The sequence below is a fragment of the Variovorax durovernensis genome, assembly GCF_977011995.1.
Genome location: NZ_CDRNCW010000001.1, coordinates 4,857,942 through 4,911,822, shown reverse-complemented (window position 1 = coordinate 4,911,822; position 53,881 = coordinate 4,857,942). Strand labels below are relative to the sequence as shown.

At 66.1% G+C, this 53,881-nt stretch carries 59 protein-coding genes and 1 other RNA gene (2 of these 60 only partly in view); 32 read left to right on the top strand and 28 right to left on the bottom strand.

Annotation, left to right across the window (positions count from 1 at the left end; all coding sequences use genetic code 11):
* The 4 genes in view from phnY to ACWV14_RS23325 are tightly spaced (at most 18 nt apart) and all read left to right on the top strand, a layout consistent with a single transcriptional unit that may run on beyond the window.
* Positions 1 to 49, top strand: the end of a protein-coding gene (gene phnY / locus ACWV14_RS23340) for a phosphonoacetaldehyde dehydrogenase (RefSeq protein WP_454903926.1). Its footprint begins 1,400 nt before the window's first position; the window shows 49 of its 1,449 coding nt (coding positions 1,401–1,449); the start codon falls outside the window, past its left edge; it ends in the stop codon at positions 47 to 49.
* 6 nt (positions 50 to 55) lie between these two features.
* Complete coding sequence (locus ACWV14_RS23335; protein WP_454903925.1) at positions 56 to 622, top strand: phosphonate degradation HD-domain oxygenase; 567 nt, start codon at positions 56 to 58, stop codon at positions 620 to 622.
* Positions 619 to 1,068: an N-acetyltransferase family protein gene (locus ACWV14_RS23330; RefSeq protein WP_454903923.1), complete on the top strand. Its 450-nt coding sequence runs from the start codon at positions 619 to 621 to the stop codon at positions 1,066 to 1,068. The genes ACWV14_RS23335 and ACWV14_RS23330 overlap by 4 nt, the downstream gene beginning before the upstream one ends.
* Positions 1,069 to 1,086: 18 nt before the next feature.
* Positions 1,087 to 2,475: an FAD-dependent oxidoreductase gene (locus ACWV14_RS23325; protein ID WP_454903922.1), complete on the top strand. Its 1,389-nt coding sequence runs from the start codon at positions 1,087 to 1,089 to the stop codon at positions 2,473 to 2,475.
* Between the two features lie 24 nt (positions 2,476 to 2,499).
* Here the strand turns inward: ACWV14_RS23325 and ACWV14_RS23320 are convergent, their stop codons facing one another.
* Positions 2,500 to 3,855: an aminotransferase class III-fold pyridoxal phosphate-dependent enzyme gene (locus ACWV14_RS23320; protein WP_454903921.1), complete on the bottom strand. Its 1,356-nt coding sequence runs from the start codon at positions 3,853 to 3,855 to the stop codon at positions 2,500 to 2,502.
* A 105-nt stretch (positions 3,856 to 3,960) separates the two neighbouring features.
* Here ACWV14_RS23320 and ACWV14_RS23315 point away from each other — a divergent pair, with 105 nt between their 5' ends.
* Positions 3,961 to 4,908: a LysR family transcriptional regulator gene (locus ACWV14_RS23315; RefSeq protein WP_454903920.1), complete on the top strand. Its 948-nt coding sequence runs from the start codon at positions 3,961 to 3,963 to the stop codon at positions 4,906 to 4,908.
* Between the two features lie 33 nt (positions 4,909 to 4,941).
* On the opposite strand, the gene ACWV14_RS23310 is transcribed toward ACWV14_RS23315, so the two are convergent.
* On the bottom strand, positions 4,942 to 5,706 hold the full coding sequence (locus ACWV14_RS23310) for a FadR/GntR family transcriptional regulator (RefSeq protein ID WP_454903919.1): 765 nt from the start codon (positions 5,704 to 5,706) through the stop codon (positions 4,942 to 4,944).
* A 206-nt stretch (positions 5,707 to 5,912) separates the two neighbouring features.
* Here ACWV14_RS23310 and ACWV14_RS23305 point away from each other — a divergent pair, with 206 nt between their 5' ends.
* From ACWV14_RS23305 to ACWV14_RS23265, 9 genes are all read left to right on the top strand, one after another.
* A complete protein-coding gene (locus tag ACWV14_RS23305; protein WP_454903917.1) occupies positions 5,913 to 7,118 on the top strand; it encodes an ABC transporter substrate-binding protein in 1,206 nt (401 codons plus the stop codon).
* Between the two features lie 22 nt (positions 7,119 to 7,140).
* Entirely contained in the window at positions 7,141 to 8,001 is an 861-nt protein-coding gene (locus ACWV14_RS23300; protein WP_422087644.1) for a branched-chain amino acid ABC transporter permease, read from the top strand.
* Between the two features lie 11 nt (positions 8,002 to 8,012).
* Complete coding sequence (locus ACWV14_RS23295) at positions 8,013 to 8,975, top strand: branched-chain amino acid ABC transporter permease (RefSeq protein ID WP_454903915.1); 963 nt, start codon at positions 8,013 to 8,015, stop codon at positions 8,973 to 8,975.
* Positions 8,972 to 9,739: an ABC transporter ATP-binding protein gene (locus ACWV14_RS23290; protein WP_093050013.1), complete on the top strand. Its 768-nt coding sequence runs from the start codon at positions 8,972 to 8,974 to the stop codon at positions 9,737 to 9,739. Before ACWV14_RS23295 ends, ACWV14_RS23290 begins: the two co-directional genes overlap by 4 nt.
* Positions 9,736 to 10,452, top strand: coding sequence for an ABC transporter ATP-binding protein (locus tag ACWV14_RS23285; protein WP_106935190.1), 717 nt, complete (start codon positions 9,736 to 9,738; stop codon positions 10,450 to 10,452). The genes ACWV14_RS23290 and ACWV14_RS23285 overlap by 4 nt, the downstream gene beginning before the upstream one ends.
* A gap of 34 nt (positions 10,453 to 10,486) precedes the next feature.
* Positions 10,487 to 11,740 (top strand): Zn-dependent hydrolase, encoded by a 1,254-nt coding sequence (locus tag ACWV14_RS23280; protein WP_454903913.1) that lies wholly within the window; start codon positions 10,487 to 10,489, stop codon positions 11,738 to 11,740.
* Entirely contained in the window at positions 11,737 to 12,855 is a 1,119-nt protein-coding gene (locus tag ACWV14_RS23275; protein ID WP_454903911.1) for an ABC transporter substrate-binding protein, read from the top strand. The genes ACWV14_RS23280 and ACWV14_RS23275 overlap by 4 nt, the downstream gene beginning before the upstream one ends.
* Complete coding sequence (locus ACWV14_RS23270; RefSeq protein ID WP_454903909.1) at positions 12,852 to 14,345, top strand: M81 family metallopeptidase; 1,494 nt, start codon at positions 12,852 to 12,854, stop codon at positions 14,343 to 14,345. Before ACWV14_RS23275 ends, ACWV14_RS23270 begins: the two co-directional genes overlap by 4 nt.
* 92 nt (positions 14,346 to 14,437) lie before the next feature.
* Positions 14,438 to 14,815, top strand: a complete 378-nt coding sequence (locus ACWV14_RS23265) for a nuclear transport factor 2 family protein (protein WP_454903908.1) — start codon at positions 14,438 to 14,440, stop codon at positions 14,813 to 14,815.
* Between the two features lie 40 nt (positions 14,816 to 14,855).
* On the opposite strand, the gene ACWV14_RS23260 is transcribed toward ACWV14_RS23265, so the two are convergent.
* Entirely contained in the window at positions 14,856 to 16,001 is a 1,146-nt protein-coding gene (locus ACWV14_RS23260) for a helix-turn-helix domain-containing protein (protein WP_454903907.1), read from the bottom strand.
* 178 nt (positions 16,002 to 16,179) lie between these two features.
* Here ACWV14_RS23260 and ACWV14_RS23255 point away from each other — a divergent pair, with 178 nt between their 5' ends.
* The 7 genes from ACWV14_RS23255 to ACWV14_RS23225 all read left to right on the top strand — a co-directional run bounded on the left by ACWV14_RS23255 (position 16,180) and on the right by ACWV14_RS23225 (position 23,967).
* The gene (locus tag ACWV14_RS23255; RefSeq protein WP_422087638.1) at positions 16,180 to 16,677 is read left to right on the top strand and encodes a (2Fe-2S)-binding protein; all 498 of its coding nucleotides are present in this window, start codon (positions 16,180 to 16,182) and stop codon (positions 16,675 to 16,677) included.
* Between the two features lie 10 nt (positions 16,678 to 16,687).
* Entirely contained in the window at positions 16,688 to 19,072 is a 2,385-nt protein-coding gene (locus ACWV14_RS23250) for a xanthine dehydrogenase family protein molybdopterin-binding subunit (protein ID WP_454903905.1), read from the top strand.
* 40 nt (positions 19,073 to 19,112) lie between these two features.
* Positions 19,113 to 19,907 (top strand): FAD binding domain-containing protein, encoded by a 795-nt coding sequence (locus ACWV14_RS23245; protein ID WP_422087636.1) that lies wholly within the window; start codon positions 19,113 to 19,115, stop codon positions 19,905 to 19,907.
* Positions 19,908 to 20,058: 151 nt separating this feature from the next.
* Positions 20,059 to 21,045, top strand: coding sequence for an AAA family ATPase (locus ACWV14_RS23240; protein WP_422087635.1), 987 nt, complete (start codon positions 20,059 to 20,061; stop codon positions 21,043 to 21,045).
* A gap of 15 nt (positions 21,046 to 21,060) precedes the next feature.
* On the top strand, positions 21,061 to 22,275 hold the full coding sequence (locus ACWV14_RS23235; protein WP_454903902.1) for a vWA domain-containing protein: 1,215 nt from the start codon (positions 21,061 to 21,063) through the stop codon (positions 22,273 to 22,275).
* A 35-nt stretch (positions 22,276 to 22,310) separates the two neighbouring features.
* The gene (locus ACWV14_RS23230) at positions 22,311 to 22,925 is read left to right on the top strand and encodes a CoxG family protein (RefSeq protein ID WP_454903900.1); all 615 of its coding nucleotides are present in this window, start codon (positions 22,311 to 22,313) and stop codon (positions 22,923 to 22,925) included.
* A gap of 19 nt (positions 22,926 to 22,944) precedes the next feature.
* On the top strand, positions 22,945 to 23,967 hold the full coding sequence (locus ACWV14_RS23225; RefSeq protein WP_081266823.1) for an XdhC family protein: 1,023 nt from the start codon (positions 22,945 to 22,947) through the stop codon (positions 23,965 to 23,967).
* A gap of 19 nt (positions 23,968 to 23,986) precedes the next feature.
* Here the strand turns inward: ACWV14_RS23225 and mnhG are convergent, their stop codons facing one another.
* The 18 genes from mnhG to gyrA form a co-directional block, all read right to left on the bottom strand.
* Positions 23,987 to 24,343, bottom strand: coding sequence for a monovalent cation/H(+) antiporter subunit G (mnhG, locus tag ACWV14_RS23220; protein ID WP_081266822.1), 357 nt, complete (start codon positions 24,341 to 24,343; stop codon positions 23,987 to 23,989).
* Entirely contained in the window at positions 24,340 to 24,618 is a 279-nt protein-coding gene (locus ACWV14_RS23215) for a K+/H+ antiporter subunit F (protein ID WP_081266821.1), read from the bottom strand. Before ACWV14_RS23215 ends, mnhG begins: the two co-directional genes overlap by 4 nt.
* The gene (locus ACWV14_RS23210) at positions 24,615 to 25,106 is read right to left on the bottom strand and encodes a Na+/H+ antiporter subunit E (protein WP_454903899.1); all 492 of its coding nucleotides are present in this window, start codon (positions 25,104 to 25,106) and stop codon (positions 24,615 to 24,617) included. The genes ACWV14_RS23215 and ACWV14_RS23210 overlap by 4 nt, the downstream gene beginning before the upstream one ends.
* The gene (locus ACWV14_RS23205) at positions 25,103 to 26,773 is read right to left on the bottom strand and encodes a monovalent cation/H+ antiporter subunit D (RefSeq protein ID WP_454906056.1); all 1,671 of its coding nucleotides are present in this window, start codon (positions 26,771 to 26,773) and stop codon (positions 25,103 to 25,105) included. Before ACWV14_RS23205 ends, ACWV14_RS23210 begins: the two co-directional genes overlap by 4 nt.
* 41 nt (positions 26,774 to 26,814) lie before the next feature.
* Entirely contained in the window at positions 26,815 to 27,165 is a 351-nt protein-coding gene (locus ACWV14_RS23200; protein ID WP_422087628.1) for a Na+/H+ antiporter subunit C, read from the bottom strand.
* The gene (locus ACWV14_RS23195; protein ID WP_454903898.1) at positions 27,165 to 30,113 is read right to left on the bottom strand and encodes a monovalent cation/H+ antiporter subunit A; all 2,949 of its coding nucleotides are present in this window, start codon (positions 30,111 to 30,113) and stop codon (positions 27,165 to 27,167) included. Before ACWV14_RS23195 ends, ACWV14_RS23200 begins: the two co-directional genes overlap by 1 nt.
* Before the next feature lie 76 nt (positions 30,114 to 30,189).
* Positions 30,190 to 30,567, bottom strand: a complete 378-nt coding sequence (crcB, locus tag ACWV14_RS23190; protein WP_454903897.1) for a fluoride efflux transporter CrcB — start codon at positions 30,565 to 30,567, stop codon at positions 30,190 to 30,192.
* Positions 30,568 to 30,641: 74 nt separating this feature from the next.
* Positions 30,642 to 30,959, bottom strand: coding sequence for a ComEA family DNA-binding protein (locus ACWV14_RS23185; protein WP_454903895.1), 318 nt, complete (start codon positions 30,957 to 30,959; stop codon positions 30,642 to 30,644).
* Between the two features lie 137 nt (positions 30,960 to 31,096).
* Entirely contained in the window at positions 31,097 to 32,266 is a 1,170-nt protein-coding gene (lapB, locus tag ACWV14_RS23180) for a lipopolysaccharide assembly protein LapB (protein WP_422087621.1), read from the bottom strand.
* Positions 32,256 to 32,594 (bottom strand): LapA family protein, encoded by a 339-nt coding sequence (locus ACWV14_RS23175; RefSeq protein WP_454903894.1) that lies wholly within the window; start codon positions 32,592 to 32,594, stop codon positions 32,256 to 32,258. The genes lapB and ACWV14_RS23175 overlap by 11 nt, the downstream gene beginning before the upstream one ends.
* 57 nt (positions 32,595 to 32,651) lie before the next feature.
* Complete coding sequence (locus ACWV14_RS23170; protein WP_093236803.1) at positions 32,652 to 32,978, bottom strand: integration host factor subunit beta; 327 nt, start codon at positions 32,976 to 32,978, stop codon at positions 32,652 to 32,654.
* A 71-nt stretch (positions 32,979 to 33,049) separates the two neighbouring features.
* Positions 33,050 to 34,738, bottom strand: a complete 1,689-nt coding sequence (gene rpsA, locus ACWV14_RS23165; RefSeq protein ID WP_422087619.1) for a 30S ribosomal protein S1 — start codon at positions 34,736 to 34,738, stop codon at positions 33,050 to 33,052.
* A gap of 204 nt (positions 34,739 to 34,942) precedes the next feature.
* Positions 34,943 to 36,955, bottom strand: coding sequence for a bifunctional 3-phosphoshikimate 1-carboxyvinyltransferase/cytidylate kinase (locus ACWV14_RS23160; RefSeq protein ID WP_454903891.1), 2,013 nt, complete (start codon positions 36,953 to 36,955; stop codon positions 34,943 to 34,945).
* A gap of 1 nt (position 36,956) precedes the next feature.
* The gene (locus ACWV14_RS23155; protein WP_454903890.1) at positions 36,957 to 37,847 is read right to left on the bottom strand and encodes a prephenate dehydrogenase; all 891 of its coding nucleotides are present in this window, start codon (positions 37,845 to 37,847) and stop codon (positions 36,957 to 36,959) included.
* Between the two features lie 20 nt (positions 37,848 to 37,867).
* On the bottom strand, positions 37,868 to 38,992 hold the full coding sequence (gene pheA, locus ACWV14_RS23150; RefSeq protein ID WP_422087616.1) for a prephenate dehydratase: 1,125 nt from the start codon (positions 38,990 to 38,992) through the stop codon (positions 37,868 to 37,870).
* Between the two features lie 29 nt (positions 38,993 to 39,021).
* Positions 39,022 to 40,089 carry a 3-phosphoserine/phosphohydroxythreonine transaminase gene (serC, locus tag ACWV14_RS23145; protein WP_454906055.1) on the bottom strand — a complete coding sequence of 356 codons (1,068 nt, stop codon included), beginning with the start codon at positions 40,087 to 40,089 and terminating at the stop codon, positions 39,022 to 39,024.
* 69 nt (positions 40,090 to 40,158) lie between these two features.
* Complete coding sequence (locus tag ACWV14_RS23140) at positions 40,159 to 40,734, bottom strand: DUF2059 domain-containing protein (protein WP_454903889.1); 576 nt, start codon at positions 40,732 to 40,734, stop codon at positions 40,159 to 40,161.
* Positions 40,731 to 43,376: a DNA gyrase subunit A gene (gyrA, locus tag ACWV14_RS23135; protein WP_454903888.1), complete on the bottom strand. Its 2,646-nt coding sequence runs from the start codon at positions 43,374 to 43,376 to the stop codon at positions 40,731 to 40,733. The genes ACWV14_RS23140 and gyrA overlap by 4 nt, the downstream gene beginning before the upstream one ends.
* Positions 43,377 to 43,600: 224 nt before the next feature.
* On the opposite strand from gyrA, the gene ompA reads away from it, so the two are divergent.
* From ompA to ssrA, 4 genes are all read left to right on the top strand, one after another.
* Positions 43,601 to 44,251 (top strand): outer membrane protein OmpA, encoded by a 651-nt coding sequence (gene ompA, locus ACWV14_RS23130; protein WP_422087613.1) that lies wholly within the window; start codon positions 43,601 to 43,603, stop codon positions 44,249 to 44,251.
* 128 nt (positions 44,252 to 44,379) lie between these two features.
* Positions 44,380 to 45,099 carry a bifunctional 2-polyprenyl-6-hydroxyphenol methylase/3-demethylubiquinol 3-O-methyltransferase UbiG gene (gene ubiG / locus ACWV14_RS23125; protein WP_454903887.1) on the top strand — a complete coding sequence of 240 codons (720 nt, stop codon included), beginning with the start codon at positions 44,380 to 44,382 and terminating at the stop codon, positions 45,097 to 45,099.
* Entirely contained in the window at positions 45,096 to 45,767 is a 672-nt protein-coding gene (gph, locus tag ACWV14_RS23120) for a phosphoglycolate phosphatase (protein WP_454903885.1), read from the top strand. Before ubiG ends, gph begins: the two co-directional genes overlap by 4 nt.
* Positions 45,768 to 45,779: 12 nt before the next feature.
* Positions 45,780 to 46,164, top strand: a transfer-messenger RNA (tmRNA) gene (ssrA, locus tag ACWV14_RS23115).
* A gap of 268 nt (positions 46,165 to 46,432) precedes the next feature.
* On the opposite strand, the gene ACWV14_RS23110 is transcribed toward ssrA, so the two are convergent.
* On the bottom strand, positions 46,433 to 46,768 hold the full coding sequence (locus ACWV14_RS23110; protein WP_455342716.1) for a YnfA family protein: 336 nt from the start codon (positions 46,766 to 46,768) through the stop codon (positions 46,433 to 46,435).
* A 1-nt stretch (position 46,769) separates the two neighbouring features.
* Positions 46,770 to 47,177 carry an Hg(II)-responsive transcriptional regulator gene (gene merR, locus ACWV14_RS23105; protein WP_295642936.1) on the bottom strand — a complete coding sequence of 136 codons (408 nt, stop codon included), beginning with the start codon at positions 47,175 to 47,177 and terminating at the stop codon, positions 46,770 to 46,772.
* A gap of 42 nt (positions 47,178 to 47,219) precedes the next feature.
* Between merR and merT the strand changes: the two genes are divergently transcribed.
* From merT to ACWV14_RS23090, 3 genes are read left to right on the top strand one after another with little or no spacing between them, the layout of a single operon-like run.
* Positions 47,220 to 47,588, top strand: coding sequence for a mercuric ion transporter MerT (gene merT / locus ACWV14_RS23100; protein ID WP_455342715.1), 369 nt, complete (start codon positions 47,220 to 47,222; stop codon positions 47,586 to 47,588).
* Between the two features lie 12 nt (positions 47,589 to 47,600).
* Positions 47,601 to 47,885, top strand: a complete 285-nt coding sequence (gene merP, locus ACWV14_RS23095; protein ID WP_295642940.1) for a mercury resistance system periplasmic binding protein MerP — start codon at positions 47,601 to 47,603, stop codon at positions 47,883 to 47,885.
* The gene (locus tag ACWV14_RS23090) at positions 47,882 to 48,103 is read left to right on the top strand and encodes a GDCCVxC domain-containing (seleno)protein (RefSeq protein WP_162077709.1); all 222 of its coding nucleotides are present in this window, start codon (positions 47,882 to 47,884) and stop codon (positions 48,101 to 48,103) included. The genes merP and ACWV14_RS23090 overlap by 4 nt, the downstream gene beginning before the upstream one ends.
* Here ACWV14_RS23090 and ACWV14_RS23085 read toward each other — a convergent pair whose 3' ends face one another.
* From ACWV14_RS23085 to ACWV14_RS23065, 5 genes are read right to left on the bottom strand one after another with little or no spacing between them, the layout of a single operon-like run.
* Positions 48,104 to 48,580 carry a LacI family transcriptional regulator gene (locus ACWV14_RS23085; RefSeq protein WP_295642943.1) on the bottom strand — a complete coding sequence of 159 codons (477 nt, stop codon included), beginning with the start codon at positions 48,578 to 48,580 and terminating at the stop codon, positions 48,104 to 48,106.
* Positions 48,577 to 48,948 (bottom strand): site-specific recombinase resolvase, encoded by a 372-nt coding sequence (locus ACWV14_RS23080; protein WP_455342714.1) that lies wholly within the window; start codon positions 48,946 to 48,948, stop codon positions 48,577 to 48,579. The genes ACWV14_RS23085 and ACWV14_RS23080 overlap by 4 nt, the downstream gene beginning before the upstream one ends.
* On the bottom strand, positions 48,948 to 50,336 hold the full coding sequence (locus ACWV14_RS23075; protein ID WP_295642947.1) for a recombinase family protein: 1,389 nt from the start codon (positions 50,334 to 50,336) through the stop codon (positions 48,948 to 48,950). Before ACWV14_RS23075 ends, ACWV14_RS23080 begins: the two co-directional genes overlap by 1 nt.
* Positions 50,333 to 50,785, bottom strand: coding sequence for a DUF2924 domain-containing protein (locus ACWV14_RS23070; RefSeq protein ID WP_013246687.1), 453 nt, complete (start codon positions 50,783 to 50,785; stop codon positions 50,333 to 50,335). Before ACWV14_RS23070 ends, ACWV14_RS23075 begins: the two co-directional genes overlap by 4 nt.
* Entirely contained in the window at positions 50,785 to 50,976 is a 192-nt protein-coding gene (locus ACWV14_RS23065; protein WP_295642956.1) for a hypothetical protein, read from the bottom strand. Before ACWV14_RS23065 ends, ACWV14_RS23070 begins: the two co-directional genes overlap by 1 nt.
* Before the next feature lie 227 nt (positions 50,977 to 51,203).
* On the opposite strand from ACWV14_RS23065, the gene ACWV14_RS23060 reads away from it, so the two are divergent.
* The 4 genes from ACWV14_RS23060 to ACWV14_RS23045 form a co-directional block, all read left to right on the top strand.
* Positions 51,204 to 51,482, top strand: a complete 279-nt coding sequence (locus ACWV14_RS23060) for a helix-turn-helix domain-containing protein (RefSeq protein ID WP_058719261.1) — start codon at positions 51,204 to 51,206, stop codon at positions 51,480 to 51,482.
* Positions 51,483 to 52,334, top strand: coding sequence for a hypothetical protein (locus ACWV14_RS23055; protein WP_295642959.1), 852 nt, complete (start codon positions 51,483 to 51,485; stop codon positions 52,332 to 52,334).
* A 102-nt stretch (positions 52,335 to 52,436) separates the two neighbouring features.
* Positions 52,437 to 53,873 carry a hypothetical protein gene (locus tag ACWV14_RS23050; protein ID WP_295642961.1) on the top strand — a complete coding sequence of 479 codons (1,437 nt, stop codon included), beginning with the start codon at positions 52,437 to 52,439 and terminating at the stop codon, positions 53,871 to 53,873.
* Positions 53,863 to 53,881: the 5' end (the start) of a hypothetical protein gene (locus ACWV14_RS23045; protein ID WP_295642964.1), read on the top strand. It continues 938 nt past the right edge of the window; 19 of the gene's 957 nt are visible here — the first part of the coding sequence; its start codon is at positions 53,863 to 53,865; its stop codon lies beyond the right edge, outside the window. Before ACWV14_RS23050 ends, ACWV14_RS23045 begins: the two co-directional genes overlap by 11 nt.

Genomic DNA, 53,881 nt, shown 5'->3' with positions numbered 1-53,881 from the left:
GGCCATGAAGAGCTTCACCAACTGCAAGACCTATTCGCTGCCCTGGTAGACAACGATGAGCCTGAGCATTCCCGACATCGTCGGCCTGTTCGAAACCAAGGGCGGCGCGCAGTACGACGGCGAGCCGGTCACGCAACTGGAGCATGCGCTGCAGTCGGCGCACCTGGCCGAGCAGGCGGGCGCCGGCAGCGAGCTGATCGCCGCCTCGCTGCTGCATGACCTGGGCCATCTGCTGCACGACTTCGGCGGCACGCCGACGCAGCAGGGCCTGGACGACCTGCACCAGTACCGCTGCCTGCCGTTTCTTCGTGCGCTGTTCGGCCCGGCGACGCTGGAGCCGATCCGCCTGCATGTGGATGCCAAGCGCTTCCTCTGCGCCAGGGAGCCCGGCTATCTCGAAGCGCTCTCGCCCGATTCGAAACGCAGCCTGCAGCTGCAGGGCGGCGTGTTCGACTCCGCGCAGGCCAGCGCTTTCGAGGCCCTGCCGTATGCAATGGATGCGGTCCGCCTTCGGCGATGGGACGACACGGCCAAGTGCGCCGATGTGAAGACGCCAGACCTGGCGTACTACGCGCGTCACCTGGCGATCGCGTCCAAGCCCGTTGCCACGGCACCGGCATGAGCGCCGTGCCATCGGTCGCCCTGGCCAGACGCCAGGCCACCACGCAGGACATTCCCTTTCTGCTCGCGCTGCGGCAGCAGACGATGAACGGCCATGTCATTGCCTCCGGGGGCGAGGTCAGCGACGCGCATCACATGGAGCGGCTGATGTATCGCTTCGAGTGCGCCGAGGTCCTGCTGCACGAGGGGATGCCGGTCGGCCTGCTCAAGGTGTCGCGCGATCCGCATGAATGGGTCGTCATACAGGTCCAGCTGGCGCCCGTCTGCCAGGGTGGCGGCATCGGCACCGGTCTGCTGGCCGAAGTCATCGACCAGGCTGCAAGCGCCGGCGTCGACCTCACGCTCAGCGTGCTGAAGGCGAATCCGGCGAAATCGCTCTATGAGCGCTTCGGGTTCGTCGTCGAGCGCGAGTCCGAGTTTTCCTACGAGATGCGGCGCAAGCCCTGAAAAAACTGCGAGCCCGACATGCGCCCCTTCTGGATCGAACAGGCTCTCTTCAACGAGGGTGAACTCGCGCCCGCGCTGCAAGGCGAGCAGAGTGCCGATGTCTGCATCGTCGGCGGCGGCTTCACCGGTCTCTGGACGGCCATCCAGGCGAAGCTGCAGTCGCCCGCGCTCGATGTCGTCATCCTCGAGAGCGATCTCTGCGGCGCCGGTGCGAGCGGCCGCAACGGCGGCTGCCTGCTCACATGGTCGGCCAAGTTCCTCACGCTGCGCAGGCTGTTCGGCGAGGACGAGGCGGTGCGCCTCGTCAAGGCATCGGAGGCCGCGGTGAAGCACATCGCCGACTTCTGCGCCGCGCACGGCATCGACGCCGAGCTGCGGCAGGACGGCACGCTCTACACCGCCACCTCGCAAGCGCAGATCGGCACGCTCGATCCGATGATGCAGGCGCTGGAGGCGCGCGGCATCCATTCCTATCGCACGCTGCCGCCGGAAGAGGTGGCGCGCCGCTCCGGCTCCGCGCGCAACCTGGCGGGCGTGTATTCGCCGATTGCCGCAACCGTGCATCCCGGCAAGCTGGTGCGCGGTCTGCGGCGCGTGGCACTGGCCATGGGCATCCGCATCCACGAGCGCACGCCGATGCTGGACTTCAGCACCGGCCATCCGGTCGTGGTGCGCACACCCACCGGCAGCGTGCGTGCGAAGAAGCTGGTGCTCGCGATGAACGCATGGATGGCCAGCACCTTCCCGCAGTTCGAGCGGACCATCGCCATCGTGTCGAGCGACATGGTCATCACCGAGCGGTGCCCTGAGCTGCTGCAAAAGATCGGCCTGACCGACGGCGTGTCGGTGCTCGATTCGCGCACCTTCGTCTATTACTACCGCAGCACGGTCGACGGCCGCATCATGCTGGGCAAGGGCGGCAACACCTTCGCCTGGGGCGGCCGCATGGCCAAGGTGTTCGACGAGCGCTCGCCGTACGAAGCCGAGCTGACGCAGGCCCTGCGTTCGTTCTTTCCGGCATTGAGCGACACGCCGATCACGGCCAGCTGGAACGGCCCGTCCGACCGGTCGGTGACGGGCTTTCCGTTCTTCGGCCGTCTCGATGGCGCGCCGCACATCTACTACGGCTTCGGCTACTCGGGCAATGGTGTCGGGCCGACCTACATGGGTGGCCAGATCCTGTCGTCGCTGGTGCTCGACCAGGACAACGCATGGACCCGCAGCCCGATCACCCGGGGGCCGCTGGGGTACTTTCCGCCGGAGCCGGTGCGCTACGTGGGCTCGATCGTGGTGCGCAACGCGATACGCCGCAAGGAGCTGGCCGAGGACGAGAACCGCCAGCCGTGGCTGGTGGACCGCATGCTCAGCAAGCTGGCCAACGCCGCGGGCAAGGCCGACAAGGCCTGATGCCCCGCGCGGGCCTGTTCTGCTTCAGTTGGTTTCTGCGAGGGCGTCGGCCAGCGCGTTGACCATGCGGTCGATCTCGGCCTTCTCGGCGATGAAGGGCGGTGCCAGCTGGATGGTGTCGCCGCCGTAGCGCACGTAGAAGCCCTTCTTCCAGCAGTTCATAGCGATCTCGTACGGACGGCGTGCAGGCTCGCCCGGCACCGCGGCGATGGTCAGGCCGGCGGCCAGGCCGAAGTTGCGGATGTCGGTCACGTGCTTGCTGCCCCTGAGGCTGTGCACCGCGTTCTCGAAGTGCGGCGCCAGCGCCTGCACGCGGCCGATCATGTCTTCCTTCTGCAGCACGTCGAGCGCTGCGATGCCGGCGGCGCAGGCCACCGGGTGCGCGCCATAGGTGTAGCCGTGCGGGAACTCGAGCATGTAGTCGGGGCCGCCAGCTGCCATGAAGGTGTCGTAGATTTCCTTGCTGGCGACCACGGCGCCCAGAGGCTGCGCGCCGTTGGTCACCTGCTTGGCGATGTTCATGATGTCGGGCGTCACGCCGAAGGCTTCCGAGCCCGTGAGCGCGCCGCAGCGGCCGAAACCGGTGATCACTTCATCAAAAATCAGCAGGATGTTGTTGGCCGTGCAGATGTCGCGCAGGCGCTTCAGGTAGCCCTTGGGCGGAATCACAACGCCGGCCGAGCCGGCGAAGGGTTCCACGATGACGGCTGCAATGTTCGATGCGTCGTGCAGGGCGATCAGGTCGAGCAGGCGGTCGGCCAGTTCGGCGCCGTTCTCGGCCATGCCGCGCGTGAAGGCATTGGCGGCGAGCTGCGTGTGCGGCAGGTGGTCGGCTTCGACGCCCTGGCCGAACAGCTTGCGGTTGGCCGCGATGCCGCCGACCGAGATGCCGCCGTAGTTGACGCCGTGGTAGCCCTTCTCGCGGCCGATCAGGCGGGTCTTTTGGCCCAAGCCCTTGGTGCGCCAGTAGGCGCGCGCCATCTTCAGGGACGTGTCGGCGGCTTCGGAGCCCGAGCCGGTGAAGAACACGTAGTCCAGCCCGGCGGGCGTCAGTTCCTTGATCTTGTTGGCCAGCTCGAACGAGAGCGGGTGGCCGAACTGGAAGGCGGGCGAGTAGTCGAGCTTGGCGATCTGGCGGCTCACCGCCTCGGTGATCTCGGGGCGGCCGTGGCCCAGGCCCGAGCACCACAGGCCCGAGAGGCCGTCGAAGATCTTGCGGCCATCGATGTCGGTGAAGTAGGCGCCCTTGGCCTCCACGATGATCCGCGGATCGGCCTTGAAGTTGCGGTTGCCCGTGTAGGGCATCCAGTGCGCGTCGAGCCAGGCGGCGTCGGTGCGCAGTGCGGGCGTGGGTTCGATGGCGGGGGCTGCAAGGGTCATGGCGTTCCGCGCGGGCGGGCTCCGAAGGGGGTTGTGAATGCGCCGATTGTTGGCAGACCCTTCAGTGTGGAGAATGGCGCAATATCAATGTTCACTTGACACTTCATGCAAGTAAAGGCCAAGGCCCAAAACAGTGCCCGCAACCGCGCCGTCCTGGGGCAGCTCAGCGACATGGACCTGCGGCTGCTCAAGGTTTTCAAGAGCGTGGTCGACTGCGGCGGCATGGCGGCCGCCGAGCTGGAGCTGAACATCGGCACCTCCACCGTGAGCCGGCACGTGAAGGACCTGGAAACGCGGCTGGGCCTGGTGTTGTGCCGGCGCGGCCGGGCCGGTTTCGCGCTCACCGCCGAGGGCCAGCGCGTGTACGACGAGACCCTGCGCCTGCTGGCTTCGGTCGACGCCTTTCGCGGCAGCATCGACGACATCCACAACCGCATGGGCGGCCAGCTGGAGGTGGCGCTGTTCGACAAGACCGCGACCAACCCGAAGGCGCGCATCGGCGAGGCCATTGCGCGCTTCACCGAGATCGCGCCGGAAGTGAGCCTGGCGGTGCACGTGGGCTCGATCAACGCTATAGAGCAGGGGGTGCTGGAAGGCAATTTCCAGATCGGCATCATCCCGGCGCACCGCGCCTCGCAGAGCCTGGTGTATGCGGACCTGTTCGACGAAACGATGCTGCTGTACTGCGGCAAGGGCCATCCGCTGTTCGACAGTCCCCATGCGAAGCTCACCTGGGCGAAGCTGGGCGAACATCATTTCGCGGGGCTTGGCTATCACTCGCCCAACATGGAGCTGAGCCACAGGGCGAGGCTGTCGCGCAAGGCGACGGGCTTCGACCAGGAAGCCATTGCCACGCTGATTCTGTCGGGGCGCTTCCTGGGCTTTCTGCCCGACCACTATGCGCAGGTGTTCGAGCAGCGCGGACTGATGAAGGCGGTGCTGCCGGCGCGGTTCAACTACGCGTGCCGCTTTGTCAGCCTGCTGCGGCGTTCGCCGAAGCCGTCACGGGCGGTGCTGGCGTTCCAGGCTTGTCTGGAGCAGGTCCACGCCTGACGGTCGTTGTGCACACCCCCTGAACGGACCGGCCTAACGCTGCCCGCTGGGCAGCAACAGATGCTTGGCCCCGATGTGCGCCTCCATCTCGTGCATGTGAGCCTCGGCATCGACCATGTGCTCGGCCATCAGCCGGCGCACCTCTTCGGCGTCTTCCTTGCGGTAGGCCGCCAGAAGTTGCGTGTGATAGTCGACGTTGGCCTCGCCGAAATGATGATGTTCCAGCGCTTTCTTGTAGACCACCAGGTCACGCAACAGGTCGTTCAGAAAGCGGCACATGAATGAGAGCACCGGATTGGGGCAGCTCTCCGCCAGCATGGTGTGGAAGGCGAGTTCCGCCTCGCGCTGCATGCGCAGTTCGTCCTCGTTGCTCGGCTCGATGGTGCACAGGCGGATGTTTTCCTCAAGCTGCTCGAACTGCTCCGGCGTCAGCTTGCCGACCACGCTCACGGCCAGTTCGGGCTCCAGTGCCTTGCGCAACTGATAGATATGGTGCCCGTCCAGGTGATGGAAATGCAGGAAGTTGCGCAGCGGCTCCGACGCATGGTCGACCGACACCTGCTGCAGGTACGCCCCACCGCCGGGCCCCGTGCGGATAGAGACGAGGCCGCGCACCTCCAGCGCCTTCAGGGCCTCGCGCACCGTGCTCTTCGAATAGCCGAAAAGCTCGATCAGTTCTTTCTCGTTCGGTAGCCGGTCGCCGGGCTGCTTGCGCTCCGCCACGATCCAGCGCTTGACGTCTTCGACGATGACGTCCGAGAGCTTTTGCCGTTTAGGACGGTTCTGCCCCACTCTCATTGAAACGCTCCATGCCCATCGGGAGATGCGCGGGATGCGCAACAGCGGGCGATCTTAAACGGCGTCAAGCGACGGGGCAGTCTGGTATTGGGCACAAGGATTGCTAGCGGGTTTTTACCAGCATATTAATCCTATTTATCCGCTTAAATTCGCCGGCGATCGCAGGCACCACCTTTTCCTTACTTCCCACCACGACCGGAGAACTCATGCAACGCAGACACCTTCTTCAGCTGGCCGCCCTGTCGGCTGCCCCCGCTTCCCTGCTGGCTGGCCGCGCCGCCTTTGCCCAGTCGGCGGAGGCGATCCGCTTCGGCTGCCCGGTCCCGATGTCGGGCGCGTTCGCGGCCAACGGCAAGTACGCCGACCTGGGCATGAAGCTGGCCATCGAGCAGTACGGCAGCGTGCTCAAGCGCCCGCTGGCCTACACGGTGCTCGACACCGAAGGCAAGCCCGCCACCGCCGTGCGCAAGGTGCAGGAGGCCTCGCAGCAGCAGGGCGCGAAGTTCTTCGCGGGCGGCATCCTGTCGTCGGAAGCGCTGGCCATGGGCAAGGAGGCCGAGAAGGCCGGCGGCCTTTTCATCACCACCGCCGGAGCGGACGAGATCACCGGCAAGGACTGCAACCCTGCCACCTTCCGCTGGTCGGTGCCCACTTTCGGTGCCATCGAGCAGACGGTGCGCCCGCTGATCGCCACCATGCCGAAGGCCAAGCGCTGGTACACCATCACGCCGCAGTACGTGTTCGGCGACGGCCTGCTGAGCGCGGCCAAGAACATCTTCCAGGAGAAGGGCATCGAGCATGTGGGCAACAGCTACCACTCGCTCAACGAGAAGGAGTTCAGCGGCTACCTCACCAACGCGATGGCCGCCAAGCCCGACGTGCTGCTGCTGCTGAACTTCGGTGCGCAGTCGTCTGCCGCGCTGCGCCAGGCCATCAGCTTCGGCATGCACAAGAACATGACGATCCTGATGGCCTGGGCTTCGGGCCTGGAACAGTTCGACGAACTGGGCGCCGACCTCTGCGAAGACGTGTACTTCGGCGCGCAGTACTGGCACACGGCCGACACCACCCTCAACAAGGACCTGGTGAAGCGCACCGCCGACAAGCTCAAGATCGTGCCCAACTACAGCCTCGCGGGTTCGTACATCTGCACCAAGATCCTGATCGACGGCATCGTGAAGGCCGGCACGGTCGACCAGAAGGCGGTGATCGCGGCGCTCGAGGGCATGAAGTTCGACGGCCTCACCGGCACCGAGGAAATCCGCAAGGCCGACCACCAGGTCATCAAGGACTACTACCTGCTCAAGGGCAAGGCCAAGTCGAAGATGAAGAACGCCGCCGACTACGTCGACGTGGTGAGTTCCGGCAAGTCCTTCCTGCCGGCAGACAAAACCGGCTGCAAGCTGGCCTGACGCAACGCAAGCCAACGAGCCCATGACCGTCTACCTGCTCCAGACCATCAACGGAATCGGCATCGGCATGCTGTATTTCCTGCTGGCCGTTGGCTTGTCCATCGTGTTCGGCCTGCTGCGTTTCGTGAACTTCGCGCACGGCGCTTTCTATCTGCTGGGCGCCTACCTGTGCTACCAGGCCATGCAGTGGGGCCTGAACTTCTGGGCCGCGCTGGTGCTGGTGCCGCTGGGCGTCGGCGCGCTCGGCTGGCTTGCCGAAAAGCTGCTGCTGCGCCGCGTGTATGCCAAGGCGCACGAGTTCCACATCCTCGTGACGGTGGGCCTCGCGCTCGCGGTGCAGGAGATCGTCATCGTGTTCTGGGGCCCGCTGGGCAACAGCGTGCCCACGCCCGACCTGCTGCAGGGCGTGGTGATGTGGGGCAGCTTCGTCTATCCGAAGTACCGGCTGTTCGTGATCGGCTTCACCGCCGTGCTCGCGGTGCTGCTGTGGTGGGTGCTCGAAGGCACGCGCCTGGGCAGCGCGGTGCGCGCGGGCAGCGAATCGACCGAGATGGTGTCGCTGCTCGGCATCAACGTGTTCCGCGTGTTCAGCCTGGTGTTCGCGCTGGGTGCGGCCACTGCCGCGCTGGCCGGGGTGCTGGCTGCACCCATTCGCGGGGCCGAGCCTTTCATGGGCGTGGAGGCGCTGAGCGTGGCCTTCGTGGTGGTGGTGATCGGCGGGCTCGGCAGCTTCGGCGGCGCGCTCGTGGGCGGGCTGGTGATCGGCATCGTGCAAAGCCTCATGAGCACCATCTGGCCGCCCGGGGCGAGCTTGATGATCTACATCGCGATGGCAGCCGTGCTGCTGCTGCGCCCGCATGGCCTGCTCGGCCGTAAAGCATGAACGGACACGCTATGCCGAGAAAAATCACATTCCTCCTGGCGCTGATCGCCGCGCTGGGCCTGCCGCTGGTGCTGAGCTCTGGCTCGCTCGCGAGCGAGGTACTCATCTACGCGCTGGCAGCACTGGGCTGCAACCTGCTGCTGGGCTACACGGGGCTGCTGTCCTTCGGGCAGGGCATCTTCTTCGGGCTGGGCAGCTACACCATCGCGATCCTGCTCACGCGCCTGCACTTGCCCATGCCGCTTGCATTGCTCGCGGCCATGGCCATGGGCGCGATCGGCGCGGCGGTGGTCGGCTGGGTCGCCATCCGCCAGCGCGGCACTTACTTCGTGATGCTCACGCTGGCCTTCGCGCAGATGTTCTATTTCATCGCCTACACCGCGACCGACCTCACGGGCGGCGACAACGGCCTGCTCGACGTGCCGCGCCCCGGCTTCATGGACACGCCGTGGAAGTACTACGCCTTCGTCGCGGTGGTCTTCCTGATCGCCTTCGGCCTGCTGCTGCGCGTGACCGATTCGATCTTCGGCCGCACGCTGCTCGCCATCCGCGACAACGAAGACCGCGCCGCCGCCGTGGGCTACGACCTCAAGCGCTTCAAGCTGCTGGCCTTCATGATCTCGGGCGCCGTCACCGGCCTGGCGGGCGGGCTGCACGCCATGATGACCGGCATCGCGCCGCTGTCGAACGCCGAGTACCACACGAGCGAAATGATCCTGGTCATCACAGTGATCGGCGGCACCGGCAACCTGTTTGCCTCGGTGCTGGGTTCGGCCTTCTATGTGCTGCTGGCCGACTGGCTCTCCACGCTGTGGCCGCGCTGGCTGCTGCTGCTGGGCCTGCTGCTGATCGGCGTGAGCATCGGCATGCAGCGCGGGCTCTGGGGGCTGGGCGAGGGCATCTGGAAGCGCATCTTCCGGCGCACGCCACAGGCGGCTTCGAACGCACCCGCCGCGCAAGGAGAAAAGGCATGAGCGACGTTCTCATCGAAGCCATCGGCGTCACCAAGCACTATGGCAAGTTCGCCGCGCTCGGCGGGGTCGACCTGAAGATCAGGCGCAACACCGTGCACTCGGTGATCGGCCCCAACGGCGCGGGCAAGACCACGCTGTTCCACATGCTCACCGGCACTGGCACAACCACCGGCGGCCGCATCCTGTTCGACGGCCACGACGTCACGCGCGAGCCCGACCACCGGCGCGTGCAGCGCGGCATGGCGCGTTCGTTCCAGGTCACGGCGCTGTTCCTGAGCCTGTCGGTGCGCGAGAACCTGCGCGTCGCTGCACAGGGCGTTTCGCCGCGCCAGGCCATGAACTGCTGGCGTGCACCGGTCGGCGAACTGGCCTGCACGCAGACGGTGGACGAAGTGCTGCAGCGCGTCGGCCTCGAACGGCTGGCGAACACGCCGGCCAGCGAGCTTTCGCATGGCCAGCAGCGCCGCCTCGAAGTGGGCATGGCGCTGGCCGCCAGGCCGAAGGCCATCTTCCTCGACGAGCCGACTTCGGGCATGGGCATCGACGACCTCGACGACATGAAGCAGCTCATTCGCAGCCTGCGCGACCGGCACACAGTGGTGCTGATCGAGCACAACATGAACATCGTGATGGACATCTCCGACACCGTGACCGTGATGCAGCTGGGCCGCGTGCTCGCCGAGGGGCTGCCAGGCGATATCCGCGCCGATGCGCGGGTGCGCACGGCCTATCTGGGCAACATGATCACCGGAGGCAAGGCATGAGCGGCGGGAAGAACATTCTCGAAGTCGAAGCGCTCCATGCGCACTACGGCAAGAGCCATGTGCTGCAGGGCATCTCCATGCGCGTGGGCGAGGCCGAGCTGGTCACGCTGCTGGGCCGCAACGGCGCGGGCAAGTCGACCACGCTCAAGAGCATTGCCGGTGCGGTCACGCCCACGAGCGGGCGCGTGCGCTTCCAGGGAGCGGACATCGCGGGCATGCCGCCGCATCGCATTGCCACGCGCGGCGTGTGCCTGGTGCCCGAGCACCGCGGCGTCTTCAAGCTGCTGACGGTGGAAGAAAACCTGCTGCTCGGCCTGCGGCGCGAGTCGCCCTGGCAACTGGCCGACATCTACCGAATCTTTCCGCGCCTCAAGGAGCGGCGGCGCAACGGCGGCGGGCAGCTGTCGGGCGGCGAGCAGCAGATGCTGGCCATTGGCCGCGCTCTGATGAATCACCCGCGCCTGCTGATCCTCGACGAGCCGGTCGAAGGCCTGGCGCCGGTGATCGTCGAGGAGATCGTCGCGCAGCTGAAGACCATCAAGGCGGCCGGCGTGGCCATCCTGCTGGTCGAGCAGAACCTCGAAGTCTGCGTGCAGCTGGCCGACCGCCACTACATCGTGGAGCAGGGCGTGATCGTGCACGAGGCCGGCAACGCAGCCTTCATGGCCGACCATGAAGTGAAGGACCGCTATCTGGGCGTGGGCCTTGCTTGAGGCTTCCCGCAACACTTATCCATATCGCAAAGCCATGAACTCACACACTGAACTCCGCATCGACGGCCAGCGGCTCTGGAATTCGCTGATGGAACTGGCGCGGCTCGGCGCCACCGAGAAAGGCGGCGTCTGCCGCATCGCGCTGACCGACCTCGACCGCCAGGGCCGCGACCTGTTCGTGCGCTGGGTGCGCGAGGCAGGCTGCGAGGTCCGCGTGGACGCCATCGGCAACATCTTCGCGCGCCGCGCCGGCCGCAACAACGCGCTGCCGCCGGTCACCACCGGCAGCCACATCGACACGCAGCCCACCGGCGGCAAGTTCGACGGCAACTACGGCGTGCTCGCAGGGCTGGAGGTGATCCGAAGCCTCAACGACGCGAAGATCGAAACAGATGCGCCGCTCGAAGTGGCTGTCTGGACCAACGAAGAGGGCTCGCGCTTCGTGCCCGTGATGATGGGCTCCGGCGTGTTCGCCGGTGCGTTCACGCTCGAACATGCGCTGGCGCAGTGCGACAACGACGGCGTCAGCGTGTCCGACGCGCTCGCTTCCATCGGCTACGCGGGCAGCACGCCCGCATCGGCAACGTCATCGCCGGTGGGCGCGTACTTCGAGGCGCACATCGAGCAGGGCCCGGTGCTCGAAGCCAACGAGCGCGTGATCGGCGTGGTGGAAGGCGCTCTAGGCCAGCGCTGGTACGACGTGGTGGTGCAGGGCATGGAAGCCCATGCCGGCCCCACGCCGATGGAACTGCGCAAGGACGCGCTGCTGGCAGCCTCCGAACTCGTGATCGAGGTCAACCGCATTGCGCTCGCCCACGCGCCTCATGGGCGCGGCACGGTCGGCTGGATCGACAACTATCCCAATTCGCGCAACGTGATCCCGGGGCGCGTGAAGCTCAGTGTCGATCTGCGCGCGGCCGACGACATAGTGCTGTCGGCCATGGACGCCGAACTGAAAGAAGCAGTGCAGCGCATCGCGACGAAGGGCAAGGTCGAGATGTCGGTGGAGCAGGTCGTGTATTTCCAGCCGCAGCCTTTCACGCCGAAGCTGGTGTCCGCCGTGCGCGAAGCCGCGCAGGCGCAGGGCATGACCTGGATGAACGTGATCAGCGGCGCGGGCCACGACGCGGTGTACCTCGCACGCGTGTGCCCCACGGCCATGATCTTCGTGCCTTGCCTGGACGGCATCAGCCACAACGAGATCGAGGACGCGCAGCCCGATCACCTCGAAGCCGGCTGCAATGTGCTGCTGCAGGCCATGCTGCAAAGCGCGGGAGTCGTGTCGTGAAAACCTTGCGCCGCGCCCTGGCGGCGCTGCTCCTCGCGTGGTCCGTGGTGCCGGCAGGGGCTGCCGAACCCATCCTGGTGGGCCAGTCCGCGGTGCTGACCGGCCCGCTGGCGCCCAACAGCCTTGCGTTCATGGAAGGCCAGACGCTGCTGTTCGACCAGCTCAACAAGGCCGGCGGCATCGGCGGGCGGCCGGTCAAGATGATCACCTACGACGACGCCTATGCGGCCGACAAGGCCGCGGCCAACGCCGAGAAGCTGCTCGGCACCGACCGCGTGGTCTGCCTTTTCGGAACCATGGGCACCGGCATTGGCGCCGCCATGGTGCCCGTGGCGGCGAAATACGACAGCTTCATCTTCGGCGGGCTGACCGGCGCCGCGGTGCTGCGCGGGCCGAAGGTGCCGATCTATCACGTGCGCGAGTCGTACGCTGACGAAGTGCGGCGCGTGATGACCCACCTGGCGACGGTGGGCCTGACGCGCATCGCCATCGTCTCCAGCGACGACGCCTACGGCAAGGGCATCGAGAAGGACGCGATAGACGCGCTCCAGAAGAACGGGCTGTCGCAGGTGCTGGCGCTGCGCTTCGATCCGCAGGAAAAGGAACCGACGCGCGCCGCGCAGCAGATCATTGCCAGCGGCGCGCAGGCCGTGTACGTCATTGCGGCGGGCATGCCGGCGATCAACATCATCCGGGCGCTGGTCGCCGCGCCGATTCATCCGCAGATCTACACGAACTCGGTGGCCAGCTCTTTCCTGCTCTACAAGGAGCTCGGCGAGAAGAGCCGCGGCATCGTGCTGTCGCAGGTGATGCCCCCGTACTGGAAGACCCGCTTCCCCATCGTCGACGAGTACCAGCGCGTGCGCAAGAGTGCGGGCAGCGAGGGCGAGGGCTCCTACCTGGGCCTGGAGGGCTACATCACGGCCAAGGCGGTTGCGGAAGCGCTGCAGCGCGTCAAGGGACCGATCACCACCGAATCGCTCAGGCGAACCATAGAGACTTCGCCGCCCATGAGCCTGGGTGGCTACATGCTGACGTTCAAGGCCGACAACCGCAACGGATCGGATTTCGGCGACATCACGATGCTGGCGAGCGGCGGGAAGTTTGCACAATGAAAGTACTGATCGCGCGACTCAACCACGAGACCAACACCTTCTCGCCCGTGCCCACGCCGCTCGCGGCCTTCGGGCCCGACGGGCCGACCTTCGGCGAGCAGGCTTACCGCGACAACAAGGGCATGCGCACCGCGATGTCGGCCTTCATCGACCTGGCCGAGGCGGCCGGTGCCGAACTCGTCACGCCGGTGTCGGCCTCGGCCAACCCGAGCGGGCCGGTCGATGCGCAGGCCTACACGCTGCTGACGCAATGCATCGTCGATGCGGCTGCGGGCTGCGACGCCATCCTGCTCGACCTGCATGGCGCGATGGTCGCGCAGAACAGCGTGGACGGCGAAGGCGACCTGCTCGTGCGGCTGCGCGCGGCGGCGCCGGGCGTGCCCATCGGCGTGGCGCTCGACCTGCATGCCAACGTCACGCCCGAGATGGTTGGGAACGCCGACGTGATCGTCGGCTTCAAGACCTATCCGCACATCGACATGTACGAAACCGGCGAGCACGCCGGCCGGCTGATGTTCGACCTGCTGGCCGGACGCAGCAAGCCGGCGATGCGCTGGAAACAGCTGCCGCTGATGGCGCACACGCTGCGCAGCGCGTCGTTCACCGGTGCGATGCAACGCGCCATCGAGGCGGCGCGCGAGGCGGAGAAATCGGAGTCGCTTGCGGTGTCGATCCTGGCGGGCTTTTCCCTCTCCGACATAGAAGCGCCGTGCATGAGCGTGATCGTGGTCGATGCGCATTCGCCAGAACGCGCGCAGGCCACGGCCGACCGCATCGCCGCGCAGATGTGGAACGAGCGCGAGTCCTTCGTCTACCGCAGTGAGCCGATGGTGGAATCGATTGCGCGTGCGAAGCTGATCGCGGAAGGCGCCACGCGCCCGGTGCTGCTGCTGGACCACGGCGACAACTGCATGTCCGGCGGCAGCTGCGACACCATGGACGTGCTGCAGGAGGCGCTGGCGCAGGGGCTGCACGGCATCGGCGTGGGCCCGCTGTGCGATCCCGAGGCGGTGGCGCAACTCATTGCGGCGGGCGAGGGCGCCGAGGTGACCGTGGCGCTGGGCAACAAGGTCTCGTTCGAAGGCATCGGGCTCTTGAAAACGCCGGTGCGCCTGACGGGCACGGTGCGTGCCGTGAGCGACGGTGAATACACGATCACCGGCCCCACCTACACCGGCCAGCGCAGCAGCATGGGCCGCACGGTGCTGTTCGACATCGGCGCTGCCCGCATCGTGGTGACGGAGCGCACGCAGGAGCCGTGGGACATCGGCGTCTTCGAATGCGCGGGGCTCGATCCGCGCAAGGAGCGCTTCCTGCTGCTCAAGTCGCGCATGTACTGCCGGCCGGTGTTCGAGCCGCTGTCGGCCGCGCTTGTGGAGTGCGACAGCCCCGGTGTGACGAGTTCCGACTACAGCCTGTTTCCGTTCAGCAAGGTGCGCAGGCCGGTGTTTCCGCTCGACGCGGATGCGGAGATGACACGGGCGGCATGACCTCCCAGGTCATCGACGCTGTGCGCGTGCGGCGCGACCATTCATTCACCCCGCGATGTTGCGGGTCGAAACTCCCGAAAGGAATGGTCATCATGAACACTGCCGCACACGACGCCGCCACGATTGCCCAACGCTACATCGCCGTCTGGAACGAGACCGACGCCGCGCGCCGCGCCGCGCTGATCGAAGCCGGCTGGACCGCCGATGCCCGCTACGTCGACCCGATGGCGCAGGCCAGCGGCCGCGAGCAGATCAGCGCGCTGGTCGGCGCGGTGCATCAGCGCTTTCCCGGCTTCCGTTTCAACCTTCTGGGCAAGGCCGACTCTCACGGCGACCATCTGCGCTTTTCCTGGACGCTGGGCCCGAGCGGGGCCGAGGACCTGATCCAGGGCACCGACTTCGCGCAAGTGGAGGCGGGCAAGCTCAGCTCGGTGACCGGCTTCCTCGACAAGGTCCCGGTCGGCGCCTGAACAGGAGCTGAACAGCGAGGCTTTTCAGCCGATAGGTCTGTCAGTCCGGCGCGCCGGCCGGCCGTCCGCGCCACAGCTTGCGGTACACGGTCGCGCGGCTGATGCCCAGCGCCCGCGCGGCCTCCGCCACGTTGCCGCGGGCATCGGCCACCGCCTTGCGGATCAGCGCGGTTTCCACGTCGCGCAGCCGGGGCCGGCTGTCCGCCGCCGGCAGCCCACCCGGAGTGCCGCGGCCGCCGTGCTGGGGCTGCACCTGCACCCGCAGGCCCGACCACAGCGGCACCTCGAGCATGGCCTCGCCGCGCCGGGCTGCGTCGAACATCATGTGCAGGGGCAGGGCGAACAGGTCGTTGAAATGCAGCGCCTGCTGCTCGCGCGCCAGCGGCTGGTGCAGCATCTGACGGGCCACCGCGTTGGCGCCGGTGACGTGGCCTTCGCCATCGATGCACAGCAGCCCCTCGGTGGCTTCGCTGGCGGTGCTGCCGGGCCAGGCCAGGCGCAGCAGCAGCTCGCAGGGCTCGCGCAGCACCAGCATGTTCTCGATGCTGCGCGCGGACAGGGTGGCCAGGTGCCGCAGTTCCGGGCGTTCCACCACTTGCACGCCGGTCAGGTCGAGCATGCCGATGCAGTCGCCCCGGGGGCCGAACAGCGGCGCGCCGGCGCAGCTGTAGACGCTGGTGTCGTCGAAGAAGTGCTCGCCGCGGTGCAGCCACACCGATTCCTGCTCGGCCAGCGCGGTGCCGATGGCGCTGGTGCCGATCGCCCGCTCCGACAGGTCGACGCCGATGCGTCCGATGTCGCGTGCATAGCGGCTGGCGGCATCGGTGCCGTCGGGCAGGTTGCCCACGTCCACCACGATGCCATCGGCGTCGGTCAGGATGGCGAAATAGCGGGTGTCGGCGATGGCGCGCGAGAGCCGCTCTATCACCGGCCGCGCGGCCGCGACCAGCACCCGGTTGCGCTCGGCGGCATCGCGCTCCGCGGACTGGCTCACCGGGTCGAAACTGACGCGCTGCTGAGGGCGGCGGCCGGCCTCGATGCAGCGCTGCCAGGAGCGGCTGATCCAGGAGTCGACGCAGGCCGTTGCGCGCGCCCGGGGGGATTCGCCGTGGATCAGCTCGCGGCGGGCCTGGGCGATGGCCAGCGAACGCTCAGGGGCTGGCGAAACGATTGAAGCAACAGGCATCGTGGGGTGTTCGCGCGGTGTGGGGGCTTTTCCCGGCTCGCAGGATGGCAAGCTGTTTCATTTTGAGAATTTCGCGCCGTCTGTGCAAGTGTCAAGGGTTTTGCCTAGGATAGTGCGGGAGGTCGGCATCCAAGATGCTTTTGCTGAATTAGCCATCACCTTTCACGGAGACAGCCAAATGCAGGTTGCTTTCAAGATCAACGGCCGTCAGGCCACGGTCGACGCTCCTCCCAACACCTTTCTCGTGCATGCCATCCGGGAGCACCTCCATCTCACCGGCACCCACGTCGGCTGCGACACCGCACAGTGCGGCGCCTGCACCGTCCACGTCAATGGCCGTGCCGTCAAGTCCTGCAACATCCTGGTCGCCCAGGCGGCCGGCGCAGACATCACCACCATCGAGGGCATCGCCGATGCCGACGGCGCCATGCACCCCATGCAGGCCGCCTTCAAGGAGTGCCACGGCCTGCAGTGCGGCTTCTGCACCCCGGGCATGGTCATGAGCGCCATCGACCTGTGCACCCACCACCCCAAGTCGAGCGAATCGGAGATCCGAGAGCTGCTCGACGGCAACCTGTGCCGCTGCACGGGCTACCAGAACATCGTGAAGGCCGTGAAGATGGGCGGCGAGGCCATGGCCTCGGGCACGCCCGTCAAGACAACGGCAACGGCCTGAGGAGAGCGACATGGGCGCATCCGACTTCTCCAATCTGCCGCACATCGGCGAGGCGCTGCGGCGCAAGGAAGACTACCGGTTCCTGACCGGCGCGGGCAACTACACCGACGACATCACGCTGGCCAACCAGAGCCACGCCGTTTTCGTGCGCTCGCCGCACGCCCACGCCACCGTCAAGTCGGTCGACATTGCCGAGGCCATGAAGATGCCCGGCGTGATCGGCATCTTCAGCGGCAAGGACATCGAGGGCAAGATGGGCGGGCTGCCCTGCGGCTGGCTCATCAACAACCCCGACGGCACCCCCATGAAGGAGCCGATGCACCCGATCCTGGCGATCAACAAGGTGCGCTACGTGGGCGACCACGTGGCCATGGTGGTGGCCGAGACGGTCGAGCAGGCCAAGAACGCCGCCGAGGCGGTGGTGGTCGACTACGACGTGCTGCCCGCGCTCGTGAGCGTGGCCGACGCGGCCAGGAAGGCCGGCGGCGTCACCCTGCACGACGAGGCGCCCGACAACCAGTGCTACAAGTGGGCGCTGGGCGACAAGGCGGCGGTCGACGCGGCATTCGCGAATGCCGCGCACGTGACCAAGCTCGACCTGGTCAACAACCGGCTCATTCCCAACCCGATCGAGCCGCGCGTGGCCATCGGCAGCTACAGCCGGGGCACCGACGACTACACGCTCTACGTGTCCAACCAGAACCCGCACGTCGAGCGCCTCTTGATGACGGCCTTCGTGCTCGGCCTGCCCGAGCACAAGGTGCGCGTGATCGCGCCCGACGTGGGCGGCGGCTTCGGCTCCAAGATCTTCCTGTATGCGGAAGACGTGTGCCTGACCTGGGCTGCCAAGCAGCTCAACCGCAACATCAAGTGGACCGCCGAGCGCTCCGAGTGCTTCCTGTCGGACGCCCACGGCCGCGACCATGTGAGCCACGCCGAAATGGCGATGGACAGTCAAGGCAAGTTCCTGGCCATGCGCGTGCACACCGACGCCAACCTCGGCGCCTACCTGTCGACCTTCTCCACGGCGGTGCCCACCATCCTCTACGCCACCCTGCTCGCGGGCCAGTACACCACGCCGCAGATCTACGTGGAGGTCGATGCCTGGTTCACCAACACCGCGCCGGTCGATGCCTACCGCGGGGCCGGCCGGCCCGAGGCCACCTACCTGCTGGAGCGGCTGGTGTCGCGCTGCGCCTGGGAAATGAACCTGGGGCAGGACGAGATCCGCAAGCGCAACTTCATCACCACCTTCCCGTACCAGACGCCGGTGGCGCTGCAGTACGACACCGGCGACTTCCATGCATGCATGGACAAGGCCCGGGTGCTGGCCGAGGTCGACGGCTACGCGGCGCGCAAGGCGGCCAGCGAGGCCAGCGGCAAGCTGCGCGGCATCGGCTACTCGAGCTACATCGAGGCCTGCGGCATCGCGCCGTCGAACATTGCCGGCGCGCTCGGTGCGCGGGCCGGCCTGTTCGAGTGCGGCGAGATCCGCGTGCATCCGACCGGCAGCGTGACGGTGTTCACCGGCTCGCACAGCCACGGCCAGGGCCACGAGACCACCTTCGCGCAGGTGGTGGCGGCGCGGCTGGGCATTCCGGTCGACAACGTCGACGTGGTGCACGGCGACACCGGCCGCGTGCCCTTCGGCATGGGCACCTACGGCTCGCGCTCCATCTCGGTGGGCGGCGCGGCCATCATGAAGGCGCTCGACAAGATCGAGACCAAGGCCAAGAAGATCGCCGCGCACCTGATGGAGGCGAGCGATGCCGACATCGAGTTCGCAAACGGCGAGTTCACGGTCAAGGGCACCGACAAGAAGATCCCCTTCGGCCAGGTGGCGCTCACGGCCTACGTGCCGCACAACTACCCGCTCGACAAGCTGGAGCCCGGCCTGAACGAAACCGCCTTCTACGACCCGACCAACTTCACCTTCCCGGGCGGCACCTACATCTGCGAGGTCGAGATCGACAAGCAGACCGCCGAGGTGCGCGTGGACCGCTTCACCGCGGTGGACGACTTCGGCACCATCATCAACCCGATGATCGTCGAGGGCCAGGTGCACGGCGGCCTGGTGCAGGGCATCGGCCAGGCGCTGCTCGAGAACTGCGTGTACGACAAGGAAACCGGCCAGCTGCTCACCGGCAGCTTCATGGACTACGCCATGCCGCGCGCGGCCGAGTTCCCTCAGTTCAAGCTGGACACCGTGTGCACGCCTTGCACGCACAATCCGCTGGGCACCAAGGGCTGCGGCGAAGCGGGCGCCATCGGCTCGCCGCCGGCGGTGATCAACGCCGTGCTCGACGCGCTGGCGCCCCTGGGCGTCAAGGATTTCGACATGCCCGCCTCGTCCAGCCGTGTCTGGGAAGCGATGCAGGCCGCCGCCAACCATTGATCGACAGATCGAACATACAGAACAAAGAAGGAAGCACACCATGTATGCCTTCACACTCGAACGACCGGCCACATTGGCCGACGCGGCCCGGCTCGTTGCAGCAGGCGCCAAGCCGCTGGCGGGCGGCCAGACCCTGCTGGCTTCCATGAAGCTGCGGCTTTCCGCCCCTGAACAGCTGGTGGACCTGAGCGGCATCAAGGAACTCACGGGCATCCGCAAGGACGGCAACACGCTCACCATCGGCGCCATGTCGCGTCACCTCGACGTGGCCAACAACGCCGACGTGAAGGCCGCCTTCCCGGCGCTGGCCGACCTGGCCTCGCGCATCGGCGACCGGCAGGTGCGCGCGATGGGCACCATCGGCGGGTCGGTGGCCAACAACGACCCGGCGGCGTGCTATCCGAGCGCGGTGCTGGGTTCGGGCGCCACCGTCGTCACGTCGAAGCGCGAGATTGCTGCTGACGACTTCTTCCTGGGCCTGTTCACCACCGCGCTGGAAGAAGACGAGCTGATCACCGCGATCCGCTTTCCGATTCCGAAGCGCGCCGTCTACGAGAAGCTGCGCCAGAAGGCTTCGCACTTTCCGCTCGTCGGCATCTTCCTCGCGCAGGCCGACAGCGGCGCGGTGCGCGTGGCCGTCACCGGCGCGGGCAACGGCGTGTTCCGCCATGCCGGGCTGGAAGACGCGCTGAACCAGAACTTCACCGCCGCGGCCGCCTCCGCCGTGAAGATCGACGCGAGCGACCTCAACAGCGACCTCCATGCCTCGGCCGCCTACCGCGCGAACCTGATCAGCGTGCTCACCCAGCGCGCCGTGACCAAGGCACTGGCTTAGGCTTACCCCCAGGCTTCGCGCACTTCATGTCGCTTCGCCAACCCCCTTGCAGGGGGCAGCACCTGCGGCCCGGTAAAGCCGGCTCCGCGGTGTTCGCGAAAAGGCGGCGCGGCGCATGCCGGCTCGCTCCGAGCTTCCGCTAGGCTTCGCCATGATCTTTCCGACCATCGATTCTCTCTCCGACGGTTTGATGCAGGCCGGCTACTTCGCCGACCGGCGCCTGGCGACGGCCGTGTTCCTCGCGCTCAAGCTGCAGCGGCCGCTGCTGGTCGAAGGTGAGCCCGGCGTGGGCAAGACCGAGCTGGCCAAGGCGCTGTCGAAAGCGCTGAACCGCGAGCTGCTGCGCCTGCAGTGCTACGACGGGCTGGAGCAGCGCGAGGCCCTCTACGAATGGAACTACGCGGCGCAGCTGCTGCACATGCGCGCGGCGGAAGCCTCCGGCGCGCTGAGGGCCCCCACGCTCGGCGCTGACGCGTCCTCGCTGCCCCCCGAGGGGGCTCTCGCGCCTTCGGGCGGCCGGGCGGCGCTCGTGCGCGACGTGGAAGCCGAGGTCTACCAGCCGCACTACCTGATCCGCCGCCCGCTGCTGCAGGCGTTGCAGACGCCCGCGCCGGGCGCGGTGCTGCTGATCGACGAAGTCGACCGCGCCGACGAGCCCTTCGAGGCCTTCCTGCTCGAGTACCTGGGCGAGTACCAGGTGAGCATTCCGGAGCTTGGCACGGTGCGCGCCGTGGTGCCGCCCGTGACCATTCTCACGAGCAACCGCACGCGCGAGCTCAACGACGCGGTCAAGCGCCGCTGCCTGTACCACTGGCTCGACTACCCCGAGCGCGAACGCGAGCTGGCCATCGTGCGGGCCCAGGTGCCGCAGGCGAGCGAGAAGCTGTCGGCGCAGGTGTCGGCCTTTGTCGCGCGGCTGCGCGAGGCGCCGTTCGTCAACGCTTTCCAGCGCGCGCCCGGCATTGCCGAGAGCGTGGAGTGGGCGCGCGCGCTGATCGCGCTCGACACGGTCGAGCTCGACCCCGAAGTGGTGGTCGACACCGCCGGCATCCTGTTCAAGCAGCGCGACGACGTGGCCGCGCTCACGCAGGAGCTGGCGTCCGACCTGCTGCGTCCCGAGGAGCCGGCCGCGCGCTGAGCGCGCTGGACACGCATGGCCGGCATCCAGCAACTCGGCGACGCCCGCAGCGGCAAGCTCGCCGGCAACATCACCGCCTTCGGCCGTGCGCTGCGCCGTGCCGGCGTGCGTACCGACGCCGCCCGCATCGCGCTGGCCGCCGAGGCCGCCACGCTGGTTGGCGTTGAAGACAAGCTCGACCTGGGCGCGGCGATGGAAGCCGTGATGGTCAGCCGCGAGCAGGACCGCATGGTGTTCCGCGAGCTGTTCGACGCGTGGTTCCGCGACCCGGAACTGGCCAACAAACTGCTCGCGCAGATGCTGCCCAGCGCCGAAGGCAAGGCAGAGCCGTCGAAGCGCCGCCCGCGCGTGCGAGAGGCGCTCACCGCGCCGCGCAATGCCGCTAGGCCGGCAGAGCTGGCCAAGCCCGACCGCGAGATCGAGTTCGACGCCGCCATGACGTCGAGCGACCGCCAGCGGCTGCAGCACGCCGACTTCAACGCGCTCGGCGCTTCCGAATACCGGCTGGTGGAGCGGCTAGCGCGCGACATCGCGCTGCCGGTTCCGTCGCTGCCGTCGCGCCGCCTGCGCGCTGCGGGCGATGCCGGCCAGCAGCACGCGCGCATGCACTGGCCCGGCGTGTTGCACGAGGCGGCGCGCACCGGCGGCGAGATCCTGCGGCTGCCCCGGCTGGCGCGCCGCGAGCAACCCTTGCCTCTGCTGGTGCTGGTCGACGTCTCGGGCTCGATGGAGCGCTATGCGCGCCTGCTGCTGGCCTTTCTTCATGCAGCAACCCGCCGTGCCGGCCGGCGTGACGTGTTCGCCTTCGGCACCGGCCTGACCGACCTGACGCCCGCCTTCCGGCTGGCCGATACCGACGACATGCTGGTCGCCGCCGGCGTGGCCATCGACGACTTTGCGGGCGGCACGCGGCTCGGCGCTTCGCTGGCCGAGCTGCGCCGCGCCCACGCCCGCCGCCTGACTGGCCGTCGCACGCTGGTGCTGGTGATCAGCGACGGCCTGGACACCGGCGAGCCTGAAGTGCTGGAACAGGAACTGCTCTGGCTCAAGCGCCATTCGCGCCAGCTGCTGTGGCTCAACCCGCTGCTGCGTTTCGACGGCTACGCCCCTCTGGCCCGTGGGGCCGGCGTGCTGCACCGCCATGCGGACGCGATGCTGGCGGTTCACAATCTCAACGCGCTCGAGCAGCTGGCCGCCAGCCTCGCCGCCCTGATGCGAGCCGGGCGTTAAAGCGCCCGGCAGAGCCCAAAAAAAGGAAGCCCACCATGGAAATGCTCGGAAACCGCCACCTCGGCATCACCCAACAACAAGCCTGGGAAGCGCTCAACGACCCCGAGACGCTGAAGAAATGCATTCCCGGCTGCGACAAGTTCGAGCTGACGGGCGACAACACCTACAGCGTCGCGCTCGCGGTGAAGATCGGCCCGGTGTCGGCCAAGTTCAACGGCAAGGTGGTGCTGTCGGACATCGTGGCGCCCAACGGCTACAAGCTGAGCTTCGAGGGGCAGGGCGGCGTGGCGGGGTTCGCCAAGGGCTCTTCCAGCGTCACGCTCAAGCCGGTGGCGGGCGACGCCGCACCGGCTGAAGAGGCCGCAACACCCGCTGCCGGCTGCGAGCTCGACTACACGGTGCAGGCCCAGGTCGGCGGCAAGATCGCCCAGCTCGGCCAGCGGCTGATCGACGGCGCGGCCAAGTCGACCGCAGACGATTTCTTCAAGCGCTTCGAGGCCGAGATGCAGAGCCGCTACGGCCCGCCGCCGACCGCCGTCTCGGAGACCGCCGACGCGCCCGCTGAGAAGACCGGCGTGATGTCCGGCCTCATGAAGAAGATCGGTCTCGGCAAGAAGGACGACCCGGTCCCGCCGGGCGACGCTGCCTGAGGGGCAGGCGGAGCGAGCCATGGAAAACCTCGACGTCATGGTGCTGCGCACGCTGCGCGATTGGCGGCGTGCCGGCAAGCGCGCGTTGCTGACCACCGTGGTGCGTACCTGGGGCTCGTCGCCGCGGCCCGTGGGCTCGATCATGGCCCTGGCCGAAGACGGCGCGGTGGTCGGCTCGGTCTCGGGCGGCTGCATCGAGGACGACCTGATCGCGCGCTACAGCCATGCCCACGGCAAGGGCGAAGACGTACCGCTGGGCGCGCCGCCCGCGCTCGTCAAGTACGGCATCACCGCCGACGAGGCGCACCGCTTCGGCCTGCCCTGCGGCGGCACGCTGGAGCTGCTGCTCGAATACGCGCCCGATGCCGATTCGCTCGACCTGCTGGTGGCGCAGCTAGAGCAGGGCCGACTCATGCGGCGTACCGTCACGCTGGCCACCGGCGCGGTGCGGCTTGCTGAAGCCAAGGCGCCCGACGAACTCACGGTGAACGACACCGAACTGACCAACACCTTCGGCCCCGAATACCGCATGCTGCTGATCGGCGCCGGCCAGCTCGCCGAGTACCTTGCGACCATGGCCAAGTTCAGCGGCTTCGCGGTCACGCTGTGCGACCCGCGCGCCGAATACCGCACCGCCTGGTCGCTGCCCGGCGTGCACATCACCACCGAGATGCCCGACGACGCGGTGCTGGCCTTCAGGCCCGACCGCCGCAGCTGCGTGGTGGCGCTCACGCACGACCCCAAGCTCGACGACCTGGCGTTGCTGGAGGCGCTGCAGAGCGAGGCCTTCTACGTCGGCGCCATCGGCTCGCGGCGCAATGCCGACGCGCGGCGCGATCGCATGATCGAGCACTTCGACCAGACCGACGAATCGCTCGCGCGGCTGCGTGGTCCCATCGGCATCTACATCGGCAGCAAGACGCCGCCGGAGATCGCGGTGAGCGTGATGGCGGAGATTCTTGCGGTGAAGAACGCGGTGACGCTGCCGCGCGAAATGGAGGTCGCGCGGGCCAAGGAGATGCAGCAGCTGCAGCCGAGCTGAGCGCGTCCCGACGGCTGCTTCAGTTCGACTTGGCCTCGGGCGGCACGTCCCCGCCCTTTTGCCGTTCACGGAACAGCGCCGCGCGCATCAGGAAGATGGTGGTGATCGGCGCGGTGAGCGCGATGAACAGCACGATCAGCACCGCATGCAGGAACAGGCTGAAGCCCTGCACCGAGAAGTACACGATGGTGGCGACCGTCATGCACCACACGCCCACCGTCGCGCCCAGCGTGGGCGCATGGATGCGGCGGAAGAAGGTCGGCATCCGCAGCAGGCCGAAGGAGCCGATGGCCGCGAAGGCCGCGCCCAGCACGGCGAACACGGCGGTGATGATCTCGGCCCACAGCGGTAGCGGGCCGATGATGAAATCGTTCATTCGATCACCTCCCCGCGCAGCAGGAACTTGGCCATGGCCGTGGAGCCGACGAAGCCGAACAGCGCGACCAGCATGGCCGCCTCGAAGTAGACGTTGCTCGCGTAGATGATGCCGAGCACCAGCATCATGAGCATGCCGTTGATGTAAAGGCAGTCGAGCGCCATGACGCGGTCTTGCGCGGTGGGGCCGATCAGCAGCCGCGAGAGCGCGCACAGCATGGCCACGGCCAGCAGGAACAGCGCGAACTTCAGGGCCCAGAAGAGGACGGGTGTCATGACTCGAAGATCTCCATCAGGGGGCGTTCGTAGCGCTGCTTGATCATCGCGACGAAGGCGGCCTCGTCGTCGAGGTCGAATACGTGGATCAGCAGCGTGCTGCGGTCGAACGACACTTCGCCCCAGGCGGTGCCGGGCGTGAGGCACATGATCATGGCGAGCACAGCCAGGCCGTTGGGGTCGCGCATGTCGAGCGGAATCTGCACGAACTTGGAGGCAATGCCGCTCGTGCGGCGCGTGAGCAGCAGCCGGGCCACGTCGTACGCCGACTTGAGCATGTCGAAGGTCACCAGGAACGACAGCCGCAGCGCGACCCCGGGCCTGCGCATGCGCACTGCGGCCGGACGCAGGCTCTCGGTCAGCAGCGGCACGGCGATGGCCAGGATCACGGCCGAGACCAGCGTGCTCGCTTCGAGCGACTGGTTGAGCAGCAGCCAGACGACGAAGAGCGCGAACGACAGCGGCGGGGAAGGAAGCAGGCGCTTCATGGGGCCGCGCCTTCCTGTTTCTTGTTAGCCGCGGGCACAGGGTTGGGCACCTGCCTGGCGCTGAACACCGCCTGGCGATAGGCCACCGGGTTTTTCAGGCCCTGCGCAGTGGCCATGGCATGGCGCATCACGGGTTCGGCCCACACGGTAAGCGCCACGCAGGCCGCGAGCAGGCCGGCCACGGGCAGCACCTCGAGCGCGGGCAGCGAGGGCATGGTGGCGTGCGGCTGGGTCCAGAAGTGGCGAATGCCGGTGCGGCTCAGCGCGATGAGCGACAGGAAGCCCGAGACGATCAGCAGCGCAAGGAAGGTCCAGCCGGCGGTGCCGAGCGTCGTGCCCCCGAGCACGCCCGAGAGCATCGCGAACTTGCCGATGAAGCCGGACAGCGGCGGTAGGCCCGCCAGCAGCAGCGTGCAGCCCATGAAGCTCAGGCCCAGGAAGGCCACGCCGGCCGGAATGGCGCGGCCGTAGAGCGCCTGCGCCTCGTCGTCGAGGTTCACGTCGGCGAGCGCGCGCAGGTCTTCGGCAAGAAAGGGCGCATTGCCCGCAGCCTCGTGCGGCGCGACGCTCATGCCGGCGTTGCGCCAGCGCTCGATCATGTCGGTCAGCAGGAAGAAGGCGCTGACCGCGAGCGTGGAGCTCAGCAGGTAGTAGAGCGCGCCGGCCCACACGGCGGGCTGGCCGAGGCCGACCGCCGCGAGCAGGGTGCCGGCGGACACCAGCACGCTGAAGCCCGCAAGGTTGGACAGGCGCTGCGTACCGACGATGCCGATGGCACCCACGAACAGCGTGGCCAGCCCGGCGGCCACCAGCGCGGCCTGGCCGAAGGCGGCGGAGTCGCCGGTGTCGGGCGCGAACAGCGTGGTCCACAGCCGCAGGATCGTGTAGATGCCGAGCTTGGTCAGCAGCGCGAACACCGCACCCACGGGCGAGACAGCCGCGCTGTAGGCCGGCACCAGCCAGAAGTTGAGTGGCCACGCACCGGCCTTGGCGAAGAAGGCGGTCGCCAGGATGGCCGCCGCCGCGTGCACAAGGCCACGGTCGCCTGGCGAGAGTTCGGCGATGCGCATGCCCAGGTCGGCCATGTTCAGCGTGCCGGTCACGCCATAGAGAATGGCCGCGCCGATCAGGAACAGCGAAGACGCCGCGAGGTTGATGGCGATGTAGTGCAGGCCCGCCTGCACCCGCAGCCGGCCGGAACCGTGCAGCAGCAGGCCGTATGACGCGGCCAGCATCACCTCGAAGAAGACGAACAGGTTGAACAGGTCACCGGTGAGGAACGCGCCATTCAGGCCCATGAGCTGCAGCTGCAGCAGCGGATGGAAGTGCACGCCCGCGCGGTCCCAGCGCGAGGTGGAATAGATCGAGGCCGCGAAGGCGATGACCCCGGTGAGCGCGACCATCATGGTCGAGAGCCGGTCGGCCACCAGCACGATGCCGAAGGGTGCGCGCCAGTTGCCCGGCAGGTACACGCCGATGGAGCCGGGGCCGCCGCCGGTTTCGGGCGCGTTCACCCAGCGCAGCAGCGCCAGCGCCGCCAGCAGGCCGATCAAGCCCGAGACCACGCTCAGCGCCGACTTGGCGCGGCGGCGGTTCTCGCCCAGCAGCAGCATGAGCGCGGCCGTGAGCATGGGCACGAGGATCGGCACCGCCACCAGGTGCGGCATGCTGAACTCGAGCAGTTCGTCGAGCAGGTGAAAAACTTCCGTCACTCTGCCTCCTGCCGTTCTTCACCGTCCACGTGGTCGGTGCCGGTGAGGCCGCGCGAGGCGAGCATCACGACGAGGAACAGCGCAGTCATCGCGAAGCCGATCACGATGGCCGTCAGCACCAGCGCCTGCGGCATCGGGTCGGCCGTGTTGGCCAGCGTAGCCTCGAAGCCCTTGATGAGCACCGGCTCGCTGTCGACCTTGAGCCGGCCCATGCTGAAGATGAACAGGTTGACCGCGTAGGAGATCAGCGTCAGGCCCATGATGACCTGGAAGGTGCGCGGGCGCAGCAGCATGTAGACGCCCGAGCCGGTGAGCACGCCGATGGCGAGTGCGAGCACGGCCTCCATCAGCGGGCCCCTCCGGCGGCGAGGGCGGCCGCAGCCGCTTCAGCCTCTTTTTCGGCCTGTTCGTCGGCCCAGCGGTGGCTTCTTATGGACTGGTGGGCCAGCGCGGTCAGGATCAGCATGGTGGCGCCGAGCACCAGCGCGAACACGCCGATGTCGAAGAAGAGGGCGCTGGGCACGTGCACTTCGCCCAGCAGCGGCAGGTGCAGGTGCGCGGTGTGAGTGGTGAGGAAGGGGTAGCCGAACACCACCGCGCCGCTGCCGGTGGTGAGCGCGAACAGCAGGCCGATGGCGATCCAGCGGCGCGGGTAGATGCGCAGGTGCTCTTCCACCCACTCGGTGCCCGACACGATGAACTGCAGCACCAGCGCGACCGACATCACCAGCCCGGCGACGAAGCCGCCGCCCGGCGCGTTGTGGCCGCGCATGAAGAAGTAGACCGACACCAGCACCGCCAGCGGCAGCAGCAGCCGCACCAGCACGGCCGGCACCATCAGGTAGCCGACGGCGGTGTCCTTGGCGCGGCGCGGATTCAGCAGGTCGCTGCTGCCGTCGTCGACCTGCAGGCGCTGCTGGATCGGCAGCGCCATCGATTCGATGGCGGGGCGAAAGCGCCGCAGCAGCGCATACACCGTGAGCGCGACCACGCCCAGCACGGTGATCTCGCCGAAGGTGTCGAAGCCGCGGAAGTCGACCAGCATCACATTGACGACATTGGTGCCGCCGCCTTCGGTGAGCGCGCGTTCGAGGAAGAAGGGGGAAATACTCTGCGGGAAGGTCCGCGTCATCATGGCCCAGGCCAGCGCGGCCATGCCGCCGCCGGCAATGGCGGCCACCAGCAGGTCGCGGCCGCGGCGCCCCCAGGGCCGCAGCCGCGCGCGTGCAGGTTGAATGACGTCCTTGCTGCGCATCGGCAGCCAGCGCAGGCCCAGCAGGATCAGCACCGTGGTCACCGCCTCGACCACCAGTTGGGTCAGTGCGAGGTCGGGTGCGGAGAACCAGATGTAGGTCACGCACGAGACCAGCCCTGCGCCGGAGGCGAGCATCAGCGCCGCGAGCCGGTGGAACTTGGCCTGCCAGGCGGCGGCCACCGCGCAGGTGCCGCCGATGAGCCAGGTCATTGCGAACATCGGCGAGAAGGGCAGCGGCTCGCGCGTGCCGGGCGCCGCGGGCGTGGCCCAGAGCGAGGCCGCGGCGCCCGCAACGGCCACCACCACGAGCAGCAGCAATTGCCACTGCATGCGCTTGGTGCCGAACAGGCGGCGGCTGCGGCGGCCGGCTTCGCTCAGCAGCGCGAGCAGGTGCTCGAAGATGACCTGGCCGTCGAAGCGATGCAGCAGCGGTGTGTTTTCAAGGCCGCCGCCCGCGCGCTGGCGGCGCTGCAGCAGGTACAGCATGGCGCCGCCCAGCAGCGCCACGAAGCTCATCACCAGCGGCAGGTTGAAGCCGTGCCACACGGCCAGGCTGTATTCCGGCAGCGTGCCGCCGACCACGGGCGTGGCCGCGGCAGCGAGCATCGGGCCGACGGACCATGCCGGCGCCACGCCCACCACCAGGCACACCAGCACCAGCAGCTCGACCGGCACGCGCATCCAGTGCGGCGGCTCGTGCGGGTGCTTGGGCACCTCGTCGCCGCAGGGCGGGCCGAAGAACACGTCGAACACGAAGCGCGCCGAATACGCCACGCTGAAGATACCGGCGATGGTGGCGATCACCGGCAGGCTGAAGTCGACCCACGGTGTCGCCTGGATGAACACCGTCTCGGCGAAGAACATTTCCTTCGAGAGAAAACCGTTGAGCAGCGGCACGCCGGCCATCGAGGCGCTGGCGATGATGGCTAGCGTGCCCGTGATGGGCATCAGCCGCATCAGGCCGCTGAGCTTGCGGATGTCGCGCGTGCCGGTCTCATGGTCGATGATGCCGGCCGCCATGAACAGCGACGCCTTGAAGGTCGCGTGGTTCATCACGTGGAAGACGGCGGCCACGGCGGCCAGCGGGCTGTTCAGCCCCAGCAGCAGCGTGATGAGCCCGAGGTGCGAAATGGTCGAGTAGGCCAGCAGCGCCTTCAGGTCGCGCTGGAACATGGCGATGAAGCCGCCCAGCAGCAGCGTGATGGCGCCAGCGCCGCCCACCAGCCAGAACCATTGCTCGGTGCCCGAGAGCACGGGCCACAGCCGCGCCATCAGGAACACGCCCAGCTTCACCATGGTGGCCGAGTGCAGGTAGGCCGACACCGGCGTGGGCGCGGCCATGGCGCGCGGCAGCCAGAAGTGGAACGGGAACTGGGCGCTCTTGGTGAAGGCGCCGAGCAGCACCAGCACCAGCGCGGTCGGGTAGAGCGCATGCGCGCGGATCAGATCGCCCGAGGCCAGCACCACGTCGAGTTCGTAGCTGCCGACGATGCGGCCCAGCACCAGCACGCCGGCCAGCAGGCACAGCCCGCCCGCGCCGGTCACGGTGAGCGCCATGCGCGCGCCGCGCCGCGCGTCGCGGCGGTGGTGCCAGTAGCCGATCAGCAGGAAGGAGAACAGGCTGGTGAGCTCCCAGAACAGCACCATCTGGATGAGGTTGCCCGAGAGCACCACGCCCATCATCGCGCCCATGAACGCGAGGAAGAACGAGAAGAAGCGCGGCACCGGGTCGGAGGCCGACATGTAGTAGCGCGCATAAAGCACCACCAGCGCGCCGATGCCCAGCACCAGCATGCAGAACAGCCATGCGAAGCCGTCCATGCGGAACACGAGGTTCAGGCCGAGGGCCGGGAGCCATTCGATCTCTTGGCGCAGCACATTGCCGTGCGCGATCTGCGGAAAGAACCATGCGGCCTGGATGGCGCAGCCCAGCGCGACGAGCCCCGCGAGCGTCGACTCCCTGTTGCGCGCGTTGGAGGGCATCAACGCGGCCAGCACGCTGGCAATGAATGGGAGTGCGACGAGAAAGACCAGGGGCATTGTGGTTGATTCTATCGGCGGCCCCTATCAAAGGGCTTATCTATAACCGCAAGACATAAGGCAGTTTTCGGGACATTCAGCCCGAGAAAGCCTGCACGGTCCGAAAGCCCAGCCACGTGAGGCACAGCGAGCCGCCCAGATGCAGCATGAGCGTCGCCAGCGCGAGACCAAGCCGGCCGTTCATCAGCATGCCGACGATCTCGGCCGAGAAACTGGAGAAGGTGGTGAGCGTGCCGAGGAAACCGGTGATGACCATCAGGCGCCATGCCGGATCGATGTCCGGCAGGCCGTTGAACACGCCGATGGCGATGCCGATGAGGTAGCCGCCGATCAGGTTGACCGCCAGCGTGCCCCAGGGCAGCAGGCCTCCCGGGTTGAGCCAGATGGCAAAGCCCCAGCGCATGAGGGCGCCGACGCAGGCGGCAAGGCAGATGACAAGGGCGTTCAGCAGCATGCGGCAGATTATCCGCAGCTGTCGCCCAAATAAAAAAGCCGCCCGGAGGCGGCTTCGTGGTGTGCTGGCGAGGCTCAGGACTTGGAGGCCTTGGCTGTCTTGCTCTCCTTGGGCGCGGCGGCCGCGCCGGAGAAGCCCTGGCCGTTGACCGTGAGGCCTTCGGCCGACAGCTTGGCGGCCTTCTTTTCCTTCACGCCCTTCACGCGCTGCATGAAGTCGGGCCAGTCCTTGAATTCTTTTTCCTTGCGCGCGTCGATGATGCGCTTCGACATGGAGGGCCCGACACCCTTGAGGCCATCGAGTTCGGCGACGGTGCCCTTGTTGGCATCGACCGCTGCGAACGAGGTGATGGCGAACAGCATGGCCGTGGTGGCCAACAACTTCTTGAACATTTGAAAACTCCCTGTGATTTGTTGATGTGACAGACAGCCGACAAGCACGTCGGCCCGGGCACAACGGGATCAGGGAGCGGAGCGTTGACGCCCTTGGGCCGCAATGGCCTCAGGGTGACTATTGTTCTGAATTGTGGTCAGAGTTCTTCCACGCGGCGGGGTGGATAGCTGTCCCACGCCTGGCAACCTGGGCAGTGCCAGAAGTACTGGTGCGCCTCGAAGCCGCAGGCCGCACAGCGGTAGCGCATCAGCGGCCGCGTGGCTTGATCGAGCGCACGCTGCACCTGCGGATGGAACTGCTCGTGCTCGAAGCGTTCGCCAGCGAGCCAGCGCGATGCGGCCACCAGCGAAGGCTGCTGCGCGAGGTGGGCGATGTAGCCGTCGCGCGGCGTGGGCTGCGGATCTTCGGCGGTGGCGGAGGGCGTGCCGCCGAGTGCGATCAGTGCCTCGAGCACGTCGATCGACGGCGACTCGACATAGCGCCGCTGCAGCAACGCGAGCGCCTCGCCTTCGCGGTGTGCGCCGACGGCCGCCTGCTGCAGCGTGGCGGCATAGAGCGGCAGCGCGAGCGGCGCGGTTTCGCTGAGCGCCACGAGGGTGTCGAAGGCCGCGGCCGGTTCGCTCTTGCGCAGCTGAAGGTTGGCCGTGTCGATGGCGGGACGCGGTGCCTGCGGCGCCAGCTCGACGGCCTGCGCGAGCAGCTTGGTGGCGCCGGGCAGGTCGCTGGCAGCCACGCGTTCGGTGGCCTGCTCGCACAGGTGGTGCGCGCGGCGCGTGGCGTAGCTCGCCTGATCGGACTCGTCGAGCTTCTGGGCCACGTCGGCGGCTTGCGCCCATTCGCGCGAGCGCTCGTAGATGGCCAGCAGCGACAGCCGGGCCTCGTTCTCGTAGCGCGTGCCTTCGAGCTTCTGCAGCGCAGCCTCGGCGCGGTCGAGCAGGCCGGCGCGCAGGAAGTCCTGCGCCAGGGCGTGCTGCGCCCGTTCGCGGTCGCTGCGGCTGAGGTCGCCGCGGCCCAGCAGGTGCTCATGCACGCGCACGGCGCGCTGGTATTCGCCGCGGCGGCGGAACAGGTTGCCGAGGGCGAAGTGCAGCTCCTGCGTGTCGGGGTCGTTCTGCACGGCCTCGATGAAGGCGTCGATGGCCTGGTCCTGCTGCTCGTTGAGCAGGAAGTTCAGGCCGCGAAAGTAGGCCTTGGGGGCTTGCCTGTTCTCGAGCTTGAGCTGGCGGATGTCGAAGCGCGATGCAAGCCAGCCCAGCACGAAGGCAATGGGCAGGCCGATCAGCAGCCAGCTGGGATCAAAGTCCATGTTGACGTACGGCGGGAAGGTCGGGGGCGGAAGTAGGCTGGGCCGCTGCAGGGGCGGTCACGGCCGCCGATGCCACGGGGGACGGTGTTTCGGAAGGAACGGCAGGCAATTGCGCCGCCGCGGTGCGGTGCTTCCACCAGCCCGGCAGCATGCCGAGCGCGCCCACCACGAGCCCGCCGGCAAAGGCCGCGAGCACGACGAGCACCAGTGGTGCTCGCCAGTAGGTGCCGAAGAAGAAATAGACGGTCGCGTCGTGCTGGTTGTTCAGCGCGAAGGCGAAGAGCGTAAAAAAAATGGCTGCCTTGAGCAGCCACAGGAGGTATTTCATAGCCGTTCCCGTTGCCGGGAGCATTCTACGTTTGCAGGCATTCTCATCGTCTGCGATTCAGGCCTTGCGGGCCTTGGCTTCCTTGCCCGCATCGAGTTCGGCTGTCTTGGCATCCACGGCCTCGCGCAGCGCCTTGCCGGGCTTGAAGTGCGGCACCCGTTTTTCGGGAATCTGCACGCTCTCGCCCGAACGCGGGTTGCGGCCGATGCGCGGCGGACGGCGGTTGACCGAGAAGCTGCCGAAGCCACGGATCTCGATGCGGTGCCCGCGCACCAGTGCGTCGCTCATCGCGTCGAGGATGGTCTTGACGGCGTATTCGGCGTCGCGGTGCGTCAGTTGCGCAAAGCGGGCTGCGAGTTCTTCGACGAGGTCTGAGCGGGTCATAGGCCAAACAAAAACGTGGACGAAAAAAAAGACAGAGCGGCCCCAGGGCCTGCTCTGTCTCCGGACTCAGCTTACTTGTTTTCGCTGTTGTCGAGCTTGGCGCGCAGCAGTGCGCCCAGGCTGGTCGTGCCCGCGTTTTCGCGTGCCGACTGCTGGCTCAGGCTGGCCATGGCGCCTTGTTCGTCGACCATGTCCTTCTGCTTGATCGACAGCTGGATGTTGCGGGTCTTGCGATCCACATTCACGACGATGGCGGTGACTTCGTCGCCTTCCTTCAGCACGTTGCGGGCATCTTCGACGCGATCGCGCGAGATTTCCGAAGCACGCAGGTAGCCGATGATGTCTTCGCCGAGGTCGATTTCAGCGCCGCGGGCGTCAACCGTCTTGACCTTGCCGGTCACGATCTGGCCCTTGTCGTTCACGGTGGTGAACGTGGTGAACGGGTCGCTGTCGAGCTGCTTGATGCCCAGCGAGATGCGCTCGCGGTCGACGTCCACGGCCAGCACGATCGCTTCGACTTCCTGGCCCTTCTTGTAGTTGCGAACGGCGGTTTCGCCGGCTTCGTTCCACGAGAGGTCGGACAGGTGAACCAGGCCGTCGATGCCGGCAGCCAGACCCACGAACACGCCGAAGTCGGTGATCGACTTGATCGGGCCCTTGACGCGGTCGCCACGCTTCGTGTTCTGAGCGAACTCTTGCCACGGGTTGGCCTTGCACTGCTTCATGCCCAGGCTGATGCGGCGCTTGTCTTCGTCGATTTCCAGGACCATGACTTCGACTTCATCGCCCAGGGAGACGATCTTGTTCGGAGCGATGTTCTTGTTGGTCCAGTCCATTTCGGAGACGTGCACCAGGCCTTCGATGCCGGGTTCGAGTTCGACGAACGCGCCGTAGTCGGCAATGTTCGTGACCTTGCCGAACAGGCGGGTCGATTGCGGGTAGCGGCGCGAAACGCCCATCCACGGGTCGTCGCCCATTTGCTTGAGACCCAGCGAGACACGGTTCTTTTCGGTGTCGAACTTGAGGATCTTGGCGGTGATTTCCTGGCCGGCCTGAACGACTTCGCTCGGGTGGCGAACACGGCGCCATGCCATGTCGGTGATGTGCAGCAGGCCGTCGATGCCGCCGAGGTCCACGAACGCACCGTATTCGGTGATGTTCTTGACCACGCCGCGCACGACTGCGCCTTCCTTCAGCGTTTCCATCAGCTTGGCGCGTTCTTCGCCCATGCTGGCTTCGACCACGGCACGGCGCGACAGCACGACGTTGTTGCGCTTGCGGTCGAGCTTGATGACCTTGAATTCGAGGGTCTTGTTCTCGTACGGGGTCAGGTCCTTGATCGGACGCGTGTCGATCAGCGAGCCCGGCAGGAACGCGCGGATGCCGTTGACCAGGACCGTGAGGCCGCCCTTGACCTTGCCGCTGGTGGTGCCGGTGACGAAGTCGCCCGATTCCAGTGCCTTCTCCAGGGCGAGCCACGAAGCCAGACGCTTGGCGGTGTCGCGCGAGAGGATGGTGTCGCCGTAGCCGTTTTCAACGCTGCCGATGGCAACGGAAACGAAATCGCCGGCCTGAACTTCGAGTTCGCCCTTGTCGTTCTTGAACTCTTCGATCGGCACATACGCTTCGGACTTCAGACCGGCGTTGACGACGACGTGGTTGTGTTCGACACGCACGACTTCGGCCGTGATGACCTCGCCGGTGCGCATTTCGGAACGCTTCAGGGACTCTTCGAATAGGTCGGCAAAAGATTCAGACATTTATGGTTCCTTCCGTCAGGCAGGGTTGGCAGGCGCTCATGCGAAATTGCGTGCGGCTGCTGTGGGTCTGTAGACGGCGGTTTTGTGGGCTTTTTGGATATAAACCCGGGTTGGTTGAACAACCAGCAGGCCGGTGCGCTGTCGCGCGAAGAGAGCCTGCTGGAGCGGTATGCGCCTTCAGATATTCCGTCTGGCGCCAGCTTTTCAAGCGGACTTGAAAGGCTGTACTTGCTGCCACCAGTCCAACACCTGATCGATCGATTGCTCGATGGACAGCTGGGAGTTGTCGAGATGGCGGGCGTCCTGCGCCGGCTTGAGGGGGGCGACGCTGCGGGAGGAATCCCGGGCATCACGCGCTTCCAAGTCGGAGCGAAGACTGTCGAGTGTAGTCGAAATACCCTTTGAAATCAACTGCTTATGGCGCCGTTCGGCGCGCTCGGCGGCGCTGGCCGTAAGGAACACCTTGAGCGCCGCATCGGGGAAGATCACGGTGCCCATGTCGCGGCCGTCAGCCACCAGGCCGGGCAGCTGGCGAAAGCGCTGCTGCAGGGCCAGCAGCGCCTCGCGCACGGCGGGCAGGGTGGATACGCGGGAGGCGTCCATGCCGGCAGCCTCGGTGCGGATCTCGTCGCTGACGTCTTCGCCGGCCAGCAGCACCTTGCCTTCGGTGAATTGCAGTGGCAGGCCTGCGGCGAGGGCGGCGATCTGCGCTTCGTGCTGGCTGTCGGCGCTCAAACCGGCGCGGCGCATGGCCAGGCCGGTCACGCGGTAGAGCGAGCCCGAATCGAGGTAGTGGTAGCCCAGCAGCCGCGCCACTTCGGCCGCCAGCGTGCCCTTGCCGGAGGCGGTCGGACCGTCGATGCAGATCACCGGCACCTCCGTGGCCTCGGCCACCGAGAACAGGGTCTCGAAATAATCGGGGAAGGTCTTGGCAACGCAATGAGGGTCGAGCACGCGCACGGGCACCCCTGCCGGGTTGAACGCCGCGAGCGAGAAGCACATGGCCACGCGGTGGTCGTCGTAGGTGTGGATGCTCGCCGGACGCCAGCCGGTCTGCGCCAACGGGTGCACGCGAATGAAGTCCGGGCCGGCCTCGACGGCGGCGCCGAGCTTCTTCAGCTCGTTGGCCATGGCATCGATGCGGTCGGTCTCCTTCACGCGCCAGCTCGCGATGTTGCGCAGCGTGGTCGGGCCGTCGGCATACAGCGCCATGACGGCCAGCGTCATCGCCGCGTCGGGGATGTGGTTGGCGTCGAGGTCGATGGCCTTGAGCGGCCATGCGCCACGGCGCACTTCGAGCCAGTTGGGGCCGCTGTCGACCTGCGCGCCCATCTGGCGGGCGGCGTCGATGAAGCGGATGTCGCCCTGGATCGAATCGGCGCCCACGCCCTCGATGCGGATGCCGTTCTTGCCGGAAACGCCGGTTGCAATGGCGCCCAGTGCTATGAAATAGCTAGCAGAAGAGGCGTCGGCCTCGACGTGGATGTCGCCGGGCGAGCTATAGCGGCTGCCGGCCGGAATGGTGAATCGCTCCCAGCCGTCGCGCCGCACCTGGATGCCGAAGCGCGCCAGCAGGTTCAGCGTGATCTCGATGTAGGGCTTGGAGATCAGCTCGCCGACCACCTCGATCACGATGTCGTCAGCGGCGGCCAGCGGCAGCGCCAGCAGCAGCGCGGTCAGGAACTGGCTCGACACGTCGCCGCGCACGCGGATCGGGGCGTCGAGCGCCAGCTCGCCGTGCGGCACCGGGTGGATGCGCAGCGGGGGATAGCCGGGGTTGCCGAGGTAGTCGATGCGGCAGCCGAGCTGGGTCAGCGCATCGACCAGGTCGCCGATGGGGCGCTCGTGCATCCGCGGCACGCCGCTGAGCTCGAATTCGCCGCCCAGCAGCGACAGGGCGGCCGTCAGCGGGCGCATCGCGGTGCCGGCATTGCCGAGGAACAGCGGCAGCAGCGTCTCGTTGGGCTTCAGCTGGCCGCCGAGGCCGGTGATGCGCAGGGTGTTGCCGTCGGGATCGATGCCGCAGCCGAGCGCGCGCAGCGCGGTGAGCATCACGCGCGTGTCGTCGGAATCGAGCAGGTCGTGGATGGTGGTGGTGCCGCTCGCGAGCGCCGCCAGCAGCAGCACGCGGTTGGAGATGCTCTTGGAGCCTGGCAGCCGCACCGTGCCGGCCGCGCCCGCGAGGGGCGGGAGGTCGAGGAAGGTGGTCGAGAACATCTCAGTTGTCCTGCTGCAGCGACGAGGTGTCGGTGGCCGGCTTCCAGGCTGCCCTGGCCTTGCTGGCGGTGGCGATGGATTGCTCCAGCGCTTGCAGGTCGCCCGCGGCCATCAGCGCTTCGAGATCGTCCAGTGCCTTGCGGAAAGCCTGCGACTGCTGCATCACCTGTTCGCGGTTGGCCAGCAGCACGTCGCGCCACATGACCGGGTCGCTCGCGGCGATGCGCGAGAAATCGCGGAAGCCCGGGCCCGCGAGGCTCAGGAAGCGGTCGCCCTGGGGCTGGCTGGCGATGGCATTGGTGTATGCGAAAGCCAGCAGGTGCGGCAGGTGGCTCACGGCGGCGAAAGCGGCGTCGTGCTCTTCGTGCGTCATGGTGACCACTTGCGCGCCGATGCCGCCCCACACTTGTGAGGCCCGCTGCACGTTGGAGCGCAGCGTGGTCTTCACCGGTGTCAGCACGACCTGGCGGCCGCTGAAGAGCGAGGCCTCGGCATGCTCGATGCCCGACAGTTCCTTGCCCGCGATCGGGTGCGCCGGCACGAAGTTCGCGAATTGGCGCTGAAGCCCGTTGCGGGCGGCTTCGATCACGTCGCCCTTGGTCGAGCCGACGTCCATCACGAGCGTTTCGCTCGCGATGCCGTGGCGGATGGCCTTGAAGGTGGCTTCCGACGCGGCCACAGGCACCGCCAGCAGCACGATGTCGGCGCCCGACACCGCCAGCAGCGCCGAAGGCGCCGCCACGTCGATCACACCGAGCTGGCGTGCCCGCTCGGTGGTGGAGGGCGACTTGCTGTAGCCCACCACGCGTTTCACCAGCTTCGCGCGCTTGAGCGCGAGCGCGAAAGAGCCGCCCATCAGGCCGCAGCCGATCAGTCCCAGTTGTTCGAACATGCTGTGTGTCTGCCTGCCGCTCAGGCTTTGACGGGGTAGGCGCCCAGCACCTTGTAGAAGGCGCAGAGTCCGCGCAGTTCGGCCAGCGCCGCTGCCACGTTGGGCTGCGAGGGGTGGCCGTCGAGGTCGATGTAGAAGTAGTACTCCCACTGGCCGGTGCGCGCGGGGCGCGACTCGAAGCGGGTCATCGACACGTTGTTGGCCTTCAGCGGAACGAGCAGGTCGTGCACTGCGCCGGGCCGGTTCGGCACGGAGACGATCAGGCTGGTGCAGTCGCGGCCCGAGGCCGGTGGCATGGCCAGCGTCTGCGGCAGGCAGATGACGGAAAAGCGGGTGCGGTTGTACGAGTCGTCCTGGATGGCGTGCGCCACGATATGCAGGCCGAAGCGGGTGGCGGCGCGTTCGCCGGCCAGCGCGGCCCAGGCCGGATTGGTCGATGCGAGGCGAGCGCCTTCGGCGTTGCTCGACACGGCGCGCCGTTCGGCATTCGGCAGATGTTTGGACAGCCAAGTCTGGCACTGTGCCAGCGCCTGCGGATGGGCCAGTACGGCTTCCACGCCTTCGAGCGAGTTGCTGCTGCGCAGGAGGTGGTGGCGCACCAGCAGGCTGACTTCGCCGACGACATGGGTGGGTGAGTGCAGGAACAGGTCGAGCGAGCGCGTCACCACGCCTTCGGTCGAGTTCTCGACGCCGACCACGCCGTACTGGGCGCTGCCGGCGGCCGTGGCGTGGAACACCTCGTCAAAGCTGGCGCAATAGATCAGGTCGGCGGCACCGCCGAAGTACTCGATGGCGGCCTGTTCGCAGAAGGTGCCCTCGGGGCCCAGAACGGCGACGCGCTGCGGCGATTCGAGCGCCAGGCAGGCCGACATGATTTCGCGCCAGATGGCCGCCACATGGAGGTCCTTGAGCGGACCGCCGTTGCTCTTCTGCATCTTGTCGATGACCTGCGCCACGCGATCGGGGCGGAAGAACGGCGTGCCCTCGCGCTTCTTGACCTCGCCGACCAGCTCGGCCACATGGGCCCGCTCATTGAGCAGGCTGAGCAGGCGCTGGTCCAGCGAGTCGATCTGCACGCGCAGATCGGACAGGCTCTCGGAGTTATCGGAAGAAGAGGAGGGTGGTGTGGAGTCGGAGGCGGTCATCGGTGCGGGCAACTGAGCGGAGCATGCGCCTAGGCATGCGATCGCTCGAATTCTCGCATGTAGCCCACCAGCGCCTGCACCCCTTCCAGCGGCATGGCGTTGTAAATGCTGGCGCGCATGCCGCCGACCGACTTGTGGCCCTTGAGCTGCAGCAGCCCGGCTTCGCGCGCACCGGCCAGGAAGGCTTCGTTGCGACCTTCGTCCGCCAGGAAGAACGGCACGTTCATGCGCGAGCGGCAGCCGGGGTCGATGCGGTTGGCGTAGAAGTCGGAGCCGTCGATGAAGTCGTACAGCAGCTTCGCCTTGGCGATGTTGCGCTGCTCCATGGCCGCGACGCCCGTGAGATCGCCTTCCTTTTGCTGCAGCAGCCACTGGAACGTGAGCCCCGCCATGTAGATGCCCCAGGTCGGCGGGGTGTTGTACATGGAGTTGTTGTCGGCCACGGTCTTGTAGTTGAACGCGCTCGGGCAGATTTCGAGGGCATGGCCGAGCAGGTCGTCGCGCACGACGACGATGGTCAGGCCGGCCGGGCCGAGGTTCTTCTGTGCGCCGCCGAAGGCCAGGCCCACGCGGCTCCAGTCGACGCTGCGCGAGGCGACGTGCGACGAGAAATCGATGACCAGCGGGGCATTGCTGCCGAGCGTTGCCAGGTCGGGTAGTTGCTGGAACTCGATGCCGTTGATGGTCTCGTTGGAGCACACATGCACGTACGAGGCGTCCTTGGACAGCTGCCAGGTCGCGGGATCTGGCAACTTGGTGTGCTGGTCGTCGGCATTGCTGGCAACCACGCGCGCGGTGCAATAGCGCTGCGCTTCCTTGTGCGACTTCGCGCTCCAGCTGCCGGTGATGACGAAGTCGGCGGTCTTGCCGCGCGACAGGTTCAGCGGAACGATGGCGTTCTCGCCGAGGCCGCCACCCTGCATGAACAGGATGTGAAAATTGGAGGGCACGGCCAGCAGCGTACGGATGTCGGCTTCGGCCTGCGTGCAGATCGAGCCGAATTCCTTGCCGCGATGGCTCATTTCCATCACGCTCATGCCGCTGCCGTGCCAGTCGAGCATTTCGGAGGCAGCGCGTTGCAGCACCGCCTCCGGCATGGCAGCCGGACCGGCCGAAAAGTTGTATGGGCGCTTGCCGGCCGGCGTCTGCTGCTGGGTCACGTTGCTTTACTTCTTGGCTGGTGCCTTGGCCGGGGCCTTGGCGGCGGGGGCATCGGTCGGGGCGCCGAGGGCCTTGGCGACGTTTTCGTCGAGAGCGCGCATCTTGGGCTCGATGGTGGCGCGCGTGTCGGCCACCAGCTTTTCCGTCAGGGCGGTCTGCATCTTCGGGTTCAGTTCCTGGTACTTCTTGCTCAGGGGCGAGTTGATCCAGGCCAGCAGTTGCTTGAGCTCGTCTTCGCTGAAGTTCTGCTCGAGCAGGGGGGTCAGGGCGCCAGGAGCCAGTTGCACTGCCTTGTCGCGCACGATCGGGTAAGCGTCGTCGAAGTACTTCTTCAGCTCGGCGTCGGCGGCCTTGGCGGCTGCCTCACGCTTGGCTTCCGGCACCTGCGTCTGCAGGTACTGCGAACCCGCCTGTGCGATCGGAGCGCTCGATTGCTCGACCAGGCCGCGCGCCAGCGATTCGATGCCGGGGCGCTGGATGTCGATGAACTGCTTGATGAGCGTGGCCTTGTCCTGGGCCATTGCGGCCATCGAACTGCTAGCCAGGGCGACCGTCAGAAGTGCGAGTTTGATTTTTTTCACTGAGGATTCTCCGTTGAAGATGAGGAAGTATCGTCCGCGTCAGGCTCGGTTTCGCCATTCGCGTCGTTTTCGACGATACGTTGCAGCCCGCTGAGTTTGGCGCCTTCGTCAAGCCCGATCAGCGTGACGCCTTGCGTCGCACGACCCAGTTCGCGAATTTCGGCAACCCGCGTGCGTACAAGCACGCCCTTGTCGGTAATGAGCATGATCTCATCATCCGAATGCACGAGTGTGGCGGCAACGACCTTGCCGTTGCGCTCACTCTGTTGAATCGCGATCATGCCTTTGGTTCCGCGGCCGTGGCGCGTGTATTCCGTAATGCTTGTGCGTTTTCCGTAACCGTTTTCGGTCGCGGTGAGCACGCTTTGCTGCTCGTCCTCCGCCACCAGCATGGCGATCACGCCCTGTCCCGGATCGAGAGACATGCCGCGCACGCCGCGTGCATTGCGGCCCAGCGGGCGGACGTCTTCCTCGTCGAAGCGCACGGCCTTGCCGCCGTCGCTGAAGAGCATCACGTCGTGCTTGCCGTCGGTCAGGGCGGCGCCGATCAGGTAGTCGCCCTCGTCGAGGTTCACGGCAATGATGCCGCCCTTGCGCGGGTTGTTGAACTCGTCGAGCGCGGTCTTCTTGACGGTGCCCATCGAGGTTGCCATGAACACGTACTGGTCGGCCGGGAAGGTGCGCTTTTCACCGGTGAGGGCGAGGGCGACGTTGATCTTCTCGCCTTCCTGCAGCGGGAACATGTTGACGATCGGGCGGCCGCGCGAGCCGCGCGAACCCGCCGGCACTTCCCACACCTTGAGCCAGTACAGCCGGCCGCGGTTCGAGAAACACAGGATGTAGTCGTGCGTGTTGGCGATGAAGAGCTGGTCGATCCAGTCGTCGTCCTTGGTGGCCGTGGCCTGCTTGCCGCGGCCGCCGCGCTTCTGGGCGCGGTACTCGCCCAGCGGCTGGCTCTTGATGTAGCCGCTGTGCGAGAGCGTCACCACCATGTCGGTCGGGGTGATCAGGTCTTCGGTCGAGAGGTCGTAGGCGCTGTGCTCCACCAGGCTGCGGCGCGCGCCGACCTTCGACTGGCCGAACTCCTGCTTGATGGTGCCCAGCTCGTCGCCGATGATGGTCGAGACGCGCTCGGGCTTGGCCAGGATGTCGAGCAGGTCGTCGATCTCGGCCATGACGTCCTTGTACTCGGCCACGATCTTGTCCTGCTCGAGGCCGGTCAGGCGCTGCAGGCGCATCTGCAGGATTTCCTGGGCCTGCGTGTCCGAGAGGCGATAGAGGCCGTCGCCGCCCATGCCGTACTGGCGCTCGAGGCCCTCGGGGCGATAGTCGTCGGCGTTGATCACGCCGCCATCGGCGCGCGAGCGCGTGAGCATTTCACGCACCAGCTTGCTGTCCCAGCTGCGCGTCATGAGCTCGGCCTTGGCGACCGGCGGCGTGGGGGATTCGCGGATGATGCGGATGAACTCGTCGATGTTCGCCAGCGCCACCGCCAGGCCTTCGAGCACATGGCCGCGCTCGCGTGCCTTGCGCAGGTTGAAGACGGTGCGGCGCGTGACCACTTCGCGGCGGTGCTGCAGGAAGACCTGGATCAGGTCCTTCAGGTTGCACAGCTTGGGCTGGCCGTCGACCAGCGCCACCATGTTGATGCCGAAGGTGTCCTGCAGCTGCGTCTGCTTGTAGAGGTTGTTGAGCACCACTTCAGGCACTTCGCCGCGCTTGAGCTCGATCACCAGGCGCATGCCCGACTTGTCCGACTCGTCCTGGATGTGGCTGATGCCCTCGATCTTCTTCTCGTGCACCAGCTCGGCCATGCGCTCCTGCAGCGTCTTCTTGTTGACCTGGTAGGGGAGTTCGTCGACGATGATCGCCTGGCGCTGGCCGCGGTCGATGTCCTCGAAGTGGCACTTGGCGCGCATCACGACCTTGCCGCGGCCGGTGCGGTAGCCGTCCTTCACCCCGTTGATGCCGTAGATGATGCCGGCGGTGGGGAAGTCGGGCGCCGGCACGATCTCCATCAATTCGTCGATGGAGGCTTCGGGGTTGCGAAGCAGGTACAGGCAGGCGTCGACGACCTCGTTCAGGTTGTGCGGCGGGATATTGGTGGCCATGCCGACCGCAATACCGCCGGAGCCATTGACCAGCAAATTGGGCAGCTGGCTCGGCAGCACCTTCGGCTCTTTTTCCGAGCCGTCGTAATTGTCCTGAAAGTCGACAGTTTCCTTGTCGATATCGGCCAGCATTTCGTGCGCAATTTTGGCCAGCCGGATTTCCGTATAACGCATTGCGGCCGCGTTGTCTCCATCGACCGACCCGAAGTTGCCCTGGCCGTCGACCAGCATGTGGCGCATGGAGAAGTCCTGGGCCAGCCGGACGATGGTGTCGTAGACCGACTGGTCGCCGTGCGGGTGGTACTTACCGATCACGTCACCGACGATACGGGCCGACTTCTTGTACGGCCGGTTCCAGTCGTTGTTGAGTTCGTGCATCGCGTAGAGCACGCGCCGGTGCACCGGCTTGAGGCCGTCACGGGCGTCGGGAAGCGCTCGGCCGACGATCACGCTCATGGCGTAATCGAGATAGCTGCTGCGCATTTCCTCTTCAAGACTGATGGGCAGGGTTTCTTTTGCGAAGGAGGTCATGAACGAGGTGCTGGCGGCAGGAAGGCGAAATTTTACGCTGTGAGGGGTGTCGCACCGCCGCAACACAAGGCCTCTATTCCGCCTCCGTCCTACGCTTCGGGGCCGTCCGGCGGCCTGTTTGCCAAAGACCCTATGGCACAATCGCCTCAACGTTTTGGGTGGTGGTCACTTAAAGCGTCCTTGATTCGCAGCGCGGCTGCGGCTTTTTCCCCAAGAGGAGAACCATGAAGAAACTGAATAAAGTGGCGATGATGTTTGCAGTCGCTGCGCTCGCCACTGCCGCCGGCGCGCAGACCCGTGTCACCGCTGCGGACGGCGGTCCTACGATCGACAACTGGCAAAACGGCACCGGCGAACTGGTTTGGAAGAACGGCACGAATGAACTGTGCTGGCGCGATGCCAACTGGACGCCCGCAACGGCTGCTGCTGGTTGCGACGGTGCTCTGGTTCCTGCCGCCCCGGTTGCTGCGACGCCTACGCCTGCTGCTCCGGTTCCGCCGACTCCCCAGCAAGTCGCCGCTTCGAAGGTTACCTTCGCTGCTGACGCCTTCTTCGACTTCGACAAGTCGGTTCTGAAGCCTGAAGGTCGCGCGAAGCTGACCGACCTGGTCGAGAAGATCCGTGGCGTCAACCTCGAAGTGATCATCGCTGTGGGCCACACCGACTCGATCGGTACGGTTGCCTACAACCAGCGTCTGTCGGTCCGTCGCGCCGAAGCCGTCAAGGCCTTCCTGGTCTCGAAGGGCATCGAACGCAACCGCGTCTACACCGAAGGCAAGGGCAAGTCGCAGCCTGTGGCTGACAACAAGACCAAGGAAGGTCGCGCCAAGAACCGTCGCGTGGAAATCGAAGTGGTCGGCACCCGCGCCAACTAATCAATCGATTCCATCGATCATGAAAACCCCGCTACGGCGGGGTTTTTTTATGCCCGCGAATTCTTGGCGGCTCATTCAACAAAGCCTCTTCTGGGTTTGTCGGGCATAGCTCGTTTCATAATCACTGCATGACAGAAAACGTGAATGCCGATCCGGCCGAACTGGCCAAGTTTTCAGAACTCGCGCACCGTTGGTGGGATTTGGAAAGCGAATTCCGACCGCTACACGAAATCAATCCATTGCGCCTGGAATGGATTGACGGTATTGCGCCTATTTCGCAGCGCCGAGTGCTCGATATCGGCTGCGGCGGTGGCATCCTGACAGATTCGATGGCCCGCAAGGGCGCGGAAGTGCTGGGCATCGACCTGGCCGGCAAGGCGCTCAAGGTGGCGCAGCTTCATGCGCTCGAAGCCGGTACGCGCGGCGTGAAGTACCGCGAGATCAGCGCCGAGGCTCTGGCCGCCGAGCAGCCGGGGAGCTTCGATGTCGTCACCTGCATGGAAATGCTCGAGCATGTGCCGCAACCGGCGTCGGTGATCCAGGCCTGCGCGGACCTGGTGAAGCCGGGCGGATGGGTGTTCTTCTCGACCATCAACCGAAACCTGAAGTCCTTCATGCTGGCGATAGTGGGCGCCGAATACGTGCTGGGCATGCTGCCGCGTGGGACGCATGAGTACGCGAAATTGATCCGCCCCAGCGAACTGGCCGCCTATTGCCGGGCCGCCGGGCTCGACCTGCGGCACACCCGGGGCATGGAGCACAACCCGTTGACTCGCCGCTACTGGCTCAGTGGCGACACCAGCGTCAACTACATGTTCGCCACCCAGAAGCCGGGCACTCCAGCATGAGCAGGGTCCTGAAGCCACAAGCCGTGCTGTTCGACCTCGATGGCACGCTGATCGACAGCGCCCCCGACCTGGGTGCCGCGGCCGACAAGATGCGTACCGATCGCGGCTTGGCGTCGTATCCGCTCGAAAGATATCGACCGATGGCGGGCGCCGGTGCGCGGGGCATGCTCGGCGTGGCCTTCGGCATCACGCCGGAGTCGCCCGAGTTCGACGAACTGCGCGAAGAGTTCTTCGTGACCTACGAGCGCCGCATGCTGCTCAATACGCAGGTGTTCGACGGCGTTCATGCGTTGATCGGGGCGCTGCGCGAGCAGGGGCTGCTGTGGGGCGTCGTGACCAACAAGTCGATGCGATTCACCGATCCGCTGACGCGTGCTATCTCGCTCTTCGAGACCGCGGGCGCGGTGATCAGCGGCGACACCACGCCGTTCGCCAAACCGCATCCCGAGCCGCTGCACGAGGCCGCACGCAGGCTCGGCGTGCCTTCCGATGCCTGCATGTATGTCGGCGACGACGAGCGGGACATCATCGCGGGTCGGGCAGCAGGCATGCGCACCGTTGCCGCCACCTACGGCTACATGGGTTCGCAAGCCGATTCGGCCCTCTGGAAGGCCGACGCATCAATATCTTCGCCCATGGAGCTCTTGAAGTTACTCAATAGCGCCTAAAATGGTTCGCTTGGGGCTGCACTGGTTTCGACGTGGGTTCGGAGTCGCAGCGGGGCATGTCGAGCTGAATGCGCTCGTAAAACAGATTCAAACAAACTAACTGCAAACGACGAACGTTTCGCACTCGCTGCTTAATTGCCAGTGAGCCTTGTAACAGTTGGCCGATGGGCTGGGCAAGGGGGTCTGGAGCAATCCTGACCTCCCGGCTACAAGGATAATTACATGGGCTGGCTTCGATCCGGGTACCTTGGGTCGAGGCGAGAAAATAGGGTGCTGGCGTCCGGTTTAGCGTGTGACTGCGCGGTTCCGGAAGCGAGACTTAAATCAGATCACTAAACATGTAGAACTGCGCGATGAAGGCTTGCGGACGGGGGTTCAAATCCCCCCAGCTCCACCATAATGTGAAATCCCAACCCTTATCCGGTTGGGATTTTTTTTGCCCGTTCCCCCTGTGTTGGCGCGGTTTCGCGCCTCGGCCTCTTGACCGCCAACCTGCGATTGCGCCCTTTTCCGGCCGCGACTTCCCCGTCTTTCCCTCTCTGTTCTCTGCCGGCCTCTTGACCGGTCAACTGCCCGATTCCTGCACTGGCGCGGGTTTGCAGTCCTCGGGTTGTAGTTTTCACTTGGTCAAGACCAGGCGACCGAGAGCAAAAACTGTCTGATCACTACGCCGTTGCCGTGGGCTGTAGTGCGATGAGGGCCATGCCCGCCAGCGCGATACCTGCTCCGGCCAGATCCCAGCGTGTGAGCGCAATGCCGTCAACGAAGTGGAGCCACACGAGTGCCACGGCGATGTACATCCCACCATAGGCCGCGTAGGTACGTCCCGCCGCAGTGGGGTGCAATGTGAGCAACCACGCAAACAGTCCCAGCGATAGAGCGGCGGGAATCAGCAGCCACGCGGATTTGCCCTGTTTGATGACTAGCCATGGCAAGTAGCAGCCGACGATCTCGGCGACAGCGGTCACGGCAAACAGCACAGCGACTTTCAGGAGTTCCATGTCATGCATCCTGCAATGCTGCGATCAATGGGCAGCGGACATTGCCATTCGTGGCGCAGCAGCGTTCTACGAGATCCGCCAGCACGCGCTCGATGCGCGTCAGGTCGGTAAGCCGTGTTCGCACGTCTGCCAGCTTGTGCTCGGCCTGCTCGCGCGCCTCGGTGCAATGCGATCCATCTTCAAGCTTCAGCAAATCCCCGACCTCGTCCAGGCTGAATCCCAGGCGCTGGGCCGATTTGATAAAGCGCACTCGCGCCAGATCCGGCTCACCGTAGTGACGAATGCCGCCCAGGGGCCGGTCGGGCTCCTGCATCAAGCCTTTGCGTTGATAGAAGCGGATCGTCTCGACGTTGACCCCGGCGGCATCGGCCAGGACGCCGATGGTCAGTGTTTCAAGTGGTTCGCTCATGGTGCTTGACTCCGTACTTAGGTACGGAGGTAAGCTTAACCCATGAGTACAGATCGACCAACAGAGACACAAGGCGGCGGACGCGGCGCGCTGTTGACTGGCGGGCTTGCCGCCATCCTGGCCTCCACCTGCTGCCTCGGCCCGTTGGTGTTGATCACGCTCGGCGTTTCCGGAGCCTGGATCAGCAACTTGACGCTGCTCGAACCCTACCAGCCCTTGTTCATCGGCGCGGCGGTAGTGGCGCTTTTCTTCGCTTGCCGTCGCATCTGGCGACCGGCCACGGATTGCGCTCCGGGGCAGGTCTGTGCGCTGCCATCGGTTAACCGCAGCTACAGGGTGCTGTTCTGGATCGTGGTGGCGCTGGTGGTCCTCGCCCTCGGATTCCCGCTGATCGCGCCCTGGTTCTACTGAAAGGAAGTTGTCATGAAGAAGCTTGTTGCGCTGGCCACATTTGCCGCCTTCGCCTCGCCCTTGTGGGCTGCGACCCAGACCGTCACGCTGTCCGTGCCCGGCATGAACTGCGCTACCTGCCCGATCACGGTCAAGAAGGCTCTGACCAAAGTGTCGGGCGTCAGCAAGACCGACGTGAATCTGGATAGCCGCGAAGCCAAGGTGACATTCGATGACGCGAAGACCGACGTCGAGGCTCTCAAGCGCGCCACCAAGGATGCTGGGTACCCCTCGACCGTGGTGGGGAGTGCCAAGTGACTGCGGTGATCTTGGAATCGACGCTGACCTGTCCCGAGTGCGGCCACGCCAAGACCGAGACGATGCCCACAGACGCCTGCCAGTGGTTCTACGAGTGCGAGCAGTGTCACGCCGTACTCAAACCTAAGCAGGGCGACTGCTGCGTGTACTGCTCCTACGGCACCGTGCCGTGCCCGCCGATTCAGGAGCGCGGCAAGGGGAGTTGCTGCGCCGGTTGATCACCGGAACCGCAGGCGTTCGCGCTGCTCGTCCCATCGCAGCGGGTTGGCGCGTCGCCCGACGCTTTCCAATGTCAAGTGCGCAGCCACGCCAGTGGTGCAGGCTTCCACGATGTCCGGTGCCAATTGCGCCAATCGGGCGATCCGGCTTGCACGACCGAGATCGAGTCCCTCTGCCTCGGCGATCTCGGTGATCGAACTGAACCGTCCGTCGTCCAGCAGGCGCTGCCAGTGGTGCGCGAGGCCGAGTGCCCGCATCAAGGGGGTGTCCTGCGCCATCTCGCGAACCTGCCGCTCACGGCGGGCCTCGTCCAGGAACTCCTGCGGCGCGTCGAACGGCGTGATGACCTGCTTCTTCAAACCCCTGCGCACCAACGTCCAGGGCAGGAAGGTTTCCATCTGCACGCCGCCAGCAGGCAGCGGCGTCTGATACGTCACTGGGTCGCCCCTGGCGTGGCCGCGATGCTTCTTGCTCACACATCCTCCTCAAAACTGGCCATGAGCTGGCGCTGGGCGTGCCAGTCCACCATCAGGCGGTTTCGCTGAAACCACATCAGCGTCAGCCGCCGTGGCTGCTTGCCCGCCATGAACTGCTCAATGATGTCGGGGGCCAGCAGGGTCAGGCGCAGCAGTTCGTTGACCACCGAGTGGTGCAGCTTCTCGGCGCGGGCGATGGCCGACCCGCTCTGCATCGCGCCGGTGTCCAGCAGGTGCTGCCAGTAGAAGGCCCGTGCCACACCGTCGAGCAGTGTCACGTCGTGGATGTGCCGGTCGTCGGCAGCCACGCGTTGGACGCCCCGGCGGCGAAACGTTAGGGGCACAAAGGTTTCCATCGACTCGTCCATCAGGCTTCGACCTCCAGCAGTTCAGCACCAATGCTGTCCGGGGCGAACTCCTCGATGAGCGCGTTCCAACCTACCTCACGCCACTTCACCTTGATCCCCTGCACCTCGCCCGCGTGGACGAGGTCGATGCGCTCGATCATCAGATTGGCGATGCGGTGGCGCTCGACCGGGAACAGTTGATCCCACACGTTGTTGAGGCGTCCCATCGCCATCACGGTGGTGGCCTCGTCGATCTGGGCCCCGTTGCGTTGAATGTGCCGCACCACCGACGCCACGGTCTCCGGGCTGGTCAGCACCGTGCGGATCTGGGCCACCACCGCCCCCTCGATCTCCAGCGCAGGCAGGCGCTCGTAGCCCTTGCCCGGCGCGCCGAACCGCGCTTCCGACTTGGACACGTAGTAGTGGTACTTGCGCCCGTTCTTGCGCGAGTAGGTCGGGTACATCCGCTCGCCCGAGGGTGCGTACAGCAGGCCGCGCAGCAACGCGTCGGTGCGCGACCTGATCTTGGTCTCGACCGACCGGGTGTGGCCATCCTTGGCCAGCACCTCGTGAACCCGGCCCCACAGTCCTGGATCGATGATGGCCTGATGCACACCTGGGTACCAACTGCCCTTGTGCGACAACTCTCCAAGGTAGATGCGGTTGCGCAGCAGCTTGTGCAGGTACTTCTTGTCGATGCGCGTGCCCGCCCGCGTCTGACCGTCCTGCGTCGTCCAGGCCTTGGTGGTGATGTCATCCAAAGTCAGGTTGGCAGCAATCTGGGTGGGCGAGCCGATGGTCAACATCTCCTCGAAGATGCGCCGCACCACCGCCGCCTCGGTTTCATTGATGACCAGCAGGCGGTTGTCGACGTCGTAGCCCAGGGGGGGCACGCCACCCATCCACATCCCCTTGCGCTTGCTGGCGGCTATCTTGTCGCGGATGCGCTCGCCGGTGACCTCGCGCTCAAACTGAGCGAAGGACAACAGGACGTTGAGCATCAGCCGACCCATCGAGGTGGTGGTGTTGAACTGCTGCGTGACCGACACGAACGACACGCCGTGGCGCTCAAACACCTCGACCATCTTGGAGAAGTCGGCAAGGCTACGCGTCAGGCGGTCGATCTTGTAGACCACCACGATGTCGATCTGGCCGCGCTCGATGTCGGCCATCAGGCGCTTTAGCCCCGGCCGGTCCGTGTTGCCGCCGGAGAAGCCGGGGTCGTCGTAATCGTCGGCCACCGGAATCCATCCTTCTGCGCGTTGGCTGGCGACGTAGGCGTGGCCAGCCTCCTTCTGCGCGTCGATGGAGTTGAACTCCTGGTCAAGGCGTTCGTCCGACGACACCCGGCAGTAGACGGCGCAACGTTTGCGTGCCTTGGGAGAGGCGATTTGGGTGGCGTCGCTCATTGCGCACCTGCCTTGCCGGTCAGGCCGAAGAACAGTGGCCCCGACCAGTGCGTGCCGGTGATCTGCCGGGCCACGGCTGTCAGGCTCTTGAAGGTGCTGCCCTCGTACTCGAACAGACCTTCGGCGGTGACCGCCACCTTGTGCTCGCGGTCGCCCCATTCGCGCAGCAGCACCGTGCCGGGCGCGAAGTTGGTGTCGCGCGGCCGTGCCCGCAGCTTGATCTTGGAATGCTTGGCACCGATGGCCTCCAGGCGCTGGCGCGTGTTGTGCGCCAGACCGCCGAAGGCTTCCTCCTGCATCTTGTAGGCGATGCGCGACTCGATGAAGACGCGGTTGGGGTTGATGGGGCGGCTGCTGAAGTACCGATCCCACACTGGCCACAACTCGGCGATGGGCAGGCTCGATAGCTCCGCGATCCGCGCGGCGACTGATGCTTGTTTCTCGTTCATCACAAACTCTCCTGTTGATAGGGGGTTGTATGAACGCGCTGGTCGGGCAGGAAGCCAAGGCCAACTTCTCTCTGTTTTGGCGCTTCTGCGACGACGGTGCGGACGATGGCGGCCGCAAGGATGGCGGTGATTTCACCAGCGCGGGCGCTGGCGGACATCTCCGAGGGAGATGCGAGTTCGAGGTTCTTCATGACGGCTCCGAGGAATTGCAACCGTCACAGATGATGTGCGCGATGTTCCGAAGCGGATGGCAATTCCGGGTAATCGGGCACACCTGGTGGCGTGGCCTCGATGCCCCGGCAGGCCTGTGGTGCCTGTCTGGCAGGGAACCGGATTGCGCGTTAACGAAACAGTTGACAGGCGCCGATCTGCTCGATACGATGGCGTCAATTAACTAATCACGCAATTGGGTCACAACATGGCATTTGGTGCCTACATCAGACAGAAGAGGGAGGCGAAGGGCATTCAGATGAATGACTTCGCCCGGCAGCTGGACATCTCCCCTGCCTACTGGTCGCGCATAGAGCGCGACATCGAGAAGCCGCCCAAGGACGAGCTGATCCGCAAGGCGGCAGAAATCCTTGGCGAGAATGTCGACGACGCCTTTGTTGAGGCCAGCCGCCTTCCGCCAGACATGCGCGACGACGTGGGGGGCCTGGTACGGATGTATCGCAAGCAAGCGACGGGGGACAAGTGAATGCCGGTGTTGACTCTTGGCTACCGGCATTGCGACCGAAAACGCCCCAGCTACATCAAGAATTCCGAGATTGAGGGCATCGCCGTCTTGGCCCGCCAGCAACTGGTGGATGCTGCTGCCGATGCCATCTCGCTCGCCACCCTGAGCGCCATCTCCGGCCTGAAGATCAACGGCGTGGTCTTCGACCTGTTCGTCGGCACCGGTGACGTCGTGCATGACGAGCGCGGGAACCCTGTCCTGGGCATCTGTGAGTACGATCCAGGCGTGCCGGACACCGCGATGGTGTCGGTGTCACCGGTTGGCGTGAACGCCAGCGAGGAGTTGGTACTGAGCACCCTCGGGCACGAGCTCGGCCACGCCATCTTCGATGCGCCAGGATGGATCGTGGATGCCAGCAAGGGGCCGGGTTTGTTCGATGAGCCCAGCGACGCGGCGCGGCGGGCCTACCGCACGACCACCCGTGACGTGGAGCACTTGGCGAAAGTCCAGCCCGTCGTCGAGGCGGCTGCGAGCCCCTCTCTGGCAATTCCAGGCCACACCACCAAGGAAGAATACTTCGCCGAGCTGCGTGCCAACGAGTTCATGGGGTCGTTGCTGGTGCCGCGCCAACGCCTGAATCTGGCGGTCGAAGAGTTGGCTCCGAAACACGGTGTGACGATCCACCGCAGCCCGTCGCTTGATCCCGATTTGCCCGGCACCTGCCTTCACCTGACGGCTGATGGAGATATCGGGTTCTTCGACATCGAATGTTTGCAGAAGGCCGTGGCCAAGCGCTTCGGCGTCAACCGACGCTTCATCCAGGTACGGATGGAGCGCTATGGTCTTCTAAAGCCGGGGGCCAAGATCGTCTGATCAACGCCTTCATCTCGCCGCCGACCGCGTGTCGGCATTTTTTGAACCGTTCAGTTAACCACTCGCGCAATCGCGCACTTCGTTTAGAAAAGGAAATTGCCTATGCCAGCAGACGAACAGATCACCGCCCAGGAACACGACGAGTCGACTGCCGCGCAGCAGCAGTCCTCGAAGCAGGTGCGACCCCGTCAATCGGACGATGGCCCGGAAATCCTGCCGTGCATGGAGCACTTCGTCACCGTGGTGCGCAAAGCCAAGCGTCCCGGCCTCGCCTTGCTCCTGGTCGAACGTGCCAGCGCCACTTCGCTGCCGGAACTGGCAGCGCTGACGGATGCGGCCAAAGGCATCCTCGCGGTGCAGTCCCGCAAGGCGATGTTCCACGCCGTCGCCAAACTTGGCTCGGACGTCCAGCAGCACATCGAGCGTGCGGCCGAGCGCGTGGTGCTGCTCGATGACGAATACGGCACGCAGGCCGTCCAATCCCTCCTTGACGACCAAGACGCCAGCGACGCTGCCGTCTTGGCCACGCCCAGTGACCGGTATAGCCGGGCCCTGCACCTCTGTCTGCGGCAGGATTTTCCGGAGGTCGGTGCCAAGCGCGATCAGCGCTTCGACAACGCCGAGCGCTTGCAGGTGATGCATCGCCAGTGGAAGAGCGAGAACTACTCCAGCCACTACCTCGGCCCGAAAGGCGTGGTGCCGAGCATTGATGCCGATGTTGAGGGTGTGTTGCGCGGGCGCATTTCGGCGCTGTTCCCGCAAGTGGCTTCTGACCAAATCCTCATCGAGCAGTTCACGCGCCGTGATCTTGCGCATGCCGACCGCTGCGGCGGCAAAGACACCGACGAGGTCGCGCCCGTGCTCTTGCACACCCTGACTGCAACTTTCAACGGATCGACGGCGCACTTCCGGCAGGTTGCCAACGGCGAGGTGGTCGAGCACGAAGAACCTGCAGCGATGTCGGCCAGCTTCTCGTGGGAGCCCGGCACCGGTGCGCTCGGTGTGTTCTGCGAAGACCGTGAGGTGCGCCGTGAACTGGCGACCATCTTCCGCGATGTCGTTTTGGCGTGCGACGGGGAGATCAACGACATGCCGATGCGCGAGTTCGACCTGTTCGGCTTCTCGACACCAGCGATGCTCAAGCGCATTGAGCAGGAGCGTGTGGCGGGCATTGAAAAAATCTCGATCCTGCAGATCAAAGTCGCCCGGCCCTTCGAGCAGCAAACCACCGACGCCGCCAATGGGCGTGATCTGATCCAGCACCTGTCGAGCACGATGCTGATCGGCAAGGATCGGCGTGATACCCGCCAGATCTATCAGGTCGCCTATGACGACTATGGCATCGACGACCTGACGGGATACACGCTGGCGCAGGTGAAGCTGGTGTTCCGAATGGCCAAACAGCCGCACCGCAAGGCCCACAACGTTGCTGTCCAAATCACGTCGCCGAACGGCCTGAACGACAAGAGCAAGACCGAGGATGACCGCAAGCGCGTGCTGGAACAGCTCACGCGAATTGGGGTGCTCCGTGAGTTCTGATGACGCTA

Excerpts from the sequence above, each read along its gene's own strand:
- ACWV14_RS23330 (WP_454903923.1), top strand. The coding sequence starts at position 619 with ATGAGCGCCGTGCCATCGGTCGCCCTGGCCAGACGCCAGGCCACCACG.
- ACWV14_RS23300 (WP_422087644.1), top strand. The coding sequence starts at position 7,141 with ATGACCGTCTACCTGCTCCAGACCATCAACGGAATCGGCATCGGCATG.
- ACWV14_RS23310 (WP_454903919.1), bottom strand. The coding sequence starts at position 5,706 with ATGAGAGTGGGGCAGAACCGTCCTAAACGGCAAAAGCTCTCGGACGTC.
- ACWV14_RS23175 (WP_454903894.1), bottom strand. The coding sequence starts at position 32,594 with ATGAAATACCTCCTGTGGCTGCTCAAGGCAGCCATTTTTTTTACGCTC.
- ACWV14_RS23295 (WP_454903915.1), top strand. The coding sequence starts at position 8,013 with ATGCCGAGAAAAATCACATTCCTCCTGGCGCTGATCGCCGCGCTGGGC.
- ACWV14_RS23240 (WP_422087635.1), top strand. The coding sequence starts at position 20,059 with ATGATCTTTCCGACCATCGATTCTCTCTCCGACGGTTTGATGCAGGCC.
- gyrA (WP_454903888.1), bottom strand. The coding sequence starts at position 43,376 with ATGACCTCCTTCGCAAAAGAAACCCTGCCCATCAGTCTTGAAGAGGAA.
- ACWV14_RS23290 (WP_093050013.1), top strand. The coding sequence starts at position 8,972 with ATGAGCGACGTTCTCATCGAAGCCATCGGCGTCACCAAGCACTATGGC.
- lapB (WP_422087621.1), bottom strand. The coding sequence starts at position 32,266 with ATGGACTTTGATCCCAGCTGGCTGCTGATCGGCCTGCCCATTGCCTTC.
- ACWV14_RS23070 (WP_013246687.1), bottom strand. The coding sequence starts at position 50,785 with ATGAACGAGAAACAAGCATCAGTCGCCGCGCGGATCGCGGAGCTATCG.
- ACWV14_RS23170 (WP_093236803.1), bottom strand. The coding sequence starts at position 32,978 with ATGACCCGCTCAGACCTCGTCGAAGAACTCGCAGCCCGCTTTGCGCAA.
- serC (WP_454906055.1), bottom strand. The coding sequence starts at position 40,089 with ATGCCGGAGGCGGTGCTGCAACGCGCTGCCTCCGAAATGCTCGACTGG.
- ACWV14_RS23260 (WP_454903907.1), bottom strand. The coding sequence starts at position 16,001 with ATGCCTGTTGCTTCAATCGTTTCGCCAGCCCCTGAGCGTTCGCTGGCC.
- ACWV14_RS23305 (WP_454903917.1), top strand. The coding sequence starts at position 5,913 with ATGCAACGCAGACACCTTCTTCAGCTGGCCGCCCTGTCGGCTGCCCCC.
- mnhG (WP_081266822.1), bottom strand. The coding sequence starts at position 24,343 with ATGAACGATTTCATCATCGGCCCGCTACCGCTGTGGGCCGAGATCATC.
- ACWV14_RS23280 (WP_454903913.1), top strand. The coding sequence starts at position 10,487 with ATGAACTCACACACTGAACTCCGCATCGACGGCCAGCGGCTCTGGAAT.
- ACWV14_RS23185 (WP_454903895.1), bottom strand. The coding sequence starts at position 30,959 with ATGTTCAAGAAGTTGTTGGCCACCACGGCCATGCTGTTCGCCATCACC.
- ACWV14_RS23235 (WP_454903902.1), top strand. The coding sequence starts at position 21,061 with ATGGCCGGCATCCAGCAACTCGGCGACGCCCGCAGCGGCAAGCTCGCC.
- ACWV14_RS23050 (WP_295642961.1), top strand. The coding sequence starts at position 52,437 with ATGCCAGCAGACGAACAGATCACCGCCCAGGAACACGACGAGTCGACT.
- ACWV14_RS23210 (WP_454903899.1), bottom strand. The coding sequence starts at position 25,106 with ATGAAGCGCCTGCTTCCTTCCCCGCCGCTGTCGTTCGCGCTCTTCGTC.
- ACWV14_RS23215 (WP_081266821.1), bottom strand. The coding sequence starts at position 24,618 with ATGACACCCGTCCTCTTCTGGGCCCTGAAGTTCGCGCTGTTCCTGCTG.
- merR (WP_295642936.1), bottom strand. The coding sequence starts at position 47,177 with ATGAGCGAACCACTTGAAACACTGACCATCGGCGTCCTGGCCGATGCC.
- rpsA (WP_422087619.1), bottom strand. The coding sequence starts at position 34,738 with ATGTCTGAATCTTTTGCCGACCTATTCGAAGAGTCCCTGAAGCGTTCC.
- merT (WP_455342715.1), top strand. The coding sequence starts at position 47,220 with ATGAGTACAGATCGACCAACAGAGACACAAGGCGGCGGACGCGGCGCG.
- gph (WP_454903885.1), top strand. The coding sequence starts at position 45,096 with ATGAGCAGGGTCCTGAAGCCACAAGCCGTGCTGTTCGACCTCGATGGC.
- ACWV14_RS23255 (WP_422087638.1), top strand. The coding sequence starts at position 16,180 with ATGCAGGTTGCTTTCAAGATCAACGGCCGTCAGGCCACGGTCGACGCT.
- ACWV14_RS23200 (WP_422087628.1), bottom strand. The coding sequence starts at position 27,165 with ATGGAGGCCGTGCTCGCACTCGCCATCGGCGTGCTCACCGGCTCGGGC.
- ACWV14_RS23250 (WP_454903905.1), top strand. The coding sequence starts at position 16,688 with ATGGGCGCATCCGACTTCTCCAATCTGCCGCACATCGGCGAGGCGCTG.
- ACWV14_RS23160 (WP_454903891.1), bottom strand. The coding sequence starts at position 36,955 with ATGTTCTCGACCACCTTCCTCGACCTCCCGCCCCTCGCGGGCGCGGCC.
- ACWV14_RS23225 (WP_081266823.1), top strand. The coding sequence starts at position 22,945 with ATGGAAAACCTCGACGTCATGGTGCTGCGCACGCTGCGCGATTGGCGG.
- ACWV14_RS23230 (WP_454903900.1), top strand. The coding sequence starts at position 22,311 with ATGGAAATGCTCGGAAACCGCCACCTCGGCATCACCCAACAACAAGCC.
- ACWV14_RS23155 (WP_454903890.1), bottom strand. The coding sequence starts at position 37,847 with ATGTTCGAACAACTGGGACTGATCGGCTGCGGCCTGATGGGCGGCTCT.
- ACWV14_RS23065 (WP_295642956.1), bottom strand. The coding sequence starts at position 50,976 with ATGAAGAACCTCGAACTCGCATCTCCCTCGGAGATGTCCGCCAGCGCC.
- ACWV14_RS23205 (WP_454906056.1), bottom strand. The coding sequence starts at position 26,773 with ATGCCGCACCTGGTGGCGGTGCCGATCCTCGTGCCCATGCTCACGGCC.
- pheA (WP_422087616.1), bottom strand. The coding sequence starts at position 38,992 with ATGACCGCCTCCGACTCCACACCACCCTCCTCTTCTTCCGATAACTCC.
- ACWV14_RS23265 (WP_454903908.1), top strand. The coding sequence starts at position 14,438 with ATGAACACTGCCGCACACGACGCCGCCACGATTGCCCAACGCTACATC.
- ACWV14_RS23060 (WP_058719261.1), top strand. The coding sequence starts at position 51,204 with ATGGCATTTGGTGCCTACATCAGACAGAAGAGGGAGGCGAAGGGCATT.
- ubiG (WP_454903887.1), top strand. The coding sequence starts at position 44,380 with ATGACAGAAAACGTGAATGCCGATCCGGCCGAACTGGCCAAGTTTTCA.
- ACWV14_RS23315 (WP_454903920.1), top strand. The coding sequence starts at position 3,961 with ATGCAAGTAAAGGCCAAGGCCCAAAACAGTGCCCGCAACCGCGCCGTC.
- merP (WP_295642940.1), top strand. The coding sequence starts at position 47,601 with ATGAAGAAGCTTGTTGCGCTGGCCACATTTGCCGCCTTCGCCTCGCCC.
- ACWV14_RS23245 (WP_422087636.1), top strand. The coding sequence starts at position 19,113 with ATGTATGCCTTCACACTCGAACGACCGGCCACATTGGCCGACGCGGCC.
- ompA (WP_422087613.1), top strand. The coding sequence starts at position 43,601 with ATGAAGAAACTGAATAAAGTGGCGATGATGTTTGCAGTCGCTGCGCTC.
- ACWV14_RS23055 (WP_295642959.1), top strand. The coding sequence starts at position 51,483 with ATGCCGGTGTTGACTCTTGGCTACCGGCATTGCGACCGAAAACGCCCC.
- ACWV14_RS23195 (WP_454903898.1), bottom strand. The coding sequence starts at position 30,113 with ATGCCCCTGGTCTTTCTCGTCGCACTCCCATTCATTGCCAGCGTGCTG.
- ACWV14_RS23320 (WP_454903921.1), bottom strand. The coding sequence starts at position 3,855 with ATGACCCTTGCAGCCCCCGCCATCGAACCCACGCCCGCACTGCGCACC.
- ACWV14_RS23075 (WP_295642947.1), bottom strand. The coding sequence starts at position 50,336 with ATGAGCGACGCCACCCAAATCGCCTCTCCCAAGGCACGCAAACGTTGC.
- ACWV14_RS23285 (WP_106935190.1), top strand. The coding sequence starts at position 9,736 with ATGAGCGGCGGGAAGAACATTCTCGAAGTCGAAGCGCTCCATGCGCAC.
- ACWV14_RS23270 (WP_454903909.1), top strand. The coding sequence starts at position 12,852 with ATGAAAGTACTGATCGCGCGACTCAACCACGAGACCAACACCTTCTCG.
- ACWV14_RS23110 (WP_455342716.1), bottom strand. The coding sequence starts at position 46,768 with ATGGAACTCCTGAAAGTCGCTGTGCTGTTTGCCGTGACCGCTGTCGCC.
- ACWV14_RS23080 (WP_455342714.1), bottom strand. The coding sequence starts at position 48,948 with ATGGACGAGTCGATGGAAACCTTTGTGCCCCTAACGTTTCGCCGCCGG.
- ACWV14_RS23325 (WP_454903922.1), top strand. The coding sequence starts at position 1,087 with ATGCGCCCCTTCTGGATCGAACAGGCTCTCTTCAACGAGGGTGAACTC.
- crcB (WP_454903897.1), bottom strand. The coding sequence starts at position 30,567 with ATGCTGCTGAACGCCCTTGTCATCTGCCTTGCCGCCTGCGTCGGCGCC.
- ACWV14_RS23335 (WP_454903925.1), top strand. The coding sequence starts at position 56 with ATGAGCCTGAGCATTCCCGACATCGTCGGCCTGTTCGAAACCAAGGGC.